This is a genomic window from Archaeoglobus sp. UBA230 (assembly GCA_002507545.1).
Lineage (GTDB): Archaea > Halobacteriota > Archaeoglobi > Archaeoglobales > Archaeoglobaceae > Archaeoglobus.
On record DAVR01000038.1, the window covers coordinates 1 to 45,041 of the forward strand.

Sequence of the window (45,041 nt, forward strand, 5' to 3'; positions counted from 1 at the left end):
AAAATGAAAGGGATTGAAACGGCTACTGAAATCTGGTTGAGGTGCAAAAAGCTTAATGGGATGCTAATAACTCAGGAGAGATGCACAGAACTCTATGAGGCCGATAAATGCCCTTCTTCTTGCGAAAAAGTGTATCGAAAGGTGAAGAGGAGTAGAACCAGAACCCTCTGGTGAGGGCATGGAACTAACAAGCATGAATTTCATGCATGTCGCAAAACATGTGTGTGTTCACCGAGAAACTCTAACCCTAATAGGGGCTAAAAAAGCCCTCAGAGTAAATATTTTCGTGCAGAATTCTTCCAAACTACATAACTCGATTTCTATATTTTATCTATTTTATGCAGAATGGAAGAAAGGAAGAAAGGTTTCTTCCATGGAAGAAAGTTGCATGAATTTTATGCAAAATGGAAGAATTCTGCATTTTTCATTAAACATCATTCCTCTTGAAGGAGGGTTCTCATGAAGAATCCTGTTAAAATAAGCGTTCACGTTGAAGAAAAGATTTGGCAAAGCTTCAAGAATTACGTACTATCCCGATACGGAACGCTATGGAAATATCTCGGTGAGGAATTAAGCAGGGCTATTGAACATTACCTTAAAGATGTTCAGCCTGCACGTGCACAAGAATTTGAGCACATGGTTTCAAAACCAAACAAGAAGCACATCAAGCTGTTAGTATGGTTGCTCAAAAACTATCCAGCAGAGGTTCTTTACTCCACCGTTAAAAGATACATAAACGACAATTACGGGATCGATAGGAGAACGGTAAAGAAGTATCTGCACGATTTTCTGATAAATGGCGAATTTGTGAGAGTCCTAAGACCGCTAAGAGGCAATACAGATCTAATTCTGAAAGTCAATGCCGATAGGATTCTTGATTACCTGAGCAAATTCGTTCCTAAAGAGGAGCTAAGGGAGAAATACGGGATTTACAGGGAAGCATTCAAACCTATAGAAGAACGCAAGGAAGAGGAGAAGGGAAGTAAAGGCAGCATAAAAGCCTATGCTGCTGAAAGATATGAGGCAGGAGATTCTATAGATGAAGTTCAGGAAAGACTGGCTGATTTTGGGTTAGAATTGGGCAAGAAGGCGATTAGATCAATTATCAGGAAAGCAAGGAGGGAGGGCTATGGTTAAGCGATTTTACATAGATGAGAACATCAAAAACGCTCCTGTGAGGGTTTCGGTTGTTATCCCAAGAAGACTGTTTGAAGAAGCTTCAGAGGCTGCCAAATACGTGGGGAAAGGCAACATTGAGAACCTGATAACGTTCCTACTTGAGAACTTTGTTGAGGAGCTTAAGGAGATGGGCTATGAGCTTATACCGTTTTGGGAGAGGGTAAAGAGGAGGTAGGAGGCCATGAGTATGGAGATCGTGCTTGTTGTGTTTGGAATTTTGATATTTGCAACGGTAATCATCGAATCTTTGATCGAGGCCTACTTGATCAAGGTCGGTTTGCAAGAGGTAAGGGAAGAGGTTTTGCAGGAGGCCAAGGAAGATGAGTAACGTTATACTGTTTTACCAACAGAGTTTGGGCGGAAAAACCAGAGGGAAACATGAAAATTGCCCAATCTGTGGGGGCGTGATGAAACGCATTTACATGAAGTTCCAGTATTGCAAGAACTCTACTTTCAGGGCTGTTGGGTGGCTATGTTTGGAATGTCTCCACGTGGAGGTCGATAAGCATGTGTAGCGGTTTTGATTGCCGTTATTGTAGGCATTATTCTCGTTTGTTTGGAATCTGCCTTATTGAGATTGAATGGGAGGTTTGGGAGGAATTGAGAGCTAAGAGGAGGGTGAGAGCTTGGTTGAGGCCACATACTTGGTTATGAGTGTAGTAGTTGGGGCTGTTATAGGGTTGGTGGCAGCTCTACTTGATGAGTTTGTGTTGAGGAGGCTGAGAAAATGAAGGTCTGCCCTCGATGTGGTGCTCCATTGTGGGGGGTTGGGGATTTCAGATACTGCAGGATGTGTGGCTGGAAAGGAGATCTGAATTCTTTGGAGGAGGGAGATGGATGGTAAGGTTAAGGAGGAATAAGGAGAAGAAAATCAAGCTTGTTCTGGAAGTGCTGGTGCAAAACGATATTGAGGCAATGGAGGTTGCGGTTGCAATTGGCGGGCTGCTGAGAGATCTCGATAACAGGTTCAAGTATGGCGTTTTTTATGGGATAGAGGGAGTTCATGGCTACAAATCAAACAGAGTAAAGCAGGAATGGTGGGATGAAGAAGAGGAGGAAGAAGAGAAAGAGGGTAAGATCCCTCCAGATAACCATTTTAACGGAATCGAGGTGATGTGATGTTTGAGGATCGGGAGTTCATACGGATTGAGGAAACTTCGGATGGCTTGGCTCTTGTTGAGAGAGGCTGTGGATGCTGTGAAACTCACGTTTACCTTGATGTTCTGGAACTGGGAGAGAAATTGCAGGCTCTAAATAAGTTCTTAGAGTGGATTCTGGAGCAGTTGGAGCTTGTTGTTAAAGCTGTAGAGGAGGAGGGTTGAAGATGCCCTGTTTGGTTGATGCATCTGAATGGTGCATGCAACACTGTATGGGGAAGAATGAAGATGAGGAATGCATATTGTATCTGGAGAATCCAGAGGAATTTAGTAAGCATTGGGAAATTAAAAGAGAAGGAGATAACATAATAATTGGCTTCGATGGTGCTTCAGGAGGAGGAAAAACCACATTAGTAAACCAGCTTGCAGAAATTCTTGAACGGGAAGGCTATGATGTTGGAGTTGTTCAGGAAGTCGTTAGAGGAGTTTTCAGAGAGTTTAAGAAGAAATACGGATTTAACAACCTTACAGAGTTGAGGGCAAGCTCCAGAATTGCAGAATTCCAGCAAAGATGCTTGGTAGAACAGTATTTACAGGAAGAACTTATGATGGATGAGCACGATATAGTTCTTAGTGATAGAACGCTTTTCGGCAACGAATTCTTTACTCTCCTTTACTGCAAGGATTCAAAAGCTCTAAACGAATATTTCAGCAAACTGGAAGATTACTTGAATGTCAGGAAGCTAACGCATGGGAAAATCTATGATGCTGTTGTAATAGTCCATCCCCTACCCCCTGAAATCAACGTTGATGATGGATTCAGATCTCAGGATCTCCACTACAGGGAGGTTCAAACCTTTGCAATTAAGCAGCTTGCAAGAGCATACGTTGATCGAATGATTGAACTGAAAACTGCTGATCCGTGGGAACGGATCAACTTGATTAAGCCAATTATTGATTTCCTTGTTGTTGAGAAGTTGATTCACTAATTTTTTATAGGCTCTGTTGGTTGGATCTCCCTTAACTTGATTATAGTTGATAAGTTGATGTTGAGCTGATTCAGTTCAACGTTGATGTTGATGTTGATCAACGTTGATTTCACCACGAATTGTTAAAGAGGTTTGAATCAACATTTATCAACATGGCTGAGGAGGGAGATTCTGAACCAAAAAGGGTTGTTTGCTTGAACTGTGGGCACGTTTGGGAAACTACAGCTAAACGTCCTCAATGCAGCATATGTAAATCAACAAGAGTTGAGGAAGTTGATTCAGCTGATGTTGATCAACATGTTGATGAATCTGAATCAACAGAATCAACGAAAGATGTTGATGATTTCTTTGAGCTTGATGATTCAGCAATCAATGAGTTGATCAAGGAGGATAAGCCTAAGAAAAAGAAAGGCAGGAAGAAAAAGGGGCAGAAGGCTGAAGATAAAGCAGAGAACGGGGAGAAAAAGGGCTTTTCAATCAGAGGAGGGCTTAAAGCTGTAGGTTCTAAACTTAGCACAGGAGTAATACTTATCGGAGTTGGGATTCTGTTCTTGTTCTTCATTCTGAGGGGGATTGCAGCAAGAAAAAGCAGGAAGATCGTTCGGGATATGGGAATGGATATTCAGGAGGAAGAACAGGGTTTCGATCCTTATTCAGCATTAGGGTGATTGCATGCTCGGATCTCTGAAAGTTCTCAATGGCTTGATGGAGCAGCTTAACAAGTTGCTGGAAAGAGAAGATATCAGGGAGAAGCTGGAGGGAGAGGGAGTTAAGGGCAAGCTGGAGATTGAAGGCTACCAGATCTACTTTATAGTTAAGAAAGGAGGGAAAGAATGAGTGATGAGGAGATCTTTGAGCAATTGAGTAGCAAAGATATAACTGCAGATCTTGAAATCACTGATGGCAAAGTTGAGGAGAGAAAAGGAGAAGAAGGAGAAGGAGAAGGAGAGGAAGTTGAAATCCCTGATTCTCCCCATCCCCTTACAGAACTGCTTGATATGAGCATCAACTTTACCGATCAGCATGCTAAGGAGCTGCAGAGCAAAGGGATTGACGTTCCCAACGTAAACATGCCGCTATGGGAGAACTTTGGAAAGCCGTTGCTGAATAGGGCTTTCTGGTATTACTTCCCTGAATCAGATGGGATGGAAGATCCCCGCATTGCCTTATTGGCGGGTGGAGCATTAACGGCTTTGGCGGTTGCTCCTTCATTGGTTGGAATCGTTAGGCATTACAGATCTCAAAACGAGAAGGAGAAAAGAAAGGTGCAGAACGATAAACCCAAAACGATCAAACAGGCTCAGAGGGAGCAGATAAAAGAGGTTGCAAAGGAGGCTGAAGAAGAAAGGCAGAAACAGCTTGAGCAAGCAATTAAGGAAAGCCCTTACTTGAAGAAAATCAAGTATGAGGAGTTTGCTGGAATTTAATTTCCACTAATTTATTTATCCTTGGGGATTCCTTGGGGTGAAATCATGGACTACAAGTTTATGAAAAATGCTCACATGATGGTTGCTGCTCCAACAGGGGGCGGAAAGTCATACTTTGTTGGCTGGATGGCTGAAAAGCTCTATCAAGCAGGAAGAAGGTTCATAATCCTTGATACTAAAACAAGAAACCACATCGGGCTGGTTGCCCTGAAAAAGCTTAAACTGCTAAAAATTAAGCCAAACACTCAATACGATTACTGGAGGCTCATCAATTATGATCAGGTTCTTTGCATTCCCACCGAAAGAACAAAAACTAAGGAGCTGATAACACATTATCGTGCTATCCTTGATACGATCTTTGCAGCAAAAAAGCCGATTACGGTTTTCGTTGAGGAAGCCCACAACTACAACCCTAATCCTCACGTTCCTGATGAGCTTTTAGAGCTTATAGCAAGAGAAGGGAGGAGTTCAAGAATAAACCTCGTTTTCATAACCCAGAGGATTCAGGACTTCCCCAAACTCTTGTGGAGTCAATGTAAGCTTACTTACCTCTTTAAGTTCATGATCCCTCAGGATGTTAAGTATATAGCAAGGATGATCCCAGATTTTGAGAAGATAAATAAAGAGTTGCAGAAGCATGATTGCCTCGAATACGATCATGAAACAAATGAATTAAAAATAATAAGGGCATCGGAGGTTATCAGGAGGACGAAGCACTATGGTTAAGAAGTATTCATTGATTTGGGATGAGTGGAATCTTAACCATATCGCCAAACATGGGGTTAGCAAAAGAGAGGTTGAAGAGGCTGTAAATGACGAGAGAGCCTATATAAAAAAGCATAGAAAACGAGTAATGGTTGTAGGTTCTGCTTGGGGGAGAATTTTGGTTGTAATACTCGAAAAAATCGAGAGAAACGATTATTATGTAATCTCAGCGAGGGATGCAACAAACTCTGAGAAAAGGCTTTATAGAAAGAGGGGGAAGGGATTATGATGAAATTGCCGCATTACAGCGAGGACGAAATAAAGAAGATAGAGGAAGAATTTAAGGATGTTCCATGGATGAAAAGAGAGGAAACTGAATTCAAAGATGTAAAGTTTGTTTCAGTTCATGTTGATGATTTAATCCAAGTAAGAGGCCACTACCGCAGGATTAACGGTAAGAGAGTTTACATTAAACCATACCTGAGGAGGAGGGCAAGAGCGAGAAAGTAAGATTACCGAATTGTTTAAAACATTTTAATTCTATTTTTGTTATGGGTTGGAAGAGCATATCTATAGCAGATAGAACTTACAAAAAGCTGGAGAAGCTTAAACAGAAATTTAAGGAAACAACAGGGCGAGATTACAGCATGAACGATGTGATAATGAAGCTTTTAGAGCTGGCAGGTCGTTAGGTCGTCTTGTCATGGTCAAACTTCTCTAATAGAGCTGTAAAAGAGTAAATAACCTTTCTCCTATTTTTTTAGCTCATCACGAATTATTAAAGAGGTTTCTTGGCAAATCACGATTATGAGCGAATGGGTTGTTATAGGGCTGATCGGATGTGCCCCGTTTTGGCTGTCTGCCAGCCTTGCGGGGCTGAGAGCTGTAACCAGCTTGTGGAGAGCTGAAAAAGAGTAAAGGAGGGGGATGAAAATGGTGGATATTGGAGCGGGAATAAAGGAGGCTGAGAAAAAGTTCTGGGAGTATGCACTCCCTGTGATGGCTGGAGCTTTTGTTGTGGCGATTGTGAAAGGCATTCTGAAGAAGTAATTACGGGGGGATGGCGATGTATAGCAAGAAGAGAACTCTCAGCCAGAAAATAACGCTCACCAACAGGAAAATCGATCTGCCCCGCGATGCGGTTATTGATGCAATTCTGCTCTACTGCAAGCTAACCCTTAAGAATAACGATGGAGCTAACGCATTCAGCGGCAAGATGAGAGATGTTCTGGATGCTCTGAAAGAGGTAAGGGTTGTTTCGGATGGGAATAACATCCACTACAGCCTGAGTGGTTCTGATATTGCCGTAATAAACTACTATGATAATCAGGGCAAGGCTGTAAACGTTGATGCTGATGTTTCAATCGATGCAGGGGCAACGAAAGAGTTTGATTTCCTGCTCATTCTGGATGCTGGAGATATCCTTGCTCTAACAAAGGATTCTCTTGAATTGAGCGTGGATTTCAAGGATACAATTGATGATTCAGGGAACGTTGTAGTTGATTCAGCAGAGATCAAGATAACCATTGAGGAGAACATCTTCACTGTTGCCGAATTTGCCAATACCTATGGGGCAAATCTGGAGCTTGCTGCAGAGCCTAAAATATATGCAAGGGAGAAGAAGTTCTCAGCATCTAACGAGCTTGTTGAAGTTATGGAACTCCCAGTTGGAACTCTGCTCAGGAAGGCCTTCATAACCTTCAAGGATTCCAACGGGGATGAATCAGATACCATTGTGGAGAAATACGGAATCATAATCACTACTCCAGATAGAAGGGAACTCTACACGATAGATTATGCTACAGCTAAGGAATATCAGAAGCTCATGTTCCTTGCCGATCCCGTAACGGGAACGGTTGTGCTGGATTACGGGGCTGAGATAACCAACGATGTTTACGGAGTGAGGGCGTGGAAGTTCAACAAGGGAGATTATCAGCTTGCCCTTAAGGCAAGTGCTGAAGGAACTCTGAGATACGTGAGCTATGAGTTTGTAGTAAACACTAAGGTAATGGATGCGGTGGATAAGGCGGTGGTAGAGGCTACTTAAGCCATGCTCCTCAGAGGGCTAAAACTTCCATCTTTTCTTTTTTGGGATCGATTTTTGCTTAGAGTAGTTGTTAGTGGGTGATGCAATGTTTGATCTGTTTGGAGCTGTAAGTTCGGCATTTTCTTCAGTTTCAAGAACGATCGGTTCGGCAGTTAGTTCATTTACTCGTTCAGTTACTTCAGGAATCAGCCATGTTCAGAGAACTGTTCAGAGAACGATAAGTAGTATTCCAAGAACTGTAAGCTCAGGGATTAGCCACATTCAAAGAACGGTGGGATCTGGAATAACTCATGCAAGGAGAACAGTTTATTCAGGATTCAGAAACTTCCAGAGAACGATTTCAAGAACGATCCCAAGAACGATTCCAACTCCTCAGATCCCACAAATCAAAATGCCACCTATAAAACCAAAACTCCCGCCAATTACTCCGAAAACTGTTTCTCAAGTTTCTAACATAGTTGTTAGAAAAGTATCTGAAGCTGCTCATTCCTTGCCCACGATAAGGGTTAAAACTCCTCAATTGCCTCAGATAAAGCCATCAATTAAGCTTCCTCAAGTTCAGGTTTCTAAAAACGTGATAAATATTCAAACTCCCAAGATCAAACTTCCTGAAGTTAAACTTCAAGCTCCTAAGCTCCCTGAGATCAGACTTCCTGAAGTTAGAATAAACAACAAGCCTATAGTTAAACCTCAGGATGTCAACACTGTTACCGATTCTGCAAGAAAGGCAATAATCAACATAGTTGAGAAGAGGGATGCAATTTACGAAAAAGGGAGCTTGCCGCAAGTAGCGGCAGCGATGGCTGCAGATTTTGTTTTGCCACTTGATTTGGCTAAAGTTCTAACTAAAGGAGCTGAAAAACCTGAGGATTATCTGTTTGCAGGGATTGACTTAATAGGACTAATTCCTGTTGCTGGATGGGCAGCTAAAGGGTTAATCAAGAGTGGATTGAAGAGTGCCAAACTCTTGAAGGTTGCTAAATTTGCAAAAGCAGGAAAGGAGGTTGGAGAAGTTGCGAAATTAGGTAAGGGGGTTGAAAGTATGAGTTGGGTTAAAGGTTTGTTTAGGTTGGGTAAGATTAGTGGGAAAGAATTGAAAGAAATTAAAGAGCTGAAAGGATTGAAAGAAGCCAAGAGATTCAGATTTCCGAGAATCAAGCTCCCTGAAATTCCAAAGTTCAGAAGATTCAGAGTTTTCAAAGATATTAAAGAAATAAAAGCAAGAGAATTTAGAGGGTTCAGAAGGCTGAGAATCCCAAGAAAAATACCTCATTTTGAGCTTCCAAAGCTGAGAAATCCGTTTGCAAGGATGAAGCCCGTTAGGGCTTTCAAAGTTGCTGATGAAATCCCTGAAGTCGCCAAGATAACTGGAAAGGCTGGAAAGGAAGGTTCAGCTATTGCTAAGCTGGCAAAGAAGGCTGCAGTTCCGCTTGCGATTGGTGGGATTCCACTTGCGTATATGGCTCTAACTTCAGTTCCTGAAGAAACTCCTGAAGATCAGGATAGAGGTGGAGGAGAAGGAGGAGGCGGAGAAGATACATCATACCTGCGGGATCTGATAAACTGGCTTAACGGGCTGTTTGGATGGGCTGGAGCAGGTGGAGGTTATTATCCAGAGGGTTATCCAGAAGGGTATCCATACGGATACAACGATTACATCTATCCTCCCGAGTACGGAGGGGGAGAATATCCAATAGGATATGAGAACCTTCCACCAGAATATGGCTATCCTGGGGGCTATGTTCCTGCTGGATACGTTCCAGATCAGTGGGCTGATTATGTAGCTCCAGCAGAGGATTTTGCTCAGGATGTGCTTGGGGCTATCGAAGGAGTTCCAGTAATTGGAGATTTGGCAGCAGAAGCAAGGAGGAGCGGATGGGCACTTCCATTCCTTGTGGTTGGAGTAGTTGGAGCTTATGGGGCTTACAAATACGGATATCCCAAGCTGAAGAAGCTGCTTCATAAGAAAAGAGAGGGGAGGAAGAAGAAATGAGCATCTATAATCCTCTCCTCAAATTTTTGAAAGAAGAAGGAAAGCTCATAAAGGAAGGCAAGGGAGTTAAAGCAATCAAGGAATCTGAAACCGTTAAAACCTTTGCTAAGCCCGCTGCATTGGGGGCTGGAGTTGGTGTTGGTGGTTATGCTGCCATGCGTGGTGTTTCAGAGGGAATAAGGAGCATGGGTGCTTCAACAGCAAAGGATGCAGCTCAGAAGTTCACGGGGCTTTTGATGTTTGCTGCAATCGTGCTGATCCTCATCTACATCGCCAAGAATTTAAGGAGGTGAGGGCAGCATGATTGACGTTCTGGCAATTGCAGGGTTGTATTTGCTGATTGCTGGGCAATATACCTTTCTCATTCGAAATCATAAAGAGCTAACCCGCTTGAAGGCTGAAACAAGGATGTGCCCTTACCATCGCACATTGAGGGATCTGAATGGCAACTAAGTATAAGTATCTCGGAAAGAAAGTCAAAGATTTCGGAAAGAGGGGACTGGATACTGCAAGGGATTTCTACAACATAATCAGGGCTATTATCAGGGATTACAGAGCAAAGAGAATAAGCAAGAATACAGCAAGGGGAAGGCTGCTTTTGCTCTACAGGTTGAGTTTCAAGAAAAACAACTCTAAGATTGCTCATCTTTCGAATAAAACGCTTGAGAACATCAGGAAGAGGATTAAGGAGGAGATGAGGAAGCTATGATTGCGGTTAAGGTTGGGTTGATGGAAGAAACTGAAGGGGAAGTAAAAACTGTAACTGAAGAAACTTGCCCTGAGCTGCTGAGAAAAGCTCAGGAGGAGCTTGAAAAACAGAGATTGCTTAATCTCCTGCTCATCCTGCTCATAATTGGTTACATGCTCTACAAACTCCTCAAAAAGAAAAATAAGAAGTGAGGTGGGAGTATGGTTGATGCTGATACCCTGTTTAGGGAGATTCTTGAAGAAAAGGCTTTGCTTGCTGAAATAAGCCAAAAACTCGAAGGGGATGAAGATCTGCTCCTGCAGTATCCAGATTCTACAAAAGACCTTTACTTGAAGGCTGGAGAATCTTATGAAAGGGAGCTGCAGATAAATAGGAGGCTGAGGTATCTCAGCCTTGACGTTCCAGATGGGGTTTTGCTTCAGATATTCAGAAACAACTCTCTTTGGCTATTTGCAGAAGGAGAGATCGGAGCGATCCAGTTCAAGAATGGCGTTCACTTTGAAGTGTTTAAGGTTGTTGTAGTTAACAGCTCTGAGATAGATCAAAAATGGAGTTTGAGGGTTTTGTTTAGTTAAAAAAGTAGGGAGGTGGTAGGATGGTGTTTGTGGCCGGAGCGAAAACGATAGATGATTTCCTGTCTGAGTTGGCTGGATATTTGGTTGCAACTGGAGATTGGGAAACGGCGGATGATCAGGTTAGTGGTGGAATAGCTCTTAGGCACATTCCGACTAACAACTACTTGGCCTTCAAGAAAACTTACATGCGGAGTGATGATGATACCTCATGGAGACTAACAACTGGAATAAGGGCTGTTCTAAGCTCTCAATGGGATTCTGCCAACCACATGTGGGCAGGGAGCTTCAATTCAGTTATGATAGGGCTGTTTGAAAACTGGAACGATTCAACAAATTATGCGGATGACTATCTAAACAACTACATGGATGCAGATAACACTTACAACATCAGCTATTGGGTGGATAAATATGGGGTTGTAGGTGTAATCGCAAACCCCAATAACTATAACCCTGAAAGCACTAGAGGAGCGGTCGGCTGCTTCTTTGCAATCGAGTATATTCCCGCCGCCGCAAGGGAATATAACGATGGGCTTAGTGATTTCTTCCTGATTACAAAGCAGAACTGGCAGCCACGAGATATAGCCGATAATGCTGGCAGTGAATATGCATACGTATGTGCCCGTCCTTTCAGCCTCGAAACTGCATCCAAACTATACGATCAACACGAAAGAGGGGCTATCAAGAGTTCAGGAAACGGGAAAGTTTACTTCGAGTTTCCGCTTTACTTCAACGATTCTGGAAGGAGCATCGTTGCAGCACAAACTAAGAGATGGTTCTTCGTTGAGGAAAACATGGGAATTGCTATCGGCGATGTGATAAGCTGGATCGATGAAGAGAACGCTGTAACGAGAAAGTTCTACGTTGCAGAAGTGAACTCGGCGAATAGATCTGAGAAGTTTGCAGTTGCCATCCCATACGAGAACGCTTTCGAGTATCCAACCGCCTAACCTATTTTTTAAGGGTGAAATATGGTCGAACTTGATGGGGCTTTGGTTCAAAGGCTGGATGGCAGCGATGAAGGGGTAACAACTCTAAACAGCTTTGATGCTGCTGAACATGCGATACTTGAATCTCCTGATCTGTGGCAGCCTCCTAATGCTTATGGTGGAACTAAACTTCTGCTTTCGTTTTCGAGTAACCATGATGGTTTCAGAACACTTAACGATTTGCCATCTATTCCTCCCACCACGCTAACGGCTCAAAAATATGGCTTTGCAGTCTTCCCACGATTTGAAGGCGTTCCAAGAGAATTGATAGGATGCTATAGGGCTGTTGATAGATTGGCTTTGCTTGCTTTCGTTAGGCGGGTAGATGGTGTTTCAATTCCTAACGCTGATGTGCTGTTCAAAGGTAACATCTACAAGGAGATTGGCAGAACGAATGAACATGGTATAGTTGGGGCTTACCTCCTCCCTGATTCCTACAATAACACGATAATCATCAGCCCGAATGGAATCGTTTACGAGCAGGTTGAGCTAAAAGAGATTGGTAATGGAGTTTACCAAATAACGGTGAGGAGGAAAACGAAAGCAAATGCAACGTTCAGGCAGATCCACAGAATGTTTGATTAACTTTTTTCTCAAAAAATTTAAGGAGAAATTGGAAAACTATCAACGATTTTTCTATATTCGCTCCAGCTCAGATCCTCCATTTGTTCGTAGTGCTCTATAACTGCTCTTGTAGAGTGCCCCATGAAGAATTTCCTGTAAAGAATTTCAACACCATTTCTCTTACAGAAATTCTCAAACCATTTTCGGATATTCTTTGCATTTATCCACGAGTTCTGCCATTCCTCTTTAGGTGGTCTCCAACGCTTTGGGTTGATTCTATTTTCGTAGCTTTGAACATCGAGAGGTAGTTCAAGTCTCCTCAGCTTCTTTGCAAATTCAGCAGGCATGAAGGCGTAAAAGCTCCCTTTAATATGTGTGGAAACATCAGAAGTTGGATATCTTGCAACCTTACCATTAAATTCGAGATTTGCAGGGTTAAAGGTTTTCATCATTCTGTATGCGTGTTCAAGCCTTATTCCACTGTAAACCATCAGTTTGTAGAGTATCTCTGTTTCCTCATCTTTCCATTTTTTCTTGATCCACTGATACACTTCTGCAACATGCTCATCAGCTTTAGGAGTTGCAATTCCCGGAATTCTCACTTTGTTTGATTTGATTACAGTTAGGAAAGGTTGTTCGAGGATTTCTTCAACTTCAGATTTATCCATCAGCTTCCTTACTTTCAAGTATTCAAGTAAAACTCTTGCAGCATTAACGTAATCCTTCTTGTTTGTGGTGTTGTGGAATCCTTCCCTCAGACTTTCGAGATTGACTTCTTTTCCTTTTAGGACTTTGTTCAAGACTTTGTATAGCTTCTCGGCTCTTTTCTCTGATGTTTTTTGTTTCCGTTCACTCGTCCAGTATAATATGAAATCTGTTTTATCTATTTCATCAAACTTAATTGTATGGACTGCAATTTTGTTTTTATCCATTTTACTAACTTCTACGTGCGGCTGAAGACCGCATAGTCCCCGGTTCAAATCCGGGTCCGGGCACATCTGTTTTCTGTGTGTAAGCTGGACATGAATGCAATCCGTGTTTTACCTATTCAACAAGCCTATCAATGAAATCGGAGATGTTAGAGACGTTTTCCTTCAGCCACTGGTAACTCTCCTCAGAAAGGGTAATATGTGATCTCGGTTTATTGCGGTTCGTTTTTCCGTCTTATCGTAGGCTGGCCTAATTATTTCTCCTTTTCACAGTATACTGCGTAGGGGTTGGGATAAATATAATTCTTCCACTCAGAAGGTTGTATTTCAATGCTTTTCTCCCGAGTCAAGACTCGCCAAGCTACCAAGCTCAGAAAGTCTTGGCAACCCCTCCCTCGCTCCGAATTTCTGGATGCAATAAGACGCTACAAGATTCCCGAGCTTGCCGCACTCCTCCGCATCTTTGCCCCTTAGAAATCCGTATATGAAGCCCGCGTTGAAGGCGTCTCCTGCTCCTGTTGTGTCAACAACTTTGACGCTGAATGGCTTAACCTGAACTTCCTTACCTCCGCTCTTTATCCAGCAACCCTTGGCGCCAAGTTTAACAGCAACTATATCCACACCCATGTTCAGACACTCTTCTGCGGCATCTCTATAATCTGTGCCAAAAAGCATCTCAATTTCTTGCCTGCTGGGTAGAAATATAGTCGTGTTTTCAATTATCCTCTTCATGTCCTGCAAGCCTCTCTCAGCATACGGCATTCCTGGATCAAAGCTCACATACTCGAATTCTTCAACAATCCTCTTCTGCGATTCCAGCGAATCGAGACCGTTTTTGCAAATGAACGATGTAAGATGGATGAGCTTATACTTTCTTGCCTCTTCTACGTTTATCTCATCATATTTCAGAGTATCATTCACTCCCGGATCAACGAGAATTGCTCTGTTGCCAGCATCATCTACGAAAATCATCGCGTTACCACTCCTGCCCTCAGCTCTCGTTATAAGCACCGTTTCAACACCCTCTCTCTCAAAATCTGCCAGCAGAATTCTTGCCTCTTCATCACTTCCTACCTTTCCGATATACGCTGTTTTGACCTTTAATCTTGCAAGTCCAACGATAGTATTTGCTGCACTCCCCCCTGGATAGAGTTTCACGTCCTTTACAAATCCCTCTTCGTCGGCACTCGGAATCTTGTCCACTGAGTATATCTTGTCAAGGTTTAAAGCCCCGAAACCTACAACTTCATTCAAGGCTAATCGCCTCGGTTGGGCACACATCTACACAAGCTCCACATTCTGTGCAAATTTCGTAGTCAACATGAGCGTAGTCATTGAGTTCAATTGCCCCTACAGGACATTCATCAACGCATATCCCGCAACCATCACACAGAGATTTATCAACGATAGCAGGCATGGATTAAGTAGGATATGTAGTATTAAATGTCTTCGAATTCACCCTTGGATTTGCAAGATTGCAAGTTACATTTAAGTATCTTTATGCTCGTTTAATATTATGACGCGAGATTACAAGTTTGGAGATTACGCAAAATTCGGAATTCCCAAGCTGGACGAGTATCTTGGTGGTGGACTCGATAGATATTCTGAGAATTTAATAATCGGAAGGAGTGGCATTGGCAAAACAATTCTTGCCGCACACTGGGCTGCCGAAGGCGTAAGAAATGGAGAAACGGTGGTTTATCTCTCCACAACTATGAACAGGAAAAACTGTGAAACCTATCTCAAGAGGTTCCCCTTTATGAAGGATGTGTATGATAAAATTCACTGGAGATTTATAAGGGTTGATCCGAAGTATATACTGCCCGTTACAAAGGAGAAAATAGTTAACGGATTGAGGGCTACATTTGGAATTGAAGGGGAGGATATTGACAGAGTCGTCTTCGATTCATGCACAGATTTGGAAAAAACCCTTGCCGATCCTGTCCTCTACAGAAGAGCCATCAGTATAATGGCTGACCTATCCTACGATTACGAGATCACATCTCTGTGGGTTGAAGAGGCGCCGATGATGGGTGAGTGGAGTGACACGAAGAACATTGTGGACTGTGTCATCTTTCTCGACCTCCTGCGGGTTCCGGAGGGATATGCGAGGGCGATGAGAATACTTAAAAAATACAGAACTTCTCACCCGCTGTTCTGGATACCCTACGACATAACGGATGAGGGAATAGTTATTAAACACGGGTATTACGTTAGAAAGAGCTATGACTACGAATTCAAATGTGACTGAGGCGATACAGGAAGCAATTGATAGGGGGGCGGAAATAATACTTGTTAAGGTTGACTCCAAAAAGTATGTTAAGGTTAGTCTTGAAATTCTAAAACATTTCACAACCGTCGCGGAGGGGATATTTGTAACCTTAAACAGACCCTACTTCAGCCTTAAAAAGATGCTTACAAAAGAAGGGATTGACTCATCCAAAATCATATTTATTGACTGTATCACGTTGCAGCTTGGAGGAGAACCGATAGACGAGGACAGGTGCTTTTATCTCACATCTCCCGATCCAGTTCAACTTCAGGTGACGATAGAGAGGGCAATGGACTTAGTTCTGGCGGAGAACAGGTTCATTTATCTTGACTCCCTTTCAACTATTTCACTTTACAAGTCCTTTGAAACTCTGATAAAATTCCTCAGGCATCTTACGGGCAAGATGAGGCTTAGAGGTTTTGTTGGGACGATATTTATGCTTGAGAAGGAGATGGACGAGAGCTATTACTCTCAGATATCTCTGATGTGCGATGTGGTTATCGAGGTGGAGTGATGAAGTTCACTACTGGCGTCGAATTTCTCGATAAGCAGATTGAGGGGATTCATCCCGGATTGGTAATCCTCTACGAGTCCGTTGGAGCGGGGGGGAGAGAGTTTGCTTTAACCTCCATGCTCAACAACGCTGGGAAGTATAAAACCAGCTATCTGGCAATCTCAAAGCCGAGGGACGTTGTTGAGAGGGAGATCAAGCTCGTCTTTCCTGAAAGGAAGATTGAGAACATAGAGTTTGAAATTTTGAGTTTTGCAGATTTCTACTTCAAGGATACACTTGTTCCACTAAGATGGGTTGCAGACAAGAGTCTTGGCGTTGAACTGCTTAAAACAGAAAAGAATGTGTTCAACAAGCTTGTTGAGTTCTTTGACAATTTGCAGCCGGAGAGCTATGTTTTCATAGACTCGCTTACCGACCTTGCAAGGATAGCGGAGATGAAGTTCGGCTGGGAGAATCTGATTGATATTCTTAAGGGCTTGAGAATTCTGTGCATGAAAAAGCAGATACTCCTGACCATGCTTCTTACGTCGAACGTATTTGAGAGAGGAAAAGAGGAGGAGTTGCTTGATCAGGCTGATGGGGTTGTGGTCTTTGAGTGGTTGGTGGAGAAAGACTCCATAACGAGGTGGATGTATTTCAGAAAGTTCTTGGGGTTACTCCCACTAATAGAAAAGGAGAGAATAGTGAAATACAATGTTAGAATTGACCCGGCGCTTGGCTTCACAATTTCGAGAGTTATGAGGGTGCTGTAAAATTTTAGTTTAGAGGTGATGGCATGCTGAAGACTGGGATTGAGGGGCTTGATGCTTTGCTTGGCGGTGGAATTCCTGAAGGGCATATTGTTGCAGTTGTGGGGAGTTATGGCACTGGAAAGACAACTCTCGGCCTGCATTTCATATATGAGGGGTTGAAAAATGGAGAAAGCTGCATGATAATAAGCTTTGATGAAGATGAGCAGAGCATTATTGATAATGCAAGAAGTGTGGGCATGGATATGGAAAGCTTTAGTGACAGGCTTCACGTAGTCCGGCTTGAAGCTGCTGAGGTGAGAAGAAGCCTTGAAAAGCTTGAAAGTGATCTGCCTGAGGTAATAGGCAGTGTAGGGACAAAAAGGATGTTGATTGACTCAATAAGCGTTCTTGAAACTCTTTTTGATGATGCTGGGAGGTATCAGATGCTTGCAACCTTCAGAAAAATTCTGAAAAACGCTGGAATTACGGCAATCATAACGAGTGAGGCGGATAAATATCATCCCACAACCTCTAAGTATGGATTACTTGAATATGTATGTGATGGACTGATAAGCCTGAAAGTGATAAGAAAGAGTGAGCTTGACGAGCCGACCCTCGGTCTTGAGGTCGTAAAGATGAGAAGAGTGAGACATTCAAGAAAGCCTAAGCCCTACATGATTACCGATAGCGGAATTGTTGTTTACGAAGAAGCTGAGATATTTTAGGAAACTTTCAAATACAACCTTTTATTTTGAGTCAGTGATGGATGAAGAGGTTAGGGAGAAATTGCTGAAAGCCGGGGAGATATTGCGAACTGCAGTCAACGAGGCTGTTGAGAAGATATCACCGGGAGTGAAGTTACTCGAAGTGGCAGAATTTGTGGAGAACAGAATTGAAGAGCTTGGGGGCAAGCCAGCGTTCCCATGCAACATCTCGATAAACAGTGACGCGGCTCATTTTACTCCCAAGAGAGATGACGAGAGGGTGTTTGATGACGGAGATATTGTAAAGCTTGATGTTGGAGCGCATATTGATGGTTACATTGCGGATATGGCTGTAACTGTTGACCTCGGAAGCAACAATGATCTCGTTAAAGCAGCAAAGGACGCTCTTTTTGCTGCGATAGATGTTGTAAAGGCTGGGGTTAGCGTTTCTGAAGTTGGAAAGGCAATTGAGGATGCGATAAAGAGCTACGGGTTTAAACCCATTGTGAATCTGACAGGTCATGGACTTCTGCCCTATCTGACCCACGCTCCACCAAGCATCTACAACTATGCAACTGAGAGGGGAGTGACGCTTGAAGAGGGGATGGTGATAGCAATAGAACCCTTCGCCACAGATGGAGTGGGGAGGGTGGTGGAGAGGGGAGAGTGTGAGATATATAGCATCCTTCAGCCAAGACCTGTGAGGATGAAGCTGGCGAGGGAAATAATAAGGGATGTTCAGGAGAAGTATAAAACTCTCCCCTTTGCAAAACGATGGCTGAGCAAGGCTCCAGAGATAATACTTTCCAAGCTCGTTCGAGAAGGTGTTTTAAGAGCTTACCCAGTCCTCACAGAAGTATCTGGTGGACTTGTGAGTCAGTGGGAGCACACACTAATAGTTGAGGATGGTGGGGCAACCATCACAACAATTTAGAGAACTCCAACTCTCTCAAGCAATTCAATATCGTGGAGAAGTTCTTTTCCGCCAACAGCCTCTATTTTATGATCGAGATTTAGCAGTACAACCTTATCAATCAACTTTTTCGCAACATCAAGTTCGTGTGTCGCAACGATAATTGTTCCATCAAAACTCTTTAGAGTTTCCATGATCTGTCTTCTTGTCTTCCCGTCAACATAGGCTGTTGGTTCGTCAAGCAGTAGAACCTCGGGATTGTAAATCAGGACACTGGCTATCTCAACCTTTTTCTTCTCACCGCCACTCAGTCTGAAGGGTGGCTTATCTGTTATATGCTCAATTCTGAACATTTTCGCGTAAGCTTTCAGAACTCTTTCGAGTTCTTCATCGCTCCACTCAAGCTGTCTCGGAACATACAGCAATTCATCCCTCACGGTGGGGTTGAAAAGAAAATCATCAGGATTCTGAAAAACGACACCTATTCTCCTCCTAATCTCCTCAACATTTTTCTTATCTGGCTCTTTTCCAAAAATCTTAACTCTACCCTCTGTTGGTTTTATTAAACCTGAAAGAAGAAGAATTAGGGTTGATTTTCCGCTTCCGTTAGCTCCTATTAGTCCAATTCTATCTCCACTGTAAACTTCGAGATTAACGTCTCTAACACCTACACTTCCGTCAGGGTATCTGTAGCTGACGTTCTCTGCCTCTATTGTCTTCAGATTATCACCCACCAGAAGGCCGTGAAGCCGACAATCGTTGAGTAAATCAAATCCAGCTTTTTAATTTTTCCTCTATACTCTACAACATTACCACCCCTCGCCTCAATGGCAAGTTGTACCCTTTCAGCCCTCTCAAAACTTCTTAAGAAAAAGAGACCAACGGCCTCTCCACCCTTTCGCCACAAATCCATGTGGCTCCCTTTTGCTACCCTCCTACTCTCTCTTGCCAGAAGAATTGCAAATAGTTCCCTGAACATCAGAATTGCATATCTGTAGGCAATCCAGAGAGCAGAGACGAATGTTTTTGGAACCTTGAAGTATCTCAGTGATGAGCAGAGATCAGCGAAGCTCGTTGTCATGATCAGCATCTGTACTGCGATCAGTGATGCTGCTACCCTGAGGGTGAAGATTACGCCGTATAATGGATTGTAGACTGACAGAGGCAATACAACGATAAAGGAAAAGAGTGTGAATAACCATATCCTCTCAAACATTCTTTTCATATTCAACCCTGCAATTGCCGAGATGACAAGAAGGAAGAGCAAAATCGTAATCACCTTGCTGAGGCTAAAGGTTGAAACTGCAAGGACTACGAAAACAACAGTAGAGACGAGTTTAACCCTTCCGTCTATCTTGTGCAGAGCGCTTTTGTTGGAGTATTCATGAATCAAAAAATTTTGAAAATAGTCTGAAGCCTCCTTTATCGTTCTCTCAAGTAGTTCGTGCATATCGTGCCATTACATATCCGAGAGCTAAAACTATTACTGTCCCTACTATCCCAGCTATTAGAGTTCCTGTATACGGATCAATTCCCGGTACGGTGTAGTCGGGTAGCAGACCTTCGTAAATCGGGTTCTCAGACAATCCCAGCATCTCTGCAGCGTTTTCAAGCGGCTCAGAATATCCAACAAGCTCAGCCGCGTAGGCAAATAGGGGAGAAACGACAATCATAGCAGCGATAACTGCTAAAGCAGTTTTTCCTGGGGCAGCCTTCTCTTCAAGTATATCTGGACGCGAGGAGGCGATGTAGCTCACAACTCCTGCCGTGATTGTGCCTTCCACGATACCGAGTATTCCATGCCACAAGCCCATAACGGGAACTGTAACGCTCAGCCCGTATCCGAAGGATGTTGAGAGGCCTATTTCAATCCCAGCGAAGATTGCGGCAAGAGTTATTCCTATCCAGCCTGCAATGAAGGATGCCGCACTTTTTCCAAATCTTTCAAATGCTCTGTAGGCATAGTAACCCAAAAACACATTTATGACGGCCATGTTCCATACATTTGCTCCAAGTGCCGTTATGCCACCATCCGCAAACACAAGACACTGGATCGTGAGGACAACTGCCATCGCAAGACTTCCAGCATAGGGGCCGAGAAGGATGCCTGCCAATGCTCCACCAACAAAATGGGCAGACGTTCCGCCGGGGATTGGCCAGTTGAGCATCTGTGCGGCAAATATTGCTGCTGCCACTATTCCGAATAGGGGTGTAAACTTCTCATCTCTGAGCCTGTAAATTGAATACCCCAGAACAACCAAGGAGAGTATGTAAAGTATTCCTGCTATGGGTAAATCCAGATATCCGTCGGGTATGTGCAAGTTCTCACCTCGTATTATTTTTTGGAAGATTTTTCACATCAGTTAATAAATATTTTGGTTTTCAGTATTCTTGACCAGCGGGGAAGAATTTACATCAAAGTTTTCCATGATAGAGGAAGTTTACGAATTCTTCTGGAAGTTTCTCAGTCTTAATTCTTTCTTCAACCTCGCTTCTCCTGAACTCCACTTCCTCAAAGTAAACATCCAGATTTCTTGTATCTATCACTGCGAAGCTCGGCTTCTCGTCTCGTCTGTAGTATCCGATAGCTCCCGGACAGACGACCCTACCGTACTTCGTTTCTACAATAAATCTATCTTTTCCGGCAACTACAAGCATTTCATACTTCCTTATCGGCGAAAGAATAGTCTCATAGTAAGCCGTCGGCTGACTCGGTAGGACCTCACCCTTAAGAAGGTCAAAGGGACTCCCGTAGCACATGAAAAACTCGTTGTCTCCAGATTTCTCAGCCACAAATGCTGGAACATAGTTCCTTATCCATTTCCTCCCTTCTCTACCAAGACTTTCGTAGTTCCATTCCACTGCTTTAAGTTCAATCTCTGTAAGCTCCTGATTTAGATTTTCTTTGTCTTCCGAGTATCTCGCGATTGCGTGGTCGTAGATACCGCGAATCGCTTTAATGTAGTCTCCACTTCCTGAGATTAGCTCGTAAACTTCTCTTGCGTAGGGGAAGAACCCGAATATTCCAAGCACGTAGACTTTTTCAATATTCTCTCCGTCCTCTTTAAGCTTCTCTACTTTTCCAAGCATCGCGGACAGAGCAAGCAGGTTTCCATGCAGATTTGATGCAACTGCTATCTTCATAATCATTCCTCCTTGATTTGTTGTCTAATCTAAATGTTCATCTCGTGATCAAGTAGTTTTTCGTTAAACTTTTTATATTCCAGAATGGAGCTTCAAACGTGAAAATAGAGAGGCCAAGAGGAACAAGGGATTTTCTGCCAGGTGAGATGGAGAAGAGGAGAGAAGTTGAGAGTAGGATGAGAAAGATCGCGGAAAGCTTTGGATACAGGGAAATCGCAACCCCTACATTCGAACATCTTGAACTTTTTACCCTGAAATCCGGAGAAGGGATAGTGGATGAAATGTATGTCTTTGCAGATAAATCTGGTAGAGAACTTGCATTGCGACCTGAACTGACCGCACCAGTTATGAGGATGTTCGTGAATGAATGCAGCGTCATGCCACGTCCGCTCAGGTTTTACTACTTTGCCAACTGCTTCAGATACGAAAGGCCGCAAAAAGGTAGGTATAGGGAATTCTGGCAATTCGGTGTTGAGCTTATTGGTTCGGATTCATACCTCGCAGATGCTGAGGTCATAAATCTTGCTTACCAAATTCTTGAGAACCTTGGGCTGGAATTCGAACTTCAAGTCGGACATGTAGGTATTCTCAGATCCCTACTCAGCCCGCTTGGAAACGATAAAGCTTCGAAGATCATGAGGTTAGTGGACAAGGGGGATGAGGAGGGTTTGTTAGACTACATGGATGATATTGGGGTTGGACAGGATTTGAAAGAAAAAGTTCTGAGCATAATAGACCTGAAGGGCGATGAGGGAGTAATTGATGAGGCAAAGGAGCTGATTTCCTTTGATTTTACACACCTTGAAAATCTTTCCGGAATTCTGCATGAGCTTGGAGTTGAATTTGAGTTTAACCTTGGAATAGCAAGAGGACTTGATTACTACACTGGCGTTGTTTTCGAATGTTATGCAGAAGGACTTGGGGCACAAAAGCAGGTTTGTGGAGGGGGGAGTTACGAACTTTCGTCGCTTTTTGGAGGGCCAAAGGCACCATCAACGGGTTTTGCGATAGGATTTGACAGGGTTTGCGAGGTCTGCAATGTTAAGGCCAAAAAAGATGTAACAATTGCCGTAATCTCTCTTAGGGGATTTGAAAGCCACGCCTTCAGGATTGCAAACAGAATTAGGGAAAAAGGGTTGAGAGTTGTTGTAGACGTTATGGGAAGGAGCTTAAAGAAGCAGATGAGTTTCGCAAGCGAGATAGGTGCTGATTATGCCGTTATCATTGGCCCAGATGAGATTGAAAAGGGTGTTGTGACTGTTAAAAATATGGAAACGCAGGAACAGAAGACTTTGAGCGAAGAAGAGGCTATCACCACCTTTCTCTCCAGAACGAAGGGATGAAGAGGGAAACCACGGTGAATATCTCAAGCCTGCCGATCCACATGTTCATAGACAGTAATAGCTTAATACTCTCTGGAAAAGACGCGTAATTCTCTGATGCCCCTGCAAGTCCCATTCCCGGCCCAACGTTGCCGAGAGTTGCTGCTGTTGCTGACATCGAGGTTAGGATGTCGTAACCAATAAGAGAAATGATGAGGGAGGAGATAGCGAAGATTAAAATGTAGAGAACAAAGAAGGCTGCAATATCATCAAGAACCTCCTTTTTTATTGCCTTTCCCTCAAATTTTACTGCTCTAACTGTTCTTGGCTCAGCAGCCCTCAGAATCTGCTGAATTGAATACTTCATGAGCAGGTAGACTCTCACGACCTTCATTCCTCCACCAGTTGACCCACTCGACCCTCCGATAAACATCAGCATGAGGAGAACGAGTTTGGCTGAATCGCTCCAGCTATCGAAGTCTGCAGTTGTGTATCCGGTGGTGGTCATAATCGAAATGGATTGAAAGGTTGAGAAGCGAAACGAGTCGAGCAGGCTGTATTTGTCGAGATTGAGGATTGTGAGGGATAAGGATGCAATCACAAGGAAGGCAACATATACTCTGAATTCGGAATTTCTCAGCATGGTAAAGTTTCCTCTAAAGGCAAAGTATATTAGTGCAAAGTTCATACCGCCGAGGAATGCGAACAGAGCAATGACAGATTCTACGTAGGGATTTGAGAAATAAGCAATGCTCTCTGAATGTGTGGAGTATCCTCCAGTGGAGAGGGTTGTGAATGTGTGGTTTACGGCATCGAAAAGAGAAAGACCGAGAATGTAAAGGGCTGAAATTTCGAGAATTGTGAGAGTTAAATAGACCTTGTAGAGAGAAAGAGCGGTATCCCTAATTCTTGGCTTTATTTTTGACAGTGTAACTCCCGGATACTCAGCCTGAAAGAGGACTGCACTCCTCCTCGCTACATTTGGAAAAATGGCGAGAAAAAGGACGATAATGCCCATACCACCTATCCACTGTGTCAGGCTCCTCCACAGGAGAAGGGATTTTGGAAGCTCCTCGGGAATCAGAACTGATGCTCCGGTAGTTGTGAAGCCCGACATGGACTCAAAGAATGCATCAATAGGAGGTATATGATGGGCAATGTAGGGGATAGCCCCAAACACCGACATCAGGAGCCAGATAAGAGCAACTATCGCAAAACTTTCTTTATGTCTGAGAGACTCAAACTCGCCCTTGGTTTTGAAAGCTTTGCTAAGGAAAAGTCCTGTTGATAAAGATAGGAGAGAAGCAAGAAGAAAGGGGAATACTGATTCATCGTAAATAAAGGCAACGATAAGTGGAAGTATGAAGGAGAGTGAAAACATTGAGAGAAGTTTTCCCAGAAAATTGAGCACGATTCTGATATTCATTCAAATATCTCCTCTATTTTCTCTATCTCGTCCCACCTCGCAAAAACCAGCAGCCTATCGTTTAGCTCCAGCCTTGTATCACCTCTTGGAATCAGACACTCCTCCCTCCTGACGACAGTTCCTATTATCGCATCTTCGGGCAGGTCAAGCTCTTTGAAGGACTTACCGACAAGTTTTGGATTCTTTACTACGACCTCTATCACCGCAGTCCCCTCAATTTCGGCGACAGTCTCTATCTGCATTCTTCTCAGCAGCTTGTTTACCTCGTGATATGTGACGCTTCTTGGATTCAAGGCTACATCCACCCCTACAGCCTCAAAAAGCTTGACATATTCTCTTTTCTCCACCTTTGCAATCGCCGTTCTTGCACCGAGATTTTTTGATAGCAAGGATATTAGCAAGTTCTTTTCATCACTCTCAGTGGTGGCAACAACAGCATCTGATTTTCCGACCTCCTCTTCGACAAGAAACTCAAGGTCAGTTGCATCCCCACAAACGATCTTTACATTTTCGAGTTCTGCACTCAAGCTCTCGCACTTTTCCATACTCGACTCGATCAGCTTTACACTCATCCTACCTTTCCCGAGAATTCTGGCAATGTAGCTTCCAATTGTTCCAGCACCGAATATTACAACCCTTCTTGTCACGGGTGGACCAAACACACCCTTCAGAGCTTCGATGTCCTCGGTTCTACCCACAACCGCCACTCTATCTCCTGCCCTCAAGACTGTGTCACCTCTCGGAATCTCGATCTCACCGTTGCGGTAAACAGACGTTATGATTACATTTGGAGGCAAATTCAAATCCCTTATCTTCGTCCCGTCTGCTCGCGAATTCTTCATAACCTGTAGCTCAATCATTTCGACCCTTCCACCGCTGAAGGTCACGATTTCAATGGCACCCGGAATTCCGATGAGTCTCGCAGCTTCATGAGCTAAGGCAAGCTGTGGACAGAGAATGACATCAAAGCCAAGAGGGTGGTCTCTAACAATTGGTTTCTCCACATATTCAGGATTTTCAACTCTCACGATAACGTTCTTCGCTCCAACCTTTTTAGCAGCAAGTCCTGAGAGCAGGTTTGCCTCATCATTGCCAGTTACCGCAAGAAAAACGTCCGCTTTTTCAACTTCAGCCTCCTTCAAAATTTTTGAATTGGCTGCGTTACCTTGGATTGTTACAACATCAAGTTCAGATACTCTCTCGTATCTCGAATAGTCTTTTTCAATTACAATGACATCGTGATTCGATGCGAGGGACATGGCGAGGCTGTATCCAACCTCACCTGCACCCGCAATCACTATTCGCATATCTCCACCCGATTGAGTCGGCTTATTAACCTTTTATGTTGAATCTCAGAAGTGCAGCTATACCTCCAAGGCTCATCAATCTTTTACCCGGCTCGAATTCTGTGCTCATTATCACAACCTTTCCACCAGACTCCTCCACTTCCTTCAGCAAGTCGTCAATGTCCCACTTCTCCCTCTCTTCCAGCAAAAATTCATCGGCAACAAGCAAAACCTCAATCGCTCTGTAGTTGTGTGCTTCTCTAACCTCATCAAGTCCGTAAGCAACCCTATCGTCTTTGGCAATCCCTTCAAGCAGTTTGTCTATATACTCTGCTTCCTCTGCGAGCCTTATCTCGCCAACAATTTTGTCCACAACTCTCCTTTTCAGTATCTCAATGAACCCTCTTGAGCCGGTTGAGGAGGTGTCAACGACAATGGCCTTTTTCGCCGTTTCTGGATGTCTATCCTTCAAAAAATCAAGAAAGTCGTTCTTCGCAAATCCGGGCCCTGCAATGATAAGATACCTGAAATCAATGTTCTCCAGTTTTGCCGCAACCTCTCCAAAAAACTCTTTCCTGCTGTCTCCCATCCCCTTGCCGTAGCCCATTCTTTCCTCGAAAATCTCCTCCACCCCCCACTGCTTTAAAACTCCTGCAACCGCGTAACCCTCCTCAATGGTGAGCATCACGATTTCTGGACGGTTTGAGTCTTCGACTGCCTTTCTTAACCTTTCAAGCTGTTCATTCTTCCATTTCTTGATTATGCTAAGCTCCTTGCCTGTGGTGATGTTTAAGGTGTGATAACCGGATTCATCAATTCCCGCTACTATTCTGCCGGAAATCCTCAAACGGTTGGCGAACTTGTGGAACTCTACCTTCTCCACTTCAATGCCCAATCTTACAGTGATCATCTCCTTGTCGCTTCTCAGCTTGTCGCTGCTCTGACTTGCTCTCTTGGTGGTGGCAAACACTATGTCTCCCTTCTCGATTATAAACCTGAGATGCCATAAATCGTCGAGGGTTTCTGGAATAAGCTTTATCTCCCCCTCGTTACCCCTTAGATTCTCTTCAACAATCTGCACATCAAGGGTTGGATTACAGTTTTTAAAAGTGTTAGCGTAGTAGTTTTGTGATAGATGAGGGGAGGGTGGAAGAGTTTGCAAGGATTGTGAGGAGGCTAAGATACCAGCCAATCTCGTTTGACAACCTCGAGCTGTTTCCGGAGCCTGATGGTTTTATCTATCCAAACTATATCTTTTTCATGGTTGCGATAGACCACAGGACGGGCTTTGATGATGTTGACTTCAAGTATCACGGCTCCGATCTGCTTTTTTATCTGGCAAGAAAAAAGCAGGCTGAAGCTCCAGATTTTTTCACAGCTAAAAACCTCGTCAAGGTTAACATTGGGGAGTTGAGGCGTGTTTTCACCTTTGAGGGAAAGGAAGTCAGCAGGCTGGAGGAAAGGGTTTACCTTCTTAGGGATTGCGCAAAGAAGCTTCTTGAGATTTATCAGGGAGATTTCATGAACCTCCTTCACCGCTCAGGTTTCAGGGCAGAGAGGATTCGAGAGAGGTTGAAGATGTTCAGGGCTTACGAGGACCCTTTGATGAAGAAAAGCTTTTTGCTACTAAAAATCCTGAAGAGGCAGGGTTTCGGGATTGAGGGAAGGTTTGAGTTTCCTGTAGATAGTGTGCTCGTCAGATTGGCAATCTCGTCCAGAATAATCAAACCGGAAAAGGAAGTGATGAAGAAGATCGAGGCTGGAGTGATGCTGGATGAGAAAGAGACGGAATTGCTGAGAAGGCAAACGCAAAAAGCACTGCTGATGGTTTCCGAAAAAGCCGGAGTTGAGCCGGATGTGCTCGACGATGTGCTTTGGACTTACGGCAGGGAGCTTGACGCAGAAAACATCAAAACACCGCTGGATGAAAGGGTTGATGAGAGCGCGTTGAGGGATTTTGTTGGGCTTGTGCGGGAGGGATTGGTGAGAAAAATTAAGTTTCCTTCGAGCTGGTATTTTTGAGTGTTCAAATTGAGACTTGAATTCGTCAGGCTTTACGTGAGATGGGTTAAATCCGTCCCGAACAGGGTTTGAAGTGAGCAACAGGCTTTTTTGTGAACAGTCTGATTGAAAGCAGTAAAAACATCATGATGTCTCCAGTAGGTATTTGGAGATGAAGGAGAGGGTGAGAAGAAGAAAAATGTCTGCAAATCTCTTTTACAAAGCAATTCGAAAGAGAAGATTTAAGTCACCTAATTGCAATATTAAATAGTTGGAATAGCTCATGGAGTCTAAACCCAACTCCTGAAGGGAGGGCGGATGAAGATAAAAATTGAGGTTTCAAGCGGGCAAAACAGGAAATTGCTCGTAGATTTTCTTTCAGATAGGTATGAGATCGTAAATGAAGATTTCGATCTGCTCATCGTTGATAGTGTAAGGCTGAAGCAGAGATGGGGGGAAATTGAGAGGTTGAAGAATAAAAGCAGAGAATTTCTGCCAGTTTTGCTGATAACAACGAGAGAGGACATTGAGCTTGCAAAAGAGCATATCTGGAAAAGAGTTGATGAGGTGGTTGTTGAACCGGTGGAGAAGATTGAGCTTCTCACAAGAATAGAAATTCTGCTAAGGGCGAGAAAGCAAGCTCTGGAATTGAGAAAGTACGCTGAAATGCTTGAGCTCGGACTGCTTTTCGAATCAATCGGACATCCGGTTGTTGTCATCAGCCCGGATTTTGAGATACTCTATGCAAATAGAACTGCGAAGGAGTTGTTGAAGGATAAGGGGATTTCAAAGATTGAGGGGGAAAAGTGCTACAGAGTTTTTCATGGAAGGGATGAGCCGGCAGAGAACTGCCCATGTTTGGGGGCTTTGAAAAATGGAGAGTTTAGGGCAGAAGAAATGGAAGTGGAGACACTTGGCGGAACGTATCTTGTATCCGTCACTCCCGTTTATCGAGAGGGTAAACTTGAGAAGATAATACACATCGCTGTTGACATAACAGAATTAAAGGAAGCAAGGAAGCGAATTGAAATGCTCTATAAAGCAAACAGAATTATGCACGAAGTAGAAAGAGCGATTCTTTCAGCAGAAGATGTTAGTGGAATTCTGAAGACAGTCACAAAGAGGCTTTCAGAGCTTTTACCGCTTAAAGGAACCGGGATAACCCTGTTTGAGGATGGGAAAGCGAAGGTTGTCGCTGTTAAAGGATCAGAGATTTTCAGAGAGGGGGATGTTTTGAACTTTAAAAAGCTTGAAGAGGTTGTGAAAGTTCTGGGTGCTGGAAAGCCGTGGGTTGTGAACAGAATTAAAGGGGAAACGGAAGGAGAGAAACTTCTGATGAGGGAAGGGATAAAATCCTTTGCCCTCATACCGATAATTGCCGATGATTTGCTCGGTTCGATAAATCTCGCGTCCATTAAGGAAAATGCCTTTACCGGTGAAATGATTGAAATACTGCAGGAAGTGGCTCAATCAGTTGCTCTTGCTGTAAGAAGCACTCAAATCAGAAGAAAGCTCGAAGAAAGTGAAGAGATGTTCAGAAAGCTGGCAGAAAATGCACAGGTTGGTGTTGACATAATCCAGAATGATGTCTTTATTTACGTCAACAGAAAATTTGCAGAGATGCTGGGATACAAGCCGGAAGAACTGATTGGGAGGAATCCAGCGGAATTCATTCATCCAGAGGACAGAGAAGTTTACGAGAGGTATTACAGGGAAAGGGTGAGCGGGAAGAAAGATCATGTAAATTACAAGCTGAGGATCGTCAGAAGAGATGGAAAAACAAGAATTCTGGACGCTTATGGGTCGAGGGTTGAAGTTGAAGGAAAGCCTGCGGTCGTTGGGATTTCTGTTGATGTGACTGAAGAGGAGAAAATGAAGGAGGAGCTTGAAAACTACGCTAAGAACCTCGAAAGAATGATTAAGGAAAGAACTAAACAGCTCGCTGAAAGTGAGGCGAGATACAGAAGTCTTGTGGAATCCCCCATCGTTGCCTTCTGGGAAGCGGATGCCAGTGGAGTTTTCACCTTCGTAAACGACAGACTGCTTGAGATGTCTGGATACACGAGAGACGAGGTTGTTGGAAAGATGACAATGTTTGACCCAATAGCGCCAGAACTCAGAGAGTGGCTGGCTGAAAGGATAAGACTTCATAAGGAAAGAAAGCTATTTGCTGATGTTGTTGAGGCGGAGCTAATCAGAAAGGATGGTTCTCGCTTCCATGTTCTCGTCTCCCCCTCGCCAATTTATGATGAGAGAGGAAATCTGGTTAAAATTGTGGGAGCGATGATAGATATAACGGACAGGAAGAGGGCTGAAGAGAGGCTTAAGCAGACTCTTGAAGAGCTGAAGAGGGTAAATGAAGAACTTGAAACTTATGTTAATGCAATCTCTCACGACTTGAAAGCCCCACTCCGCAACCTTCAGGGCTATGTAACAGCGATGTTGGAAGATTATGGAGAGAAGGTTGATGAAGGGATGAAGTTCTATCTCAGCAGAATTGACAGGCTCGCTGAAAGAATGGATTCGCTTGTAAATGATCTACTCGAATATGCAAGAATATCAAAGCATTCCCTTACTACAACCAGAGTTGATGTCAGCTCGGTAATTAAAGATGTTCTTGAGCATCTCGAGGATGAGATCCACAGTAAGGATGCGAAAATTGAGATTGCCGAGATGCATCCTGTTAAAGGAGACAGGAAGCTACTTTTCACCATCATGCTCAATCTGATCTCCAACGCCCTCAAGTTTGTAGAGAAAGATGTGAAACCTGAAATAAAAATATGGAGTGAGAGAATAAACGGGAGAGTCAGAATTTTTGTAAGGGACAACGGAATAGGTATACCGGAACAGTATCACGAGAGGATATTCAACATATTTGAAAGACTGCACGGCGAGGAAGTTTATCCCGGCACAGGCGTTGGGCTGGCGATTGTGAAAAAGGCAGTTGAGATTATTGGAGGTGAAGTTGGTCTGCAATCCAGAGTGGGGGAAGGCTCAACCTTCTGGATTGAGCTGGAGGTGTGGGAGGATGGAAATGGAGAGAATACTTCTGGTTGAGGATAACACGGATGACATATTCATGGTAAGGAAGGCATTCCAGAAGGCTGGAATAGTCAACCCTCTGGATGTTGTGAATGATGGGGAGAAGGCTATTGAATATTTGAGGAGCAACACCCCTGTAATAATCCTGCTCGACCTCAAGCTACCAAAAATCTCAGGTTTTGAAGTGCTGAAGTGGATTAAATCGAGAGAGAGGCTGAAAAGGATTCCCGTTATTGTGCTCGCCTCATCAAGAAACGGAGAGGATATAAACAGAGCCTATGATCTGGGAGCAAACTCCTATATTACAAAACCTGTTCGCTTCGAGGATTTACTGAATCTCAGCAAACATATAAATATTTACTGGTTAATGTTAAATGAGAGACCCGAGGTTTGAAAGAATGAGATTGTTGATAGCTGACGAATCCTGATGACAGGCATCTGGCAAAACACTTGCCTGTTGCATACTCCCCTCCTCAAACTGACGGAAGTTTTTAAATACACTTAAATACACTTATGTTATGGCACACAAAACCCTGACAATATCAGAGGAGGCTTATAATGCACTAAAGAAATTGAAAAAGAGAGGAGAGTCTTTTAGTGATGTTATCCTAAGGATAACAAAAAGTGTGAGCTTGTTGGAATACGTAGAATCAGCAGAATTTCCGCAGGAGCTGGCAGACAATATCGAAGAAGTTTACAGGGAAAGGGAGATGGTAAAAAGCCGGGCTGTTGAACTTTAATTTAAGTAGGTGTGTTAATGGTCTGCCTCGAAACGGACTTCCTCGTAGCCCTCATACGTAAAGACTCAAACGCCGTAGAGAAGTTAAGGAAACTGGTTGAAAGTGGAGAAAGACTTGCAACCACACCAATAAACGCTGCCGAGCTTTTCAAGGGAGCATATAGGTCGAAGAATTTGGATGAGAACTTGAAGAAGGTCAGGGGAATTTTAAACAGGCTGGATTTACTCGATTTTAACATAAATGCTTCAGACATTTACGGCCAGATAATATCGGAACTTGAGAAAAAGGGGGAGCCAATAGGAGAGATGGATACATTAATTGCAAGCATAGCGTTAGCACATAATGAAAGAATAGTGACGAGAAACGTCAAACATTTTAGCCGTATTAAAGGTTTGGAAATTGAAAGCTGGTAGTGGTAAACTGTTACTTTAAAGTTAGCATAACTCACTGCAAATTCATATTGCAAAACCTGTTCGCTTCGAGGATTTACTGAATCTCAGCAAACATATAAATATTTACTGGTTAATGTTAAATGAGAGACCCGAGGTTTGAAAGAATGAGATTGTTGATAGCTGATGACAACCCTGACGACAGGCATCTGGCGGTCAGGGAGCTTAGAAAACACTTCGGTGATTTGGAGGTAGTTGAGATTTTATCCGAGAACGACCTTAAAAAAGCCCTTGAGAACTTCAATTTTGACATTGTTTTGACAGACTACAGGCTGAGGTGGGGGACAGGATTTGATGTCCTGAATGCGGTTCGTAAGGTCTCTCCATACACTCCTGTTATCATGCTAACTCTTACAGGAAATGAAGCAACAGCAGTTGAGGCGATGAAGGCAGGATTTGATGACTATGTTCTGAAGTCACCCAAGCACATAGTCAAGCTTCCAGTTGCAGTGGAGGCGGTGATTGAAAAAAAGAGGAAAGAGATGGAAGCAGATGAATATCTCAGGAGACTCAGAGAGAGTGAAAGAAAATACAGGGAGCTGTGGGATAATGCGAACGATAACTTCTTCATAATCACACCCGATGGCTTATTCTTAGATGCAAATTTGGCGGCACTTAACACGATTGGTCTCTCACGGGAAGATTTGGGTAAGATAAGAATTGAGGACATCGTGGATGAAGAATTTCTAAAGCCAGTAAAAGAGAGAATAAGAAAGATTGTTGAAACCAAAGACCCATTAGAGCCTATAGAAATAAGGGTGAAGAGAAAGGATGGCAAGAAACTCTGGATAGAACTACGATCTCGCCCAATAGTTAAGAATGGGTGGGTTGTAGCAATACACGGAATAGCAAGGGATGTAACGAAAAGGAAAGAATACGAAGAGGAGATAGGGAGATTAAACAGACTTCTCAAAATAGTCCACGAGATAAACGATTCGCTTGTCAGAGAAAAAGACGAAGATAGTTTGGTGAAAGCGATAGGCGACAACCTTTCCAAGTTTTACACATCGGTTTTTGTGGGGATTGCAATGGATGGAGAGCTGAAGTTCTATCCCCCTCTTGATGAATCTGCATGTGGGGAGGAAGCTCTAACAAATGGGGAGGTTATGAGGCTCAGTCCAAATAAACACATTGATGGATGCAGACACCTCCCTCTCCACGGTCACCTTTTCGCCCTTGTGGTTCCAATGATGTATAATGATAAAGTTAAGGGAGTTTTGATAATCCACTCAGAAATGCCTTTCACCGATGATGAGGTTGAAATTCTGACAACACTCTCTTACGACATTACCTTTGCAATAAACGCGATACAGCTCGAGGAAGAGAAATTTCTCGCCTACACCCAGATTGAAAGGAACATCGAGCAGTTTGCAATTCTTGTTGATCAGATCAGAAATCCTCTTGCTGCTGCGAGTTTAATTGCGGAAGTTGAAATTGAGGATGAGAAAACGAAGGAAAAAATTTTATTCCAGCTAAAAAGAATTGAGGAGGTTATAAAAAAGCTCGATAGGGGCTGGCTGGAATCTGAGAACGTCAGGGACTTTCTCAGGAAGAGCTGGGAAAAAGTTAAATGATTCCCTCCCTCTTAAGATCATCCAGATCATCTCTTCCCAGTCCAAGCAGGTTGTGGTAAACGAAGTAGTTGTTCTCTCCAATCTCCTTTCCAAGCCATTTAAGCTTGTATGGAGTTTCGCTGAGTCTCCAGGGTGTGCTGGGAATCAACAGGTTTTGGTATTTTGAATCCCGGTAAATTCTGAACAGCTTTTTGTTCCACCAGAATTCATCTTCAAGCACTTCCTTCGGTGTCATGACCTTTGCGTATATCGCAACGCCCTCCTTCCCTTCTTCCTTCCACTTTACCATCCTCTCTGCCAGCTCCCTGAACGTGAACTTCTTTATTGCCTCTTGAACATCTTTGTATGCCTGCTTTTGCTTTTCAAGAGGTATTCTGTCGAAAACAGTCGGATACTTCTCTATCAAGTGCTCCGCTTCGATCTGAGTGACCAGAGCTTTAAAGTTGGCATCTGTGTAGCCCGAAGCGAAGGCGTAGCCGTCTTTAATCTCGTAAAAGGCGTAACTGAACACTCCAGCATCGAGCGGTAAAAAGCCCTCAAGCGACTCGTTGAAGGCGTGGGGGAATATTAGATGCATTCCTATCTTGTTGATCGCCTCCGTTGAAGTTACATCTATCATCTGCCCCTCTCCCGTTCTGCTGCGGTAAATCAGGGCAAGCAGGACACCACAAGCCCCCCACATTCCTGCATAGTAGTAAGCCATCCAGAAACCCGGTGCAGTAGGAAGGTTGTATGGCTCGCCTGCTTCTGGCAGCTCTTTGGTCATGTACATGTATCCTGACTCAGCAAGGCCGAGAAGATTTGAATCTGGTATTTTCGCACATTCCTCTGCCTTTGGTCCGAAGTGACCGTGAGATGAGAAGGCCAAGTAGATCAGTCTGGGATTTATTTCCCTAAGCTGCCTGTATCCTATTCCCCTGTCATCCATCCATCCCGGTGGGAACGATTCTATCAGAACGTCCACCCTTCTAACCATCCTCTTTAGAAGCTCTCTTCCCTCCTCTTTTTCGAGATTTAGCGTTATGAACATCTTATTCCTCGTTTCAATAAGAAAATCAAGTCCCGTGTTTCTGAAATAAAACTCGCCAAAGGGTGTAACTTCTCTGAGAGGGTCTCCATCTGGAGGCTCCACCTTTATAACCTCAGCCCCCAGTTCAGCAAGAATCGAGGAGGCGAACATCGCTGATGGACTTGCCATGCTTACATCCAGAACTCTCAGCCCATCAAGCGCATCATCCTTAAATTTTGCCACATCAGGGTCTGTAATCATCTTGGCATATTCTCTCCAGTCCATATCTCATCACCACCTGAATACGGGATCGTTCTCGTAGTTGAATTCCTTAGGGGGTCTTCTTCCGATAAAGTCTGCCCAGTAGCAGATTACACCCTCCTTTAAAAGTTCTTCAATTTCCTCCTCGCTCAAACCAAGAAGCTTTTTGAAGATGTATCTATTGTGATAACCCACAGATGTACCGACCCACTTTATTCTTCCCGGTGATTTGCTGAGCTTTGCCGGGCTTCCTGCTGCAACCATTCTCTCGTATATAGGATCATCGAAGATCCAAACACTTTTCCTTGCTCTGAGATGCTCGTCCTCGTAAACCTGCTTGCTATCCCTCACCTCTCCTGCGGAGAAGCTATACTCTCTTGCCAGCTTAAGTATCTCGTCGAGAGTCCTCTGTTTACACCATTCAGCTACGATCCTGTCTATCTCATCCGCATTCTCTTTCTTCAACCTCTGAGATGCTTTGGAGAATCTCTCGTCCTCCATTAGGTCCTCCCGTCCCATTGCTCTGCAAAGCCTCCTGAATTCCTCTGTTGTTAGGGTTGAGATTACAACAAGCTTACCGTCAGCGGTCTCATACATGTTTGCTGGAGCTATACTCGGATCTCTGTTTCCTATTCTCTTCCTGTCCTCTCCCTTCAGGTGTGTGTAGGTGAAAACAGAGCCCATCACCCTCGGAAACGTCTCAACCTGAGCTACATCGATGTACTGCCCCTTTCCGGTTCTCTCTCTGTAGTAGAGGGCTGCAAGAACCGACATAAAGCCTGCAGTTGCTGCAATCAGGTCTCCGGGATAGGAAGGGAGTCTAAGTGGAACTCTGCCTTCGTAACCGCTCACAGCAGCGGCACCACTCATTGCCTGACCACTGGCATCAAAACTTGGCCAGTTCCACCTCTCTCCCCACTGTCCGTAGCCGCTGAGGGAGAGATAAATCAGGCGTGGGTTCACTTCCCTTAGGTATCTGTAGCTAAGTCCAAGCCTGTCCATCGTTCCCGGCACGAAATTTTCGAGAACGACGTCACTCTTTTTTACAAGCTTCAGAAAAAGTTCTTTCCCCTTGGGATGCTTAAGGTTGAGGGACGTGAAATATTTATTTCTCTGGCACCAAAGCACAGCGCTCGATGCATCTTTCCAGAACTTGGCCCATGCATCCACACTTCTAACAAAATCGCCCATGCCCGGTGGACTCCCTGGCATCTCAATCCTTATCACCTCAGCCCCAAATTCCGCCAGAAGAGAACCAGCTTCCGGGCCAAAGAGAACCACAGTCAGGTCCAGAACCCTTACACCTTCAAGAGGTTCGGGTTTCTCGAATATTGTCTCAGGACTGAACTCTCGTTCTGCCCACTCGAAATACTCAGACATATCTGAATATCTGTAATACTAAAATATAAAATTTGTTCAAAATGGCATGCTATATGTAATCAAACGCTGTAATTATTCCGATTAGACGAAAGAGTAATGATTATTTATTGGTAGTTTGGTATAGGGACTTGGTATAGAGACTGGGTCTTTCCAGTTCAGGCAGTGCTACTTTTGCTCAGTTCTTCTTTATGTTCAAGTCAGAATCTTTCAATTTTATCCTATCTCTCAACCCGAAAATTCGTTTCCGGATCAAGATAGAAGCTTTCACTAACAATGGCAAACTCCTCAACATGCCGTCACTAAGGTGACTCATAAATTCTTTTAGAGGGATAAAAAACGTTTGGAGTACCAATTTATGATGGTAATTAGTATAATATTATAAGAAAAATATTTATATTTGTTAATTCTTGTAGAATTTATGAAGGTGCTGATTTTTGCTCTCCTCATTTGCTTTGCAATCTCTACAGCCAGTGGATTTGAAATAGTTAAGCAGTGTGGTAAAGGCTACATCGCAGATTTGGGGAATGGAAAGTATCTGATGCACCTTGAAGGCAACCCTTACGAAATGGGGTATCAGCAAGGCTGCCTCGCTCCTGAAGCGGTGCAAAAGATGACAAAGGAGTTTGTAAAGTCAGTTCTGGAAGGATACGACATTCCTGAGAATATCATCCCCGGATTGATAAAATTGGGGAAAGAAATTGCAAAGGAGAACGAGAGGTATATTCCTTCAGAGTTCATAGAGGAGATGAGAGGAATTGCTGATGGGGCAAGAGATCAGGGGTATGATGTCAGCTATGAGGATGTTCTTCTACTTAATCTGGGATTTGATGTTGTTTTGAGTGTCGCCTATCCAATTGCTACACCTATCGTCGCTTGGCAGGATAAGAAGGGTATAGCGTGTGACGGTTTTGTTGCGATGGACGATGCAACTTCTGATGGGAGAGTGCTGATGGGCAGGAGCTTCATGTTCAATCCTGAGGTCTTTCACGAGGTTGCCATGCTGATTGAACAGTATCCTAATAGGGGACACAGATTTGTAAGCGTTTCAGCACCGGGATTTGTTGGGGTTACCGCAGCCATGAGTTCTGCTGGAATAGCAATTGGTATGGATATGGTGCCAGCCATGAACACAAAGCCCTTTGTTTCAGGAATGGGTTGTTTACTCACAGCGAGACAGGTTGTGCAGTATGCTGATGAGCTGAGCGATGCGGTGAATATGATCAAAGGCTCAAAGAGAGGTGTACCATGGCTTTACGTCATCGGAGATGGTCAGGGAAGAGAGAAGGGGGGAGCAGTGGTCGAGGTGTCAGCAGATAAATTTGCGGTGAGGTATATGGATTATGAGTATCCATCATGGGCAGAGAATCTAAATCTGCCAAAGCAGATAGAGGATAAGGACGATCTGGTCGTCTTGGCTAATCACTACATAGTTCCAGAGATGTATTCTACCGTCAGCTACGCAATCAAAGATTCACTCTGGAGATACAAAACTCTCACAAACCTGATTCTTCAGAACTACGGATCAATTGATGTGGAAACAGGGAAGGAGCTTGTAGACTATCTACACCCACCGAACTACGGCTACTATGGGCAGGATGAGAACATTCCGGTCGGCGCATCGCGCACACTCTTTGACCTCACAAACCTTGAGTTCTGGAGTCTTTACGGCATGTATTCCGATCCTTGGGCAAACTGGCAGCTAAGGCAGGAGGGTTTAGTTACTGGGCTTGATAAGGCTTGGAAAGATACTGAAGGTAGAGTAGCCGGGCCGAGCTGGAAACCTCTGAACTACGGTTCCCCGATAATTGACAAGGAGAAACTTCTTGATGCAGAAGAAGTGCAGAAACTCCTGTCTGTTGATGGCAACTACGTCGAACAGTGCGAGAAGGCCTTTATTGGTGATCGAGATTATGCCGTCCAGCACTTCAGGTTCAATGTGAATCATGACACTGCAAGGGTAACTCTCTTCGCAGATGACCAGAACGACGGGCTTGAGATATATGCGTGGAATTACAACACCAACGACTGGCAGAAGGTCTATGGTAGAGTTTACCCGAAGGGTTTGGAACGTATCATTTTCACAGTAAGCAGTGACTTCATAGAAGACGGGAAACTCGACATCGTGCTGATTTCAGAAGCAAAATGGAGGTTCGGCATGATCTACGATAAGGCTTGTGTAAGGGTTGACTACGTGAGTGTAACATAATTTTTATTTTCTTTCTTGCTCAACATTATGTATTGCCTTTGTGCAGCTAAATTCTCTTACCAAAATTTTTTGCAAGTGTAAGAGCGAAGCCAACAGCCTTCTGAACATCTGGGTCTCGAAGGTTTTTCACTGCATCCATCATGCCCATTGGCTCATAAACCATTGACTCTTCGAGTGCATCCAAAAGCCTTTTTATTACTTTAAAAACCCTCTCATCAGCTGACAGAAGCAGATTAAAGAACATCTCAAGTTTGGAGGCTATCTCGCTCATCTCTTCTGGTGATAAAGGAACTCTCAACTCTGAAAGCTTTACGATTTCATCCAAAACTCCCTTCTTTTCCAAAACAACCAATTTTTCGATAGCGTTAATTATTTCATCGTGATTCTCAACAACCTTCTCAAAAATCTCGTAGATAGCTTCGGCAGCCTTAGATATCCCTTCAGAAGACATTCAGGCACCCTTTAAAAATATAAGAAAATTAGGCTCTCTTCTTTTTCTTAATTACTTCTTCAAGTCTCCTTTCAAGGGGCTCCTCGTGAGTATAGGGACACATGAGGTAATGTTCAACAGCCTTCGCAATTGCATCTTTTGTTGCACTTTCACCCGTCTTTCTTTTAAGTTCTTCAAGCACGTTTTCCGGCAGCACAGTTTGAGCATGAACGATTTTTACCATCACTACCACCTATCATTATTATGAACACCACAATATTTAAGGTTTTCTCATTATCACCATATTGCAATTACATTTCTGTTACCTCTTATTTCCCCTAACCATAGCCACCTTACCTGTCCTCGCAAGCTCCTTTATACCATACTGCCTCATCAGGTCAATGAAGGCATTTACTTTGTCTTCATCTCCCGTAACCTCAATTATGAAGCTATCTCTCGAAACGTCAACGATCCTCGCCCTGAAAATGTTGGTGAGTTCAACAATTTCTCCTCTCCTCTCAGGAGGTGCGTGAACCCTAATGAGGCAAAGTTCCCTCTCCACCGACCCTTCGGAGATTTCACTAACTTTTATCGTCTCTATAAGCTTGTTCAATTGCTTTGTGACCTGTTCAACAACTCTATCATCACCCTCTACAACAATAGTCATTCTTGAAAGGTCATTCCTCTCGGTTGTGCCGACAGTCAGACTTTCAATGTTGAAACCCCTTCTCCTGAACAGAGAAGCCACCCTTGCCAGAACACCCGGCTTGTTCTCAACAAGGACAGCTATTGTGTGCCTCATAACCTCCACCTCACTCTTCATCTATAATCTCATTCAGTGCCGCTCCCGGTGGCACCATGGGGAAGACGTTTGCCTGGTAGTCTACTCTGAAATCAATCACAACAGGAGCGTCAATATCCTTTGCCTCCTTCAGTGCATCGTCAACATCCGAAGGGCTCTCGACGGTCATGCCAACTGCCCCAAAGCCCTTGGCTATCGCCTCAAATCCAGTTTTCTCACATCCAATGCATGTTGCCGAGTATCTCTCTTTGTAGAACAGTTCCTGCCACTGCCTGACCATCCCTAAATAGCCGTTGTTTAGTACCAGAACTTTAACGGGTATCTCGTATTTCACACATGTCGCCAGCTCCTGTATGTTCATGAAGAAGCTCCCATCCCCCGCAATATCTATAACCGTCTTTTCGGGAAATGCAACCTGTGCACCCATCGCAGCTGGGAAGCCGAAGCCCATCGTTCCGAGTCCACCACTCGAAATGAACTGTCTCGGATACCTGACTTTGAAAAACTGAGCCGCCCACATCTGGTTCTGTCCCACTTCAGTTGTAACTATAGCATCGGGCATAATCTCGCAAACCCTCTCGACGACATACTGTGGCTTAAAGCCATCTGGACTGTATTTCAGCGGATACTTTCTTCTCCATTCGTTAACCTTATCCTCCCATGCCTTCCTTTGCTTATATTGGATATACTTTTTCAGCCTCGCCAAAACCTTCTTCGCGTCACCCACTATGGGCACATCAACCATCACATTTTTCCCTATCTCGGCTGGGTCAATATCTATGTGGACTATCTTGGCATCAGGAGCAAATTTCTCAAGGTTTCCTGTGGTTCTATCACTGAATCTGCAGCCAACCGCTATGATTAAATCGCTCTCACTGACCGCATAATTCGCGTATTTTGAACCATGCATCCCCACAAAGCCCAAACACAAGGGATGGTTTTCGGGAATTGAGCCTTTGCCCATCAGCGTTGTAACAACAAATGCGGGGATCGTTTCAGCCAGCTCAACGAGCTCTTTTGACGCATTGGAAATTATCACTCCTCCACCTGCGAGAATAATAGGTCTCTCTGACTCCATCACCAGCTCAGCGGCCCTCTTTATCTGCTTAGGATGTCCATCTGTTTTAGGCTTGTATCCGGGAAGTGAAATCCTTTTCGGGTAGTCAAATTCAATGTCAGCAAGTGTAACGTCTTTGGGTAGATCAACCAGAACTGGTCCAGGTCTGCCGGTTGCAGCTATATAGAAAGCCTCTTTAACGGTTCTTAACAAATCTTTTGGATTTGTAACCAAGTAATTGTGTTTTGTAACTGGCATCGTTATACCCGAAATATCTGCCTCCTGAAAGGCATCATTACCGATCAAACTTGTCGGAACCTGCCCCGTAAAGACCACAATTGGAGAAGAATCCATGTAGGCGTTAGTTATGCCCGTTACAGTATTTGTTGCCCCTGGGCCAGAGGTGGCGAAGGCAACACCAACTCTTCCACTCGCCCTCGCATACCCATCTGCAGCATGCGTGGCTCCCTGCTCGTGTCTCGTGGTTATATGCTGTATCCCGGAATCGTAGAGTGCATCGTAAACTTCGAGTATCGCACCTCCCGGTATGCCAAAGACGACCTCAACACCTTCCATCTCCAGAGCCTTAACAAGCGCGTCAGCAGCACGCATTTAAACCCACCTCAACTACCTTTAGAAAAGAATTACAAGCTCTACTACTACGAGTTCGGTTGGAAAGACCTTGTGCATTACTCCTTCCATCATCATCCGCTATAAAAAGTTTTGGTTTAAGAACTGTGGACTTATTTGGTCGCCCTCTTTGGGAAGGATAAAGATATCACGATATGATTAATCCTATAAAATAAGATTATGTCTGAATAATAGGAAAATATTTAAATACTATGCATTAACCTAAAATACATGAACAACATCGAAAAAGCGATAAAACTTCCACGTAATAAGATCGAAGAAATCAAAGGAAAAAGGTTAAGGAGCACTGTGAAGTATGTTTATGACAACTGTGCTTTTTACAGGCGCCTTTTTAAGGAAAAGGGGGTTGATGTCGAATCAATAAAGTCCGCTGAGGATATCACCAAAATTCCATTCACGACCAAACAGCATTTGAGGGAAGCATATCCACTGAAAATGTGTTGTGTGCCAAAGGAGGAAATTGTGAGGATTCAAATGAGTGGAGGGACGACAGGACAGCCGGTAATCATCCCTTACACTCGCAGAGATGTTGAGCAGTGGAAGGAAATGCTCCTCAGAGCCTTTCACATTGCCAGAATAACCTCAAAGGATGTGATCCAGATAACTCCTGCCTTCGGACTGTGGAACGGTGGATTCGGATTCCATTTTGCTGCTGATGCTATAAACGCCTTTGTCATTCCTATCGGTGCGGGAAACACGAGGAATCAGGTTAAGTTCATGGTTGACTTCGGTACAACTGTTCTCTGCGCTACGGCAAGCTATCCGCTGAGGATAGCTGAGGTGGCGGAGGAAATGGGGTATGATCCACCAAAACTGCCAGTTGAGAAGATGCTGCTTGGGGCTGAACCGTGGAGCGATGAAATGAGAAAGCAGATTGAGGAAACTTTCAACGCTAAAGCTTTTGACATCCCCGGTTTGACAGAGATGGGGGGAGTTGGGACTGTTGGCTTTGAGTGTCCCCACAGAAACGGGTTGCATGTTTGGGAGGACAACTACATTGTTGAGATAGTTGATCCTGAAACTGGAGAGCCTGTGGAGGATGGTGAAGAGGGGGAGATTGTTTACACATCTCTTAACAGAGAGGCGATGCCTCTGCTGAGATACCGCAGCGGTGAGGTCTCTGCAGTGGTATCGAGGGAAAAGTGTGAATGCGGAATTGAGCACATGACGATAAAGAGGATAAGGGGAAGAACGGACGACATGGTGATTTATAAGGGCGTCAAATTCTATCCAAGTGATGTTGAACAAATTCTTGCTTCATATGGGGTGAGGCATTACAGGATTGAGGTTGGAGACGGGATAAAGGTAATTTTTGAAGGTGAAAACGGGCTTGTTAGTAAAATAGCGAAGGACATAAAGGAATTTCTCGGGTTTAGTCCGAGGATTGAAGCCGTTAGGAATAGAACTCTTGAGAGGTTTGAGGGTAAGGCAAAAAGACTTGTGAGGGGGTGAGAGAGGTGGTAATCTCTGCGGTATATGCTGCGTCTATAATCTTAATGGCAATTGGTTTCGGAGCAGCAGTATTGAGAGCGAGGAGATTGGTATGATAATCGAAGGGGTGTTGACTGCTTACCTTATAGCAGTCATACTCATTGGTCTCTATGAGTACAGGAGGACGAAAGGCATTCTTGATTTCTATCTTGCGGGAAAGAGGCTTGGAGCACTGATTGTGAGCTTCTCTTTCTTCGCTACTTACTTCAGCACTGCTGCTTTTCTCGGTGGCGGTGGATTTGGTTTTCTTGCAGGTTTCCAGTGGTCGGCTTTCCTGACCTTCTTTCACATTCTGTTTGCGATTCTTGCTTGGATGGTCATAGCACCACCGATGAAGAAGATTGCGGACAAATACGGTGCATTGACGATTCCAGAGCTTTTTAGAAACAAATTAGGAGTTATGAGCCAGATAATAGCTGCGCTGATCATTTTGGCTTTCTTCGAGCTTTACATGGTCTCGATATACAAGGGTGCGGGAAACCTTTTGCAGGTCATGCTCTCCATTGACTACACGACAGGGCTGGTTATCACAGCTGTCGTTGTAACCATTTACACAGCAATCGGAGGCTTCAGAGCAGTTGTCATGACCGATCTAATTCAGGGGGTTATCGTGCTCGTAGGTGGAATTGCCTTGTTTGTAGCTTTGATCTACAGCTTGGGTGGCTTGGGTTCGGCGATTGAGGCTCTTTCCAGCACACAGATATTTGGAGGAATGGATGGCAGGGTGTTATTTGAGTTCGGCAAGCTTGCTCCGCCACCGATAATGAAGGCTGGCATGGTCGTGCCTTTTATACTCAGCCTGACCTTCGCCATAAGTGTTGCACAGCTTGCAAGCCCTCAACTCGTTGTTAGATTTGTGGCTGCGAGAGACGAGAGGGTTATAGCAAACGGAATGGTCCTCACTCCGCTCATAATAGGGATATTTGCAATTTGCGTATTCAGCATAGGCCCATTTGGATGGCTCGTAATTCCAAAGTACACCGATGACGTTATGCCATTCCTGAAAGATACTGACTTAGTCGTCCCGTTCATAGCCATGAAGCTGTTTCCCGTTGGAATCAACGCTTTACTGTTGACAGCAATAATAGCTGCTGCTATGTCTACGATAAACTCCTTGGTGCATGTAGTTGCAACCTCATTTGTGCGCGATTTCCTCCAGAACGTCAGAAAGCTTTCAGACAGTACTGCCCTGACCATTACACGAATTGCGGTTTTTGTATTTGCATTAATTCCGCTGATATTTGCCGTAAATCCTATGGGTCTGATTGTTGAGATAGTTGGGGTGAGCTTTTCGGTCATAACTGCTGCATTTCTCGTTCCTCTACTTGCAACGCTTTACAGTGAGAGTCCAAATCGCACTGCAGCGTCAGCATCCATGATTGCTGCAGTGGTAACTTGCATTCTGTGGTATTTGATATACTATAGAGTATACTGGATATACCCAGTCATCCCCGGTCTCGTTGCTTCAATAGTGGTTTATGCAGCATTCAGCTTAGCTCTTCCGAAACCTGCAGAGGTCGAAGCGTAATCACTATCTCTGTTTTTCTATCTTTTAGCATTTCTACTATCTCTCTGTTTATGTCTCTTGCAGCCTTCGTTGAGGATACAAGCAAAGTTCTTGGACAAACGTAACCGCTTTTTCTAATCACAACATCAGTTGGATGGTTTAGAGTCAGTTTCTCACTACCGTAGCCTGTCAGGACATCTTTAAGCCCATAGTCAGGGAGGAAAATTTCAATTTCAAATTTCAAGCCTCTCTTCAGTGATACCTTCAGCTCTTCAGGTATGTCCCTCAAGCCCTTATCTGCATTCACTCCAATAATGCAGTCTCCTCTTGGTGTGACCTCCTTTTCCTTCGTAACCTCAAAAGTGGTTTTATGTTTAGCACTTATATTTTCATGTCCTTGTGCAAAAATTTTAAACATGAAAAAAGAAAAATTATTACTTCTTAGCAAGAGTAATCTCAATTGCTGAGACGTTTACGGTTCCCTGCTCACTGTCAATCTGCTCGGTTGAAATCTGAATGTCCTTAACTTCGACATCTGGCAGGAAGCGTTTTCTGACTATCTCTGCCACATCTACAGCTCTGCTTATGGCCCTCCCTCTTGCTTTAATTGATACTTCCGTCGCACCGCTGTTGAACTGCGTCAACACGGCCAGCACGTAATTCATCACAGGCTTGTTCCCAACAAACACCGAATTCTCTGCCATTTTCTCGACCCCCTTTTATTTTTTGTGGAGGAGAGAACGATGAGAGTTATATTAAATTTTCTGTTGTCTCGTCAAGTTTACCCATATTCAGCGAAACCAACTCAGAGGAGTTTATTACACTGTATTAAAGTTTTGCATCGGAAGATCATTAAGGACGGGTAAAGTTTGAAAACAGTTTTTAACCCCAGAATAGTTCGCATAATATGAAACCCCTCATGGAACACG

General features: G+C 43.9%; 56 protein-coding genes. 38 read left to right on the plus strand and 18 right to left on the minus strand.

The window, feature by feature from the left end:
• The first annotated feature begins 178 nt into the window (after positions 1-178).
• From BP688_RS11305 to BP688_RS11415, 23 genes are all read left to right on the plus strand, one after another.
• The gene (locus tag BP688_RS11305; RefSeq protein ID WP_290624654.1) at positions 179-463 is read left to right on the plus strand and encodes a hypothetical protein; all 285 of its coding nucleotides are present in this window, start codon (positions 179-181) and stop codon (positions 461-463) included.
• A complete protein-coding gene (locus BP688_RS11310; protein WP_290624656.1) occupies positions 460-1,137 on the plus strand; it encodes a hypothetical protein in 678 nt (225 codons plus the stop codon). The genes BP688_RS11305 and BP688_RS11310 overlap by 4 nt, the downstream gene beginning before the upstream one ends.
• Positions 1,130-1,354: a hypothetical protein gene (locus BP688_RS11315; RefSeq protein ID WP_290597893.1), complete on the plus strand. Its 225-nt coding sequence runs from the start codon at positions 1,130-1,132 to the stop codon at positions 1,352-1,354. Before BP688_RS11310 ends, BP688_RS11315 begins: the two co-directional genes overlap by 8 nt.
• A 6-nt stretch (positions 1,355-1,360) precedes the next feature.
• Entirely contained in the window at positions 1,361-1,507 is a 147-nt protein-coding gene (locus BP688_RS11320; protein WP_290597894.1) for a hypothetical protein, read from the plus strand.
• Between the two features lie 431 nt (positions 1,508-1,938).
• Positions 1,939-2,298 carry a hypothetical protein gene (locus tag BP688_RS11325; RefSeq protein WP_290624657.1) on the plus strand — a complete coding sequence of 120 codons (360 nt, stop codon included), beginning with the start codon at positions 1,939-1,941 and terminating at the stop codon, positions 2,296-2,298.
• Entirely contained in the window at positions 2,298-2,501 is a 204-nt protein-coding gene (locus BP688_RS11330; protein WP_290597895.1) for a hypothetical protein, read from the plus strand. Before BP688_RS11325 ends, BP688_RS11330 begins: the two co-directional genes overlap by 1 nt.
• Positions 2,502-2,503: 2 nt before the next feature.
• On the plus strand, positions 2,504-3,265 hold the full coding sequence (locus tag BP688_RS11335) for an ATP/GTP-binding protein (protein ID WP_290597896.1): 762 nt from the start codon (positions 2,504-2,506) through the stop codon (positions 3,263-3,265).
• Between the two features lie 152 nt (positions 3,266-3,417).
• Complete coding sequence (locus BP688_RS11340; RefSeq protein WP_290597897.1) at positions 3,418-3,933, plus strand: hypothetical protein; 516 nt, start codon at positions 3,418-3,420, stop codon at positions 3,931-3,933.
• Between the two features lie 4 nt (positions 3,934-3,937).
• On the plus strand, positions 3,938-4,102 hold the full coding sequence (locus BP688_RS11345; RefSeq protein ID WP_290597898.1) for a hypothetical protein: 165 nt from the start codon (positions 3,938-3,940) through the stop codon (positions 4,100-4,102).
• The gene (locus BP688_RS11350) at positions 4,099-4,692 is read left to right on the plus strand and encodes a hypothetical protein (protein ID WP_290597899.1); all 594 of its coding nucleotides are present in this window, start codon (positions 4,099-4,101) and stop codon (positions 4,690-4,692) included. Before BP688_RS11345 ends, BP688_RS11350 begins: the two co-directional genes overlap by 4 nt.
• A 45-nt stretch (positions 4,693-4,737) precedes the next feature.
• Entirely contained in the window at positions 4,738-5,418 is a 681-nt protein-coding gene (locus tag BP688_RS11355; RefSeq protein ID WP_290624659.1) for a helicase HerA domain-containing protein, read from the plus strand.
• Positions 5,411-5,686: a BrnT family toxin gene (locus tag BP688_RS11360; RefSeq protein WP_290624661.1), complete on the plus strand. Its 276-nt coding sequence runs from the start codon at positions 5,411-5,413 to the stop codon at positions 5,684-5,686. The genes BP688_RS11355 and BP688_RS11360 overlap by 8 nt, the downstream gene beginning before the upstream one ends.
• Positions 5,683-5,907, plus strand: a complete 225-nt coding sequence (locus BP688_RS11365) for a hypothetical protein (RefSeq protein WP_290624663.1) — start codon at positions 5,683-5,685, stop codon at positions 5,905-5,907. The genes BP688_RS11360 and BP688_RS11365 overlap by 4 nt, the downstream gene beginning before the upstream one ends.
• Positions 5,908-5,948: 41 nt before the next feature.
• Entirely contained in the window at positions 5,949-6,089 is a 141-nt protein-coding gene (locus BP688_RS11370; protein WP_290624665.1) for a hypothetical protein, read from the plus strand.
• 374 nt (positions 6,090-6,463) lie between these two features.
• Complete coding sequence (locus BP688_RS11375) at positions 6,464-7,444, plus strand: hypothetical protein (protein ID WP_290624667.1); 981 nt, start codon at positions 6,464-6,466, stop codon at positions 7,442-7,444.
• Between the two features lie 85 nt (positions 7,445-7,529).
• Positions 7,530-9,437, plus strand: coding sequence for a hypothetical protein (locus tag BP688_RS11380; RefSeq protein ID WP_290596910.1), 1,908 nt, complete (start codon positions 7,530-7,532; stop codon positions 9,435-9,437).
• A complete protein-coding gene (locus BP688_RS11385; protein ID WP_290596911.1) occupies positions 9,434-9,730 on the plus strand; it encodes a hypothetical protein in 297 nt (98 codons plus the stop codon). The genes BP688_RS11380 and BP688_RS11385 overlap by 4 nt, the downstream gene beginning before the upstream one ends.
• Before the next feature lie 7 nt (positions 9,731-9,737).
• Complete coding sequence (locus BP688_RS11390) at positions 9,738-9,890, plus strand: hypothetical protein (RefSeq protein WP_290596912.1); 153 nt, start codon at positions 9,738-9,740, stop codon at positions 9,888-9,890.
• On the plus strand, positions 9,880-10,146 hold the full coding sequence (locus BP688_RS11395) for a hypothetical protein (RefSeq protein WP_290596913.1): 267 nt from the start codon (positions 9,880-9,882) through the stop codon (positions 10,144-10,146). The genes BP688_RS11390 and BP688_RS11395 overlap by 11 nt, the downstream gene beginning before the upstream one ends.
• Positions 10,143-10,337 carry a hypothetical protein gene (locus BP688_RS11400; protein WP_290597111.1) on the plus strand — a complete coding sequence of 65 codons (195 nt, stop codon included), beginning with the start codon at positions 10,143-10,145 and terminating at the stop codon, positions 10,335-10,337. Before BP688_RS11395 ends, BP688_RS11400 begins: the two co-directional genes overlap by 4 nt.
• Before the next feature lie 9 nt (positions 10,338-10,346).
• Positions 10,347-10,721, plus strand: a complete 375-nt coding sequence (locus BP688_RS11405; RefSeq protein ID WP_290597112.1) for a hypothetical protein — start codon at positions 10,347-10,349, stop codon at positions 10,719-10,721.
• Positions 10,722-10,741: 20 nt separating this feature from the next.
• A complete protein-coding gene (locus BP688_RS11410; RefSeq protein WP_290597113.1) occupies positions 10,742-11,668 on the plus strand; it encodes a hypothetical protein in 927 nt (308 codons plus the stop codon).
• Positions 11,669-11,689: 21 nt separating this feature from the next.
• Positions 11,690-12,292: a hypothetical protein gene (locus tag BP688_RS11415; protein WP_290597114.1), complete on the plus strand. Its 603-nt coding sequence runs from the start codon at positions 11,690-11,692 to the stop codon at positions 12,290-12,292.
• A gap of 17 nt (positions 12,293-12,309) precedes the next feature.
• Here BP688_RS11415 and BP688_RS11420 read toward each other — a convergent pair whose 3' ends face one another.
• From BP688_RS11420 to BP688_RS11430, 3 genes are all read right to left on the minus strand, one after another.
• On the minus strand, positions 12,310-13,203 hold the full coding sequence (locus tag BP688_RS11420; RefSeq protein WP_290623337.1) for an integrase: 894 nt from the start codon (positions 13,201-13,203) through the stop codon (positions 12,310-12,312).
• A 324-nt stretch (positions 13,204-13,527) separates the two neighbouring features.
• Positions 13,528-14,454, minus strand: coding sequence for a carbohydrate kinase family protein (locus BP688_RS11425; protein WP_290598162.1), 927 nt, complete (start codon positions 14,452-14,454; stop codon positions 13,528-13,530).
• Positions 14,447-14,617 carry a 4Fe-4S binding protein gene (locus BP688_RS11430; RefSeq protein WP_290598161.1) on the minus strand — a complete coding sequence of 57 codons (171 nt, stop codon included), beginning with the start codon at positions 14,615-14,617 and terminating at the stop codon, positions 14,447-14,449. Before BP688_RS11430 ends, BP688_RS11425 begins: the two co-directional genes overlap by 8 nt.
• Before the next feature lie 99 nt (positions 14,618-14,716).
• Here BP688_RS11430 and BP688_RS11435 point away from each other — a divergent pair, with 99 nt between their 5' ends.
• Genes BP688_RS11435 through map form a run of 5 tightly spaced genes read left to right on the plus strand, consistent with a single transcriptional unit; the run spans position 14,717 to position 18,355 of the window.
• Complete coding sequence (locus BP688_RS11435; RefSeq protein ID WP_290598160.1) at positions 14,717-15,451, plus strand: RAD55 family ATPase; 735 nt, start codon at positions 14,717-14,719, stop codon at positions 15,449-15,451.
• Positions 15,426-15,986 carry a DUF7504 family protein gene (locus BP688_RS11440; RefSeq protein WP_290598159.1) on the plus strand — a complete coding sequence of 187 codons (561 nt, stop codon included), beginning with the start codon at positions 15,426-15,428 and terminating at the stop codon, positions 15,984-15,986. The genes BP688_RS11435 and BP688_RS11440 overlap by 26 nt, the downstream gene beginning before the upstream one ends.
• The gene (locus BP688_RS11445) at positions 15,986-16,738 is read left to right on the plus strand and encodes a hypothetical protein (protein ID WP_290623336.1); all 753 of its coding nucleotides are present in this window, start codon (positions 15,986-15,988) and stop codon (positions 16,736-16,738) included. Before BP688_RS11440 ends, BP688_RS11445 begins: the two co-directional genes overlap by 1 nt.
• A 23-nt stretch (positions 16,739-16,761) precedes the next feature.
• Positions 16,762-17,442 carry a KaiC domain-containing protein gene (locus BP688_RS11450; RefSeq protein ID WP_290598158.1) on the plus strand — a complete coding sequence of 227 codons (681 nt, stop codon included), beginning with the start codon at positions 16,762-16,764 and terminating at the stop codon, positions 17,440-17,442.
• 37 nt (positions 17,443-17,479) lie between these two features.
• A complete protein-coding gene (gene map, locus BP688_RS11455) occupies positions 17,480-18,355 on the plus strand; it encodes a type II methionyl aminopeptidase (protein ID WP_290598157.1) in 876 nt (291 codons plus the stop codon).
• Here the strand turns inward: map and BP688_RS11460 are convergent.
• The 4 genes from BP688_RS11460 to BP688_RS11475 all read right to left on the minus strand — a co-directional run bounded on the left by BP688_RS11460 (position 18,352) and on the right by BP688_RS11475 (position 21,478).
• Positions 18,352-19,068 carry an energy-coupling factor ABC transporter ATP-binding protein gene (locus BP688_RS11460; RefSeq protein ID WP_290598156.1) on the minus strand — a complete coding sequence of 239 codons (717 nt, stop codon included), beginning with the start codon at positions 19,066-19,068 and terminating at the stop codon, positions 18,352-18,354. The two genes, map and BP688_RS11460, sit on opposite strands and share 4 nt — an antisense overlap.
• On the minus strand, positions 19,053-19,784 hold the full coding sequence (gene cbiQ / locus BP688_RS11465) for a cobalt ECF transporter T component CbiQ (protein ID WP_290598155.1): 732 nt from the start codon (positions 19,782-19,784) through the stop codon (positions 19,053-19,055). The genes BP688_RS11460 and cbiQ overlap by 16 nt, the downstream gene beginning before the upstream one ends.
• The gene (locus BP688_RS11470; protein WP_290598154.1) at positions 19,768-20,655 is read right to left on the minus strand and encodes an energy-coupling factor ABC transporter permease; all 888 of its coding nucleotides are present in this window, start codon (positions 20,653-20,655) and stop codon (positions 19,768-19,770) included. The genes cbiQ and BP688_RS11470 overlap by 17 nt, the downstream gene beginning before the upstream one ends.
• A gap of 94 nt (positions 20,656-20,749) precedes the next feature.
• Positions 20,750-21,478 (minus strand): metallophosphoesterase family protein, encoded by a 729-nt coding sequence (locus BP688_RS11475; RefSeq protein WP_290598153.1) that lies wholly within the window; start codon positions 21,476-21,478, stop codon positions 20,750-20,752.
• 98 nt (positions 21,479-21,576) lie between these two features.
• Here BP688_RS11475 and hisS point away from each other — a divergent pair, with 98 nt between their 5' ends.
• On the plus strand, positions 21,577-22,821 hold the full coding sequence (gene hisS, locus BP688_RS11480) for a histidine--tRNA ligase (RefSeq protein ID WP_290598152.1): 1,245 nt from the start codon (positions 21,577-21,579) through the stop codon (positions 22,819-22,821).
• Here the strand turns inward: hisS and BP688_RS11485 are convergent.
• The 3 genes from BP688_RS11485 to BP688_RS11495 are packed head-to-tail and all read right to left on the minus strand — an operon-like array spanning position 22,790 to position 26,593.
• Positions 22,790-24,226 carry a TrkH family potassium uptake protein gene (locus tag BP688_RS11485; RefSeq protein WP_290598151.1) on the minus strand — a complete coding sequence of 479 codons (1,437 nt, stop codon included), beginning with the start codon at positions 24,224-24,226 and terminating at the stop codon, positions 22,790-22,792. The two genes, hisS and BP688_RS11485, sit on opposite strands and share 32 nt — an antisense overlap.
• Entirely contained in the window at positions 24,223-25,533 is a 1,311-nt protein-coding gene (trkA, locus tag BP688_RS11490) for a Trk system potassium transporter TrkA (RefSeq protein WP_290623335.1), read from the minus strand. Before trkA ends, BP688_RS11485 begins: the two co-directional genes overlap by 4 nt.
• A gap of 25 nt (positions 25,534-25,558) precedes the next feature.
• Complete coding sequence (locus tag BP688_RS11495; protein WP_290623334.1) at positions 25,559-26,593, minus strand: mRNA surveillance protein pelota; 1,035 nt, start codon at positions 26,591-26,593, stop codon at positions 25,559-25,561.
• 47 nt (positions 26,594-26,640) lie between these two features.
• Between BP688_RS11495 and BP688_RS11500 the strand changes: the two genes are divergently transcribed.
• The 6 genes from BP688_RS11500 to BP688_RS11525 all read left to right on the plus strand — a co-directional run bounded on the left by BP688_RS11500 (position 26,641) and on the right by BP688_RS11525 (position 33,318).
• A complete protein-coding gene (locus BP688_RS11500; protein ID WP_290623333.1) occupies positions 26,641-27,534 on the plus strand; it encodes a queuosine salvage family protein in 894 nt (297 codons plus the stop codon).
• Positions 27,535-27,831: 297 nt separating this feature from the next.
• Positions 27,832-30,570, plus strand: coding sequence for a PAS domain S-box protein (locus tag BP688_RS11505; RefSeq protein ID WP_290623332.1), 2,739 nt, complete (start codon positions 27,832-27,834; stop codon positions 30,568-30,570).
• Positions 30,542-30,949, plus strand: coding sequence for a response regulator (locus BP688_RS11510; protein WP_290598269.1), 408 nt, complete (start codon positions 30,542-30,544; stop codon positions 30,947-30,949). The genes BP688_RS11505 and BP688_RS11510 overlap by 29 nt, the downstream gene beginning before the upstream one ends.
• Positions 30,950-31,073: 124 nt before the next feature.
• Positions 31,074-31,295: an antitoxin VapB family protein gene (locus BP688_RS11515; protein ID WP_290598268.1), complete on the plus strand. Its 222-nt coding sequence runs from the start codon at positions 31,074-31,076 to the stop codon at positions 31,293-31,295.
• Between the two features lie 17 nt (positions 31,296-31,312).
• A complete protein-coding gene (locus BP688_RS11520) occupies positions 31,313-31,708 on the plus strand; it encodes a type II toxin-antitoxin system VapC family toxin (protein ID WP_290598267.1) in 396 nt (131 codons plus the stop codon).
• Between the two features lie 119 nt (positions 31,709-31,827).
• Positions 31,828-33,318, plus strand: a complete 1,491-nt coding sequence (locus BP688_RS11525) for a PAS domain S-box protein (protein WP_290598266.1) — start codon at positions 31,828-31,830, stop codon at positions 33,316-33,318.
• Here the strand turns inward: BP688_RS11525 and BP688_RS11530 are convergent.
• Both BP688_RS11530 and BP688_RS11535 read right to left on the minus strand, forming a co-directional pair.
• Entirely contained in the window at positions 33,311-34,612 is a 1,302-nt protein-coding gene (locus tag BP688_RS11530) for a CaiB/BaiF CoA transferase family protein (protein ID WP_290598265.1), read from the minus strand. The two genes, BP688_RS11525 and BP688_RS11530, sit on opposite strands and share 8 nt — an antisense overlap.
• A gap of 6 nt (positions 34,613-34,618) precedes the next feature.
• Positions 34,619-35,968: a CaiB/BaiF CoA transferase family protein gene (locus tag BP688_RS11535; RefSeq protein WP_290623330.1), complete on the minus strand. Its 1,350-nt coding sequence runs from the start codon at positions 35,966-35,968 to the stop codon at positions 34,619-34,621.
• A gap of 418 nt (positions 35,969-36,386) precedes the next feature.
• Here BP688_RS11535 and BP688_RS11540 point away from each other — a divergent pair, with 418 nt between their 5' ends.
• Positions 36,387-38,174 (plus strand): C45 family autoproteolytic acyltransferase/hydolase, encoded by a 1,788-nt coding sequence (locus BP688_RS11540; protein WP_290598263.1) that lies wholly within the window; start codon positions 36,387-36,389, stop codon positions 38,172-38,174.
• Positions 38,175-38,220: 46 nt separating this feature from the next.
• Here the strand turns inward: BP688_RS11540 and BP688_RS11545 are convergent, their stop codons facing one another.
• From BP688_RS11545 to BP688_RS11560, 4 genes are all read right to left on the minus strand, one after another.
• On the minus strand, positions 38,221-38,625 hold the full coding sequence (locus BP688_RS11545) for a helical membrane plugin domain-containing protein (RefSeq protein WP_290598262.1): 405 nt from the start codon (positions 38,623-38,625) through the stop codon (positions 38,221-38,223).
• A gap of 28 nt (positions 38,626-38,653) precedes the next feature.
• On the minus strand, positions 38,654-38,848 hold the full coding sequence (locus BP688_RS11550) for a DUF5371 family protein (protein WP_290598274.1): 195 nt from the start codon (positions 38,846-38,848) through the stop codon (positions 38,654-38,656).
• Between the two features lie 78 nt (positions 38,849-38,926).
• The gene (gene ilvN / locus BP688_RS11555) at positions 38,927-39,406 is read right to left on the minus strand and encodes an acetolactate synthase small subunit (RefSeq protein ID WP_290598261.1); all 480 of its coding nucleotides are present in this window, start codon (positions 39,404-39,406) and stop codon (positions 38,927-38,929) included.
• A gap of 10 nt (positions 39,407-39,416) precedes the next feature.
• Positions 39,417-41,075, minus strand: a complete 1,659-nt coding sequence (locus BP688_RS11560) for an acetolactate synthase large subunit (RefSeq protein WP_290598260.1) — start codon at positions 41,073-41,075, stop codon at positions 39,417-39,419.
• A gap of 249 nt (positions 41,076-41,324) precedes the next feature.
• Between BP688_RS11560 and BP688_RS11565 the strand changes: the two genes are divergently transcribed.
• Positions 41,325-42,566: a phenylacetate--CoA ligase family protein gene (locus BP688_RS11565; protein ID WP_290598259.1), complete on the plus strand. Its 1,242-nt coding sequence runs from the start codon at positions 41,325-41,327 to the stop codon at positions 42,564-42,566.
• A gap of 91 nt (positions 42,567-42,657) precedes the next feature.
• The gene (locus tag BP688_RS11570; RefSeq protein WP_290623329.1) at positions 42,658-44,133 is read left to right on the plus strand and encodes a sodium/proline symporter; all 1,476 of its coding nucleotides are present in this window, start codon (positions 42,658-42,660) and stop codon (positions 44,131-44,133) included.
• Here BP688_RS11570 and BP688_RS11575 read toward each other — a convergent pair.
• Both BP688_RS11575 and albA read right to left on the minus strand, forming a co-directional pair.
• A complete protein-coding gene (locus BP688_RS11575; protein ID WP_290598257.1) occupies positions 44,093-44,530 on the minus strand; it encodes a DUF371 domain-containing protein in 438 nt (145 codons plus the stop codon). The genes BP688_RS11570 and BP688_RS11575 overlap by 41 nt on opposite strands.
• Positions 44,531-44,546: 16 nt before the next feature.
• Positions 44,547-44,816, minus strand: a complete 270-nt coding sequence (albA, locus tag BP688_RS11580) for a DNA-binding protein Alba (RefSeq protein WP_290598256.1) — start codon at positions 44,814-44,816, stop codon at positions 44,547-44,549.
• Between the last annotated feature and the right edge of the window lie 225 nt (positions 44,817-45,041).

Coding starts and splice junctions, on each gene's coding strand:
- BP688_RS11345 (WP_290597898.1), top strand. CDS start 3,938: ATGCTCGGATCTCTGAAAGTTCTCAATGGCTTGATGGAGCAGCTTAAC.
- BP688_RS11545 (WP_290598262.1), bottom strand. CDS start 38,625: ATGTCTTCTGAAGGGATATCTAAGGCTGCCGAAGCTATCTACGAGATT.
- BP688_RS11390 (WP_290596912.1), top strand. CDS start 9,738: ATGATTGACGTTCTGGCAATTGCAGGGTTGTATTTGCTGATTGCTGGG.
- BP688_RS11440 (WP_290598159.1), top strand. CDS start 15,426: ATGACTACGAATTCAAATGTGACTGAGGCGATACAGGAAGCAATTGAT.
- BP688_RS11365 (WP_290624663.1), top strand. CDS start 5,683: ATGATGAAATTGCCGCATTACAGCGAGGACGAAATAAAGAAGATAGAG.
- BP688_RS11485 (WP_290598151.1), bottom strand. CDS start 24,226: ATGAATATCAGAATCGTGCTCAATTTTCTGGGAAAACTTCTCTCAATG.
- BP688_RS11520 (WP_290598267.1), top strand. CDS start 31,313: ATGGTCTGCCTCGAAACGGACTTCCTCGTAGCCCTCATACGTAAAGAC.
- BP688_RS11550 (WP_290598274.1), bottom strand. CDS start 38,848: ATGGTAAAAATCGTTCATGCTCAAACTGTGCTGCCGGAAAACGTGCTT.
- BP688_RS11540 (WP_290598263.1), top strand. CDS start 36,387: ATGAAGGTGCTGATTTTTGCTCTCCTCATTTGCTTTGCAATCTCTACA.
- BP688_RS11315 (WP_290597893.1), top strand. CDS start 1,130: ATGGTTAAGCGATTTTACATAGATGAGAACATCAAAAACGCTCCTGTG.
- BP688_RS11320 (WP_290597894.1), top strand. CDS start 1,361: ATGAGTATGGAGATCGTGCTTGTTGTGTTTGGAATTTTGATATTTGCA.
- BP688_RS11475 (WP_290598153.1), bottom strand. CDS start 21,478: ATGAAGATAGCAGTTGCATCAAATCTGCATGGAAACCTGCTTGCTCTG.
- BP688_RS11535 (WP_290623330.1), bottom strand. CDS start 35,968: ATGTCTGAGTATTTCGAGTGGGCAGAACGAGAGTTCAGTCCTGAGACA.
- BP688_RS11530 (WP_290598265.1), bottom strand. CDS start 34,612: ATGGACTGGAGAGAATATGCCAAGATGATTACAGACCCTGATGTGGCA.
- ilvN (WP_290598261.1), bottom strand. CDS start 39,406: ATGAGGCACACAATAGCTGTCCTTGTTGAGAACAAGCCGGGTGTTCTG.
- BP688_RS11395 (WP_290596913.1), top strand. CDS start 9,880: ATGGCAACTAAGTATAAGTATCTCGGAAAGAAAGTCAAAGATTTCGGA.
- BP688_RS11415 (WP_290597114.1), top strand. CDS start 11,690: ATGGTCGAACTTGATGGGGCTTTGGTTCAAAGGCTGGATGGCAGCGAT.
- BP688_RS11330 (WP_290597895.1), top strand. CDS start 2,298: ATGTTTGAGGATCGGGAGTTCATACGGATTGAGGAAACTTCGGATGGC.
- cbiQ (WP_290598155.1), bottom strand. CDS start 19,784: ATGCACGAACTACTTGAGAGAACGATAAAGGAGGCTTCAGACTATTTT.
- BP688_RS11570 (WP_290623329.1), top strand. CDS start 42,658: ATGATAATCGAAGGGGTGTTGACTGCTTACCTTATAGCAGTCATACTC.
- BP688_RS11310 (WP_290624656.1), top strand. CDS start 460: ATGAAGAATCCTGTTAAAATAAGCGTTCACGTTGAAGAAAAGATTTGG.
- albA (WP_290598256.1), bottom strand. CDS start 44,816: ATGGCAGAGAATTCGGTGTTTGTTGGGAACAAGCCTGTGATGAATTAC.
- BP688_RS11360 (WP_290624661.1), top strand. CDS start 5,411: ATGGTTAAGAAGTATTCATTGATTTGGGATGAGTGGAATCTTAACCAT.
- BP688_RS11435 (WP_290598160.1), top strand. CDS start 14,717: ATGACGCGAGATTACAAGTTTGGAGATTACGCAAAATTCGGAATTCCC.
- BP688_RS11510 (WP_290598269.1), top strand. CDS start 30,542: ATGGAAATGGAGAGAATACTTCTGGTTGAGGATAACACGGATGACATA.
- BP688_RS11525 (WP_290598266.1), top strand. CDS start 31,828: ATGAGAGACCCGAGGTTTGAAAGAATGAGATTGTTGATAGCTGATGAC.
- BP688_RS11410 (WP_290597113.1), top strand. CDS start 10,742: ATGGTGTTTGTGGCCGGAGCGAAAACGATAGATGATTTCCTGTCTGAG.
- BP688_RS11445 (WP_290623336.1), top strand. CDS start 15,986: ATGAAGTTCACTACTGGCGTCGAATTTCTCGATAAGCAGATTGAGGGG.
- BP688_RS11565 (WP_290598259.1), top strand. CDS start 41,325: ATGAACAACATCGAAAAAGCGATAAAACTTCCACGTAATAAGATCGAA.
- BP688_RS11375 (WP_290624667.1), top strand. CDS start 6,464: ATGTATAGCAAGAAGAGAACTCTCAGCCAGAAAATAACGCTCACCAAC.
- BP688_RS11515 (WP_290598268.1), top strand. CDS start 31,074: ATGGCACACAAAACCCTGACAATATCAGAGGAGGCTTATAATGCACTA.
- BP688_RS11380 (WP_290596910.1), top strand. CDS start 7,530: ATGTTTGATCTGTTTGGAGCTGTAAGTTCGGCATTTTCTTCAGTTTCA.
- BP688_RS11450 (WP_290598158.1), top strand. CDS start 16,762: ATGCTGAAGACTGGGATTGAGGGGCTTGATGCTTTGCTTGGCGGTGGA.
- BP688_RS11385 (WP_290596911.1), top strand. CDS start 9,434: ATGAGCATCTATAATCCTCTCCTCAAATTTTTGAAAGAAGAAGGAAAG.
- BP688_RS11340 (WP_290597897.1), top strand. CDS start 3,418: ATGGCTGAGGAGGGAGATTCTGAACCAAAAAGGGTTGTTTGCTTGAAC.
- BP688_RS11560 (WP_290598260.1), bottom strand. CDS start 41,075: ATGCGTGCTGCTGACGCGCTTGTTAAGGCTCTGGAGATGGAAGGTGTT.
- BP688_RS11430 (WP_290598161.1), bottom strand. CDS start 14,617: ATGCCTGCTATCGTTGATAAATCTCTGTGTGATGGTTGCGGGATATGC.
- BP688_RS11420 (WP_290623337.1), bottom strand. CDS start 13,203: ATGGATAAAAACAAAATTGCAGTCCATACAATTAAGTTTGATGAAATA.
- BP688_RS11505 (WP_290623332.1), top strand. CDS start 27,832: ATGAAGATAAAAATTGAGGTTTCAAGCGGGCAAAACAGGAAATTGCTC.
- BP688_RS11350 (WP_290597899.1), top strand. CDS start 4,099: ATGAGTGATGAGGAGATCTTTGAGCAATTGAGTAGCAAAGATATAACT.
- BP688_RS11335 (WP_290597896.1), top strand. CDS start 2,504: ATGCCCTGTTTGGTTGATGCATCTGAATGGTGCATGCAACACTGTATG.
- BP688_RS11405 (WP_290597112.1), top strand. CDS start 10,347: ATGGTTGATGCTGATACCCTGTTTAGGGAGATTCTTGAAGAAAAGGCT.
- BP688_RS11400 (WP_290597111.1), top strand. CDS start 10,143: ATGATTGCGGTTAAGGTTGGGTTGATGGAAGAAACTGAAGGGGAAGTA.
- BP688_RS11370 (WP_290624665.1), top strand. CDS start 5,949: ATGGGTTGGAAGAGCATATCTATAGCAGATAGAACTTACAAAAAGCTG.
- BP688_RS11355 (WP_290624659.1), top strand. CDS start 4,738: ATGGACTACAAGTTTATGAAAAATGCTCACATGATGGTTGCTGCTCCA.
- BP688_RS11305 (WP_290624654.1), top strand. CDS start 179: ATGGAACTAACAAGCATGAATTTCATGCATGTCGCAAAACATGTGTGT.
- BP688_RS11575 (WP_290598257.1), bottom strand. CDS start 44,530: ATGTTTAAAATTTTTGCACAAGGACATGAAAATATAAGTGCTAAACAT.
- map (WP_290598157.1), top strand. CDS start 17,480: ATGGATGAAGAGGTTAGGGAGAAATTGCTGAAAGCCGGGGAGATATTG.
- trkA (WP_290623335.1), bottom strand. CDS start 25,533: ATGCGAATAGTGATTGCGGGTGCAGGTGAGGTTGGATACAGCCTCGCC.